The organism is Arthrobacter sp. 92, assembly GCF_050260325.1.
GTDB lineage: Bacteria > Actinomycetota > Actinomycetes > Actinomycetales > Micrococcaceae > Arthrobacter.
In genome coordinates this window covers 3,072,167-3,129,323 of sequence record NZ_CP189863.1, presented here as the reverse complement: position 1 = coordinate 3,129,323, position 57,157 = coordinate 3,072,167, and the positions used below count along the sequence as shown (strand labels likewise).

Sequence of the window (57,157 nt, the reverse complement as noted above, 5' to 3'; positions counted from 1 at the left end):
AAATCTGGGCTCGACGAAGCGGGACGATCGGGCCGTGCCCGTACACTGGCAATCTCAATGAAGCTTCTATATCTCGTCAACCCCCAATTTCGCGGCCAGCGGCGGCGTTGAGGTGGCGGTAGAGGTGTCGGGCGAGGTAGCGCTTGATGCAGCGGCGGATCTCGCGGTCGGTCTTGCCTTCTGCGCGGCGCCTGTCGGCGTGAGCGCGGGTTTGGGGGTGGTGGACCATCCTGACCATGGCGATGACGTTCAGTGCGCGGTTGAGGCGCCTGTCGCCGCCGCGGTTGAGCCGGTGCCGGGTGGTGTTGCCAGAGGAAGCCGGGATGGGGTTCACTCCGGCGAGAGCGGCGAACGCGGCCTCGTCCCTGACCCGTCCGGGATGGGACCAGGCGACCAGGACGGTGGCTGCGGTGACCGGCCGGATCCCGGTCTCCTCGATCAGGGCCGCAGCGGGGCTGGCCTCGACGAGCTCGCCGGTCCGGTTCGTGTTGTCCGTGATCTCGGTGTCAAGGGCGAGGATCCTCTTGGCCAGCCGCACGGCCTCGGTGCGGGCGGTCGCGGCGGCGAGGTTCTCCTCGCGCGGGCGCCAGCGGGAGATCTCCCCGATCTTCCTGGCGCCTAGGGGATGCCGTGCGTCGATGCCGAGGTCGGCGATGTGCACGAGGGCGGTCAAGGCGTTCACGGCCCTGGTCCGTTCCCGGGTGAGCTCATCGCGGGCGGTGAGGAGGATCTGGGCTGCCGCCCGGATCCCTTCGTCCATCCGCGGGGTGCGCAGCTGATCATCTTCGAGGGGCAGCACGGCCGCGGCGATGCGCCGGGCATCGATCGGGTCGGACTTGCCGATGCCGCGGCGCCCTGCCCTGCCCATCCGGCCTGCTTCGACCGCCCGGTAGCCGGCAAGCCCGGTCTGGCGGGCGAGCTGAGCCCCGTAGCTGCCGATGCCCTCGATGACCCACAGGGCGCCGAGGTCTCCACCGGTGCGGCGTGCCGCCCAGGTGATCGCGCGGGCCCTGCCGGTATGGGTGTTGGGGAAGGCTTCGGTTCCCAGGTGCTCGCCGTTGGAGGTCAGCACCGCGTAGGTGTGGGTCCTGGCGTGGGTGTCCACGCCGATGACGAATGAATGCGTGTGGGCGACAGTGGTGCTCACGCGATCACGGTTCCTTTCCATGCGACAGTGTTCCCGGTCGCTGCGGACCGGCGCCGTGCCCGGGAGAGGTCACTTCGAGGCAGAACTGTGATGGGCCACGATCCCTGGGGGTCGGGCAGGCTTCTTATCAGGCCACCGAGGTGGGCCGGGCTGGCGCCGGCCGCCCACCACGGTCGGACAGTTCATAGGCAAGGCACCCAAGGGGGCCAGTTCTGTCATGAGCCACAACCGCGGCGAGGCGACCAATGCCAACCCTGCCAGCCGGTCCCGGACCAGCCATGTAAAGACTCACAGCTTCTGTCAAGCCGCTTGGGTGGTGTCGGCCGGTGTTGGTTCCCGATCGGTGGTGTGGTCGCGGAGCATGGCCCAGAGGGTGTTGATGCGCCGTCAGGCGAGGGCGCATTAGGGCCTGCTTGTGGGTTTTCCCTTCGGCAAGTTTGCGGTCGTAGAAGGCCCGTGAGGCCGGGCTGTTCTTCAGCCTGGAGAGCGCTCCGAGGTAGCAGGTGCGCATGACCCGCCGACTTTAGCCGCATGCTCTGTGGTGGTTGCCGGTGATGCGGCCGGAGTCCTTGGGTGCCGGGGCAAGGCCTGCGACGCTGGCGAGCCGGTCGACGGTTTCGAAAGCACGCAGGTCACCGCCGGTGTTGGCCAGAAACGCGGCGCCCAGCGCGGGCTCGAAGTCAGGCATACTCAGCAGGATGTCCGCATCGACGTGCTGCCGGAACAGGTCCGTGATCTGCGCGTCGATGCTGTTGATCTGATCGGCCAGACGAACGACCAGGGCCGAGCCTGTGCTCTGGGTTGGCAGGACTGTGTGCTGGGCGTTCGCGGCGTCGACGCCTTTTACTGCCATGGCGGCGCTGTTTCGGCAGCCACGTTTCCTCAGCCTTCCCGTGAGCCGGGTCAGTCCGATCCGGCGGATGCCCTCCGGGGTTTGGTAGCCGCCCAGGAGGATCAGGAGCGCCTTCTTGGTCGAACGCCCGCTCGAGTTGCTCGAGTGCCGGGGAGTATTCCAGCAGTCTGGCCCGGAGGCGGTTCATGGACCGGACCGATCACAGATTAGGTCGGTGCAGCGGGCGGTGAGCCTAATTTCTTGCATCTCTTGCATCTCTTGCGTCTCTTGTATCACTTTCCGTATCAGCGTTCGCCGACGGCTGCTTGAGCCTTCTCGTTTGCCTCACGAATCTGGTCTGTCATGTCTGTGTAGAACTCGTCGTTGGGGTCCTTGACGCCCCAGCCGCGGCCGAGATTTTCGATGTAGCCGCACCAGTGCCATCCGATGATCCACGGTTCGGCGGCGACTCGAGCCAAGCCGTTGGCGTAGTCTGCACCGCGTTCGGCCTGGGTCTCCATATCGCTCGTGCGGTGCGGGTTCATCTCCGTGGGGACCCAGTTGCCGATGTCTGCGATAACGACCGGCTTGCCCGTGAGCTCGTGCCAGCCACGGAGGTCTTTGATCATGGTGGAGTACTCTTCGTCGGACTTTCCAGTGAAGTACTGGACCGAAAGAACATCGATGAAAGGGACCATTGCGCGCAGGGCTGCTTCTGGGATGCCTTTATTGCCGTTGTACCGGTCCCCGAGGATCAGGTGGTTGGGGTCGTAGCGCCGGACGGCCTCGGTGATTGTTTTGTAGTACTGCGTGGCCACGTCGAACAGTTTCTGATCGTGTTCTTCTTGCGTCAGGCCCTCGAATCCGGGCCAGAATCTGCCGGCAGCGTGGGGCAGCCAAGCGGGAATGTCAACGAGGAAGTAGCCGATGAGGTTCGTGCTGTTCTTGTGATCGGATACCATGCGGCGCGCTATCCAGTCGGCATACTTCTGGAAGTCTTCGCCAAAGACGTCCCTGAACGCCGGGTGGCCGTTCCAGTCTTCAATTTCTTGCGCACGGATCTGCACAACGTATGGGAATCCGGAGTCAAGTAGATGCTGGTCCGGCCACGGGGAGGAGTGGCCCAGATCGACCGGGTCGCCGAACCAGTCCAGCGCTTCCCCCCATCCGCCGCTGATGTACTGGGATGTCCAACCGATGGTATTGAAGTTCAGGTCTTGCAGATCCCGGACAACTCCCTTGGTCCAGGCCTCGCGTGTGCCGTACTTGCGCTCGAAGATTTCCACGTTGTGCGGGTAGCGAAGGTCAGAGTCGTCCAGGTGGTTGAGTGCGAGAGAGATGAACGGCTTGCCCTGGGGGTCGATGAAGCTCCAGGCTCCGGTCTCGTTCTGACCTACCTGAAAGAACGAACGGGGTGCCGATGTATGTGATGACATTGCTGGTGATTTCCCTTCGATTTCTTGGCGCTGTTACTTCTTGCTGAGCGAAACGGCAGCGATGATGATGAGTCCCTTGATGATCTGCTGGACCGAGGAATCCACGCCCATGAGTACAAGGCCGTTGTTCATCATGCCGATGATGAGGGAGCCTGCGAGGGCGCCGATAATGGTGCCGCGCCCACCGAAGAGGCTCACGCCGCCGAGGATCACTGCCGCGATGACGTCAAGTTCGAGCCCGACGCCGACGTCGGGACGTGCCGCGTGTGCTATTCCGGTGAAAAGGAGGGAGGACAGTCCGACGAGGCCGCCGGTGATGACAAAGGAAAGGATGATTGTGCGCTGGGTGTTTACGCCCGTGAAGCGGGCTGCCTGGGGGTTGCCTCCGGTGGCGAAGACCCGCAGGCCGAAGACGCTCTTATGGAGGATTATGACCCCGAGGGCAACGATGACCACTGTCCAGACGACGGCTATTGGTATTCCAAGGATGTTGCTGTCACCGAAGATGCTGAAGAACGGACGATTAGCGATGAGCACAGGTCGCGTATCTGTGATGATCAAGGCGATTCCGCGTGCAACACCAAGCATGCCCAACGTCACGAGGAAGCTGGGCACCCCTAATTTGACGGTGAGTAAGCCGTTGATGAATCCAAATATCACTCCCACCGCAACGGCGGCCAGCGCTCCCAGGAGCCAGAAGTTGGAGATGTATTGCAGGGCCAGGCCGGAAACCATTCCACACAGGGCGAAAACGCTGCCTACTGAGAGGTCGATCTGTGCGTTGACGATGACAAAGGTCACTCCGACGGCGATGATCGACACGATGGCTGTCTGTCGGCCGACATTGGCGAAGTTCTGGGCGCTGAGGAACACCGGAGAGGCGATCGAGAAGAACACCACCAACGCCACCAGTGCGATGTAGACGAAATATTCGCGGATGAAATTTCCCGCTGATCTGCCGCTCCACAGCGGCCGCACAAATCTAGTGTTGATCGCGCTCATGGCTCTCTAGAACCCTCTCGTTGAGTCTTGAATAGATATATTGATCAGTCGTATCGCTTGTTACTTTTTCCGGCTCGCTCATCGAGGTGGAAGTCATGAAGTAGATTTCGTCGCAAAGTTCCTGAAGCTCGACGAAGTCAGACGAGGCAACAACAATTGCGGCTCCCTCTTCTGCGAAGCGATGAATCACCCGGTAGATTTCCTGCCTCGCCGCCACGTCGACGCCCTGTGTCGGTTCGTCCAGGAGAAGCACTTGTATCCCTGGTTGCAGCCATTTCGCGAAGACGACCTTCTGCTGGTTTCCGCCAGACAGGGACTGCACAGGGCTGTCGATGGAGCTCGTCTTCACCTGGAGCGTGTCCACCAGCCCGTGAATCAGTGTGCGCGCGGCCTTGTTGTCAACGAGGCCACCTTTACGCAAGGCTTTATAGTGGGCGAGCGTTAGGTTACGTTGGATTGAGTGCTGCAGGATTATGCCGGACCGGTGCCGGTCTTCGGGTACAAGTGCGACCCCTGCATGCAATGCTTCCCACGGGTGCTTAAAACGCACGAAACGACCGTCGAGTGTGATCTCTCCTGCTGTGCCCCGGCGCACACCTCCGATGGTTTCCAGCAGTTCTGTCCGCCCCGTTCCGATCAGCCCGGCGATGCCAACAATCTGACCGGCAGAAGCCGTGAAGCTGATGTTGGAGAACCGGTCGCCCGCCAGACTTGAAATCTGCAGTTTCGGCCCGGACGACGACGAAGTGGTCGTCAGCTCCGGGTGCGTGTAGCGGTCGAAATCCTTCTTCGCAGGGCCGGGCTCATCCGGCTCGGTCCCAGTGATTTCCCGGACCAGAGATTCCATCTCCATGTCGGCTACGTCGGCCGTAAGGACTTTGCGCCCGTCTCGAATGATCGTCACGCGATCGGCGAGTTCGAACACTTCGGTCAGGCGGTGAGTAACGTAGATAATGCCCACGCCGGATTTTTGGATGTCCCGGATGCTCTTGAAAAGCAGCAGTTGGTCCGCTTTAGTCAGGGTGGATGTGGGCTCATCGAGCACCAGCACGCGGGCGTCACGGTGTATGGCTTTGGCGATCTCAACGAGTTGCCGCGATGCCACCGAGAGGTTTTCGACCAGTTCTTCCGGGGGCAGATGAAGACCGAGGCTGTCTGTGAGTTCCTTCGCGATGCTGTTCATTTTCTTCTTCTGAACGAGTCCGAGCGCATTACGGATTTCGTTGCCGAGGAAAATGTTCTGGGCCACCGAGAGGGACGGAACGAGGCTCAATTCCTGAAAGACGGTCGCGATGTCAGAGTGGGAGCGTTCCCGCCCGTCGACCTCGACCGTTCCTTCGTCTTGGGGCTGCACCCCGTCAAGGATCTTGATGAGTGTCGACTTACCGGCTCCATTGGGGCCGAGAAGGGCATGGACTTCACCCGCCCGCAAGTCAAAGTCCACGTCCTTGAGAGCGTATATTCCGTTGAAGGCTTTACTTACTCCCTGGGCTACGAGAACGGTTTCACCTGCGGGGGGTTCGACTGGAATCGCTTCGGCGTGAACATTCATGCCCTTATCCTTCCTGTAGTCCGCGTACGGTTGCTGGTCATTTGAATTGCTAGCCGCAGATGCCTGAAGACTTGCAGGCATCGAGGACTTCCTGTGGCGGCTTCGTGTGGAATATCGACTCATAGCTCTTAAGCAGGTTGCCGGGAGTCACAGCCACCGGGGGAAGGGCAACCCAGGCAGGGACCTTGTTCCCGACGAGTGCGTTGGCCGCGGCCAGCGCTTCCGCTACTCCCTGGTCATACGGCTGTTGGGCGCCGATCGCTTTAATGTATCCGCCGCTGGCCATTTCCACCGCAACCTCTGTTCCCAGGTCAATGGTGGTGATAGGGACGTTCACGCCCGCGTTCCGGAGAGAAGCAACGGATTGCATTGCCGGGGAGTCCCAGATGACGAACAGGCCCTTGACGTCCGGGTTGGCGGTCATGAAGTTGGCAGCGACGGGTCCGACCGCGTTGGTGTCTGTGAAGCTGACGGTCTTTACCTTGACGTCGGGGCGGTTTTGTTTGAACCACTCCTTAACACGCAGAGTGCGTTGGTTCGTAGTGTAAAAGTCCACACCGTAATCCACGATCCCGGCGGCGCCATTTTGCGGAATATACTTGGAGAGCCCCGCAGCCGCAATTTCGCCGTTCCCCTGATTATCCGGTGCGACTACAGCCTGGTAGTCGGCCGGATACGTCAGGCCTGACGCCGGCATGTGGATGAAGATCAATTTGATGCCGGCAGCCGCTACCTTTTTATACGTCGCGGCTGTTGCCACATCGTCCGTAGGGATGCTGATGATGGCATCAGGCTTCTTCGTGATGAGGTTTTCAAGGTCAGAGATCTGCTGCTGGACTTTGAACTTCGCATCGGTCACGCCGACCACCTGCACGCCGAGGCCGGTGAGTGTTTTTTGAATGCCTTCGATGGTCAAACGGGACCAGTCAATGTCCATGGTGTTCATCGAGATGCCCACGGAGAACTTTCCGTCAGCGACCTTCTTTTTATCCGCGTCGCTGAGTTGGAGTTTGTCGACGAGGGCTGGTTCCTCACCGTTCTTTCCCTTGCCGACAATGCCGGCCGGGGCGATCGACGCGGCATCTACCACGACAGCCTTCCCATCGGAAGCGGTTGAAGTGCCGCCGGAGGCGTCGGACGAGCATCCTGAAAGGAGGAGTGCGAAGGCGGTGAGCAGGCCTGCGCCTGCGGCAATGCTCTTCTTACTGCGTGTCATGATCCGTGTTTTCCTTCTCGTGTGGGCAGGCCTGGTGCGGGATACGCATCACCCCGGTGAAATCCGGTGTGGGTGGGTAAAAAGGTTCTTGCGGTGATTCATGCTGATTTCGGCTGCCGCTCGACGAAGATGGCCGGCAAGTTCCACCATGAGTCAACTGTCGTAGTCTGCTTTTCGAATGGCCTCGACAATTCCCGGGAAACAGCCATGTCGGCTTTGGTGCGATAATCACGATCCCTGATGCTGGTGGCGTCGTCTGGGGCGTCTACGACGCCACCCCAGACAATGGCTGGCTAATCTAATTTCGCTCAACCTCCGTTGAGAGAGGACACAGATTGGGCCGCGTCACTGCCAATGGCCCGTGATGGGTCAGGTCTTGGTTCGTGGTGTTGCGGGCGCAGAACGGCCGATTGCTCCGCCGTTCTGCGCCCGAGCGGAAGGTTATTCGCGCCCGAAGAAGTCCAGGTAGGCCGCTGCCAGGGCCTCAGGGTCTTCTTCTGCAAGCTGGTGCCCCCACGGCAGGATGACTCCGCGAACGTCTTCAGCGACTTCCCGCATCTGCCGCTCGTTGTCGTCGCCGATAAAGTGCTCGCTTCCGACGGCCAGAACGGGCATTTTAAGTTTTGTCTTTGCTGACTCGCGGTTCTGATCAGCATCATCGAGCGTTGCGCGGTAAATCGCGAACATGCTCCTCAATCCACCAGGCGACGAGTAGCAGCGAACGTACTCGTCCAGAGCATCAGGGGTGATGGCCTGCGGGTTGTGTGTTTCATGTTTGATGAAGTAATTGAAGTACTCCCGTTCTTTGCCTGTGATCAACAGTTCCGGGAAGTCAGGGACGCTGTAGAAGTTGATGTGCCAGAGCCAGACATAGGTGCTGACGTTTTCACGGGTGAGGAAGGAGTACTCTTCGAGCCCGAATCCGGGGAGAATCATCTCCTGGTATACGAGCTTCTTGACCCGCTCAGGGTACTGAGCTGCGACCTGGTAGGCGGTCGAAGCTCCCCAGTCTTCTCCGACGAGGTTGAAGGTGTCGTACCCGAGGTGTGTGGCCAGCTGTGCGATGTCCTCTGCCATATTCTTCATGTCGAAGCCGTCCTGCGGGTGCTCCGAATCTCCGAGGCCCCGAAGGTCCGGGGCGATGACCGTGTAGTACGGGGTCAGCAGCGGGATGACGCGTCGCCAGTGGTATGAGGTCTTCGGTACCCCGTGCAGCAGAAACAGCGGTTCGCCTTCACCGGCGATTGTGTAATGCAGCCGCACACCGTTGACGAGGGCTCTACCGTGCTTCGCGGGTACTCCGTTGTGGTCCTGAATGATTTCCACGTTTACTACTCCTTTGTTGTTCTTGTGGTCAGTACAGTGGGCAGCGATTATTTGCCGCCGTTAGTGGCTTCGCTGGCTTTGACGAGCTGAGCAGGAGGGTCCTGGTGGTAGACCTGTTTCCAGGCATCCAGGACGTTTTTCTGGAGCACCGGAACCGAAGGAAAGCCAACCCAGTTAGGGACGGTGCCGCCCAGAAGAACCTTGATGGCCATATCTGATTCAGCTAGCCCCTGGTCGTAGGGCACCTGAGCGCCTAGCGCTTTGATATTTCCGCCTGTTGCCAGATCCATGGCAACGTCGGATGCAATATTGACTGCAGTGATGGGGACGCTTTTGCCCTGGGCGCGCAATGCCTGGTCAATGCCCACGGCGGGGACTTCCCATTCCGTGAACATGCCCTGCACATCAGGGTTGGCGGTGAGAAAGTTTCCTGCGTCCTTCCCGGAGTTCGCGGGATCGAGGAATTCGGTGGTCTTGATCTTAATGTCGGAACGGTTCGCCTTCATCCAATCAACGAATCCCTTCATGCGTTCCTTAGTCACGAAGAAATCGACACCGAAGTCCAGCACGCCGACTGTGCCGCCTTTCGGGATGAACTTGGCGAGGGCCTGGGCGCAGACTGCGCCGTTTCCCTGGTTATCGGACGACACCATGCCCTGATAGTCGTCGGGATACTTAAGTCCCTTAGGGACGTTGTCCATCATGATCAGCTTGATACCCGCGGCACCAATCTTGCGGTAGGCCTCGGCTGTTGCCGTGTCATCAACGGGGATGCTGATAATGGCGTCAGGCTTCAGCTGGATCATGTTCTCGATGCCGGAAACCTGCTTGGTGACATCAAAGTTAGGGTCAACAACACCGACTACTTCTGCGTTGTATTCCTTGAGCCGGTCCTTGATCGCCCGTACCTGCTCCGTCGACCATTCGATGTTCATGGTCTGCATGACAATGCCCACGCGGAACTTGCGTGCCTTTGCCTTAGCCACTTCATCCTCGGTCAGTTTGACCTGATCGAGAGTGCCGGACTTGACGCCGTTCGGACCAAGGCCGACGATTCCACTCGGTATGAGCTCTTTGGCGGTGACGTTGGCCAGCGGGTCTCCCGATCCGGTGGACCCGGCACCACCGGATCCACTGTCCGAGCTACATCCGGTGAGTAATGAAGTGATTGACGCCAATGCGACCACAGCGACTACGGCTGATCTTTTCATGTTCTAGTTCCCTTTCAGGCGGTCTACTTTGACCAAGGACCGTTGCCTCTTCCTGTACCGGGCCGGGGACCCTTTGGAACTCCTTAGGCAACTTATGACGAATATCGTCATTAGATGGAAGAGTATCGGCTTCTTATGTGAGATGCAACACTTTACGGTGGCTGAAGCGGCAAACGCTTCCTCCATTACGGTCGATGAAAGTTGTTGTAGTGTCGATCTATCCCAAGGAGTTTGGTGAGTATGCATCGCGGGCCGACCGCCGCCTCAACAAAGGATCATGATGACCGGGCGTAACATCCCCCCTGGCCTGGGTGCCAGCGAATTGTTCCAGGTACTGCGCGACGGTGTACCGCGTACCCGGAACCAATTGGCGGCTTCCACAGGAGTGGCACGATCGACGATAGCTCTGAGGCTTGACGAGCTGCTCAGTCTCGGCATTGTCTCACCGGTCGGAGAGACTTCTTCCACAGGCGGTCGTCCGTCCGCGCTGGTTGCGATGAACCCAGGAGCACGCGTCGTCATAGCTGCCCAGTTCGGGGCAACCCAGGGTACTGTCGCCCTGATCGACGTTGGATCGACCGTCATCTCCGAGCACAAGGAGACGCTGGATATAGGCGTAGGACCAGTACCAGTACTTAATTGGTTCCTCGATGTGGCCGAGCGGCTACTGCATGAAGCGGGAAGACCAGAAAGCGACCTCGTGGCGATCGGGATCGGCCTCCCCGGGCCGGTTGAACATGAAAGCGGACGTCCAAAAAATCCGCCAATCATGCCCGGCTGGCACAACTTCGATGTACCGGCGTTCGTGCATCCCCGGTTCGAAGTTCCAGTCCTCGTCGACAACGATGTCAATGTCATGGCTCTGGGAGAAAGAGCCGTCGCCGGCCCGGAAGCAGACTACATGATCCTCGTAAAGGTCTCGACCGGTATCGGCTCCGGGATCATTAGCGAAGGGCAGTTGCAAAGAGGATCACGGGGTACGGCCGGCGACCTCGGCCATATCCAACTCGTTGCCCACGACGCCCTATGTGCCTGCGGAAACTTCGGCTGCTTAGAGGCAGTCGCCGGAGGCAGCGCCATTGCCACAAAACTGCGTGACCAGGGACTCGATACACACTCCGTTCAAGACATCGTGACCGCAGCCATATCTGGAAATATGCTCGCCATACAAGCCCTTCGTCAAGCGGGGCGGGATATCGGAGAGGTCCTCACCACCTGCGTAACACTTTTCAACCCCTCGCTGATAAGCATTGGCGGCTCACTTGCCAATGCAGGGGAACACCTCATTGCCGGTATCCGGGAGGTCGTGTACGCACGGTCTAAGCCCATCGCGACCGAGCACCTCTCAATCAACCGTTCAAAAGCCGGCGAAAAAGCGGGAGTTCTCGGCGCAGGGATCATGGCCATCGACTGCGCGCTGTCGCCTGAGGGGATCAACAGGATGTCGGAACGACCCGGCGCCAACGCCGCCCTGTAGTGCAAGCCTGGACACCAGTTGATTGAGTCCGTTGGGGTTTTGGAGGCGGGCGTCCGCTGGCGCGGCCGGCTGTTGGGTCCAGGCCCTGTTTCGGCTGCTGCGCCGGGGTGGGGAACAAGGCCTGGACCGCCCTCCCGGCTCACACATATGCGCTGTTATCGGCACTGGGGGCATTGCACGCCTGCGGGCTGGCGGCTGTGGGAACTTTCGCCAGGAAGAAGTGGTGAAGGCCCGTCTGCTTAAGCCGATTCGGCTCCCTCGAAGGCGCGTCCGTCGACCAGGAAAGGGCCGCCATGACCCTGGGCTACGCAAACAGTGGCGTGACCACCACCTGGCCGATGACTGGACCAATGATGCGACTGCATAGGCGTCTCAGAACCCTAGGAGCGCGGGTCAGTAGTCGGCGGGGTTTTTAAAACGCCGGTCGATTGACCGGGCTGCGGGGGTGGGGGCTGGAAGAATCGGGGTATGACTTCCGATCCCCAGGATGGCTTGTTTGATGAAGCGCTCGTGGAGCGGGTGGAACGTCCTGACGAGGGCATCGTGGAAGCCGGCGCCGGCGTGAACAAGCGGTTCAAACCCTTCGAGCCGGACGCGGTGATGCTGGTCCCGCCGTCGCTGGATGAGTGGCTGCCGGGCAATCATCTGGCCCGGTTCATCGCCGATCTCGTGGCGGAGGAGCTGGATCTGTCCCGGTTATACGGTTCGTACGCGAAGACGAAGGGCCAGCCGCCGTATGATCCGCGGCTGATGGTCCGGGTCCTGCTCTACGGGTACTGCGTCGGGATCCGTTCGTCCCGGGAGCTGGAGCGGGCGTGCGTGGACGTGGTCGCGTTCCGGTGGCTGGCCGGGCAGCAGGCACCGGATTTCCGGTCCATCGGCCGGTTCCGCAAACGCCACCTCGCGGCCCTGGGCAACGTGTTCCTGCAGGCCCTGGAACTGTGCCGGGCCGCGGGCATGGTCTCGTTGGGCCGGGTCGCCCTGGACGGGACGAAGGTGCGGGCCAACGCGTCCCGGCGCAAGGCGATGAGCTACGGGCGGTTGACGGAGCGGCAGAAGATCCTCGCCGCCGAGGTCTCCGACATGCTCGCCGACGCGCAAAGTGTTGATGCGGCCGAGGACGCCCGGTACGGGGCGGACAAGCGCGGCGACGAGCTCCCGGCGGAGCTGGCCGACCGGCAGTCGCGGCTGGTGAAGATGGCCGCGGCCCGCAAACAGCTCGAAGGCGAAGCAGCCGAAAAGGCCCGCAGGGACGCCGAACGCAAGGCCCGGGACGACGGGACGGCCGCCGCCAAGGGACAGGAAGCGGCGGCGAAGGCGGTGGTGAAGCCGTCGGCGCAGCGGAACTTCACGGACCCGGATGCGCGGATCATGAAGACCGCGGACGGGTCCTTCCACTACTGCTACAACGCCCAGGGCGTGGTCGACGCGGACCACCAGGTCATCGTCGCCACCGGGCTGAACAACACCGCGGTGGATGTGCAGCAACTGGTCCCGATGCTGGAGAAAACCCGGGAGATCAACGGCTCGCTGGGCGGGCAGTTCCTCGCCGACGCCGGCTACTGTTCGGCGGGCAACCTTGAGCATGTGGCCTCCCTGGCGGAAACCGTTGCCGGGCAGAGCGAATTCTTCATCGCCACCGGCCGGCTCAAACACGGCGAGCAGGTCCCGGACGCGCCCCGGGGACGGATCCCCGCCAATGCCACGGACCGGGAACGGATGGGCCGGAAACTGAAAACGAAGAAGGGCCGGGCGGTCTATGCCCGGCGCAAGGCGATCATCGAACCGGTCTTCGGACAGATCCACACCAGGCAGGGCAAACACGTGCTCCTGCGCGGACTCGACCAGGCCAAACACGAATGGGAACTGATCGCCGGCTGTCATAACCTGCTCAAACTCTTCACGTTCAAAGGGAAAGCCTGGTCCGCCGCCCCGGCCGGAGCCTGAAGACCAGGGCCGGGGCCACCAGTCCAGGACCCTGAACGGTCAAACAAGGTCATGGACCGATGCATATGACCGCTTTCCACGGCTTCCCGGCCTCAACACCGGATTCCACAGCTATCTCCTATCGGACCGGCCCCGCCACAGAACCACTACCGACCCGCGCTCCTAGGTAGATTGCCTTCTCGCTTGCGCCCGTGCTGAAGAGGTCGACATCCTGGCTCTTGTAGCAGGCGGCTATAAGCTTTTTGAGGCCGAGATATTCGAAGTTGTGCGAGAAGAAGTGGAAGAACTCGCTCTCACGGGGGTCATCACAGTTGAGGTAGACAACCTTGCCCTTGAAGTGCTTCCGGTAGTGCTTGATCTCGCGCTCGATATCCTCGCGCTGTGTGTAGAACTCGTCCTGTTTAGCTTCCATCGCAGAGCTGAGACTGGCTCGCTTCGACATACCGGGGGCACTCCTCGTCCGTACTGACCACGCACGGAGTGACCGGGCGCCGAGCTTAGCCTACAAGGGGCGAGACCGTCCTCTTGAACGCCGGCTCACCACGGATACTGGCGGCCATTTTGACTGGGACTTGCTCGATTCTCCCTCAAGCAGATGCATCCAAGTCGATGGCGGCCTTAGCTCGACCCAGAACTTCGTCGTAGGTAAGAATCGTGATGCCCGCAATGCTTCGTCGGAAGGACTCGTACGAACGGAAGCGGTACTCCTCGACGTCTCCAGTCGGTGAGAGGAACTCATCCAGACGGCCAGCGACGATATAGCCTCGGGGCGCGTAGGAGTAGAGAGTCTCGCTTAGGGCACCGGTGCTGTCCCGGATGTCCAACCTGGAGCGTGCAATGGTCTCGAGTGCCTTGTGTATCGTCTGCTGAACTTGTACGACAGCGCCCCCGAGTTCTCTTGAAGGTCCCCACGACTCAGCCCGGTAGGCAGCAGATTCGACGAGTCTTGTACTAGGCTTCTTGATCTCCGCGAATGCGATCGAGTTGATGACTCCAGCCGTTTTCAGCAGGGCATCAATGCGCTTTCCTGATCCAGTGACGTCGAACCCTGTGGTTGTTTGTTCGAGTTTGTGGGCGTCGACACTTGTGAATAGGTGAGCATCGATGGACAGGCCGATGAGCCATTTGTTCGCCTCAAAAAACTTCTGAAAATCACTCTCGGACGCGCTGTCATTAGATACCAGCGCTTCAAACGTCTCCACGGCCTCGCGTCTTTCATACAACTGGCGTAGCCGCGAAAGTTCAGGGTCATCGGAGATCAACTTCGTCGTCATTTCGGGGTTCTCCCGCAGTATCTCCAGCAACGATGCCTCGTTTCTGGTGACCTCAAACCGCGTCCTGTCGTCCAGATATTGAGTGTTGCCCGGAGTTGCATCCGGGTCGATGGCTTCCAAGTGTTTGAAGAAGCTCTGCAGCGCCGCTGCTTCCTCTCTGTTGAACTCCAAAACCCGCTGGAGAATCGTTGCACCGTTTGACGTCTTCAGTCGCTGGAACTCAACGGAGCGGATGTTTCCAGCCTCTCGCGTTATCATCGCTTCGATCTGGACACGGGGCTTTTGCACGAGGATTACAGACTCCTGGTTGTCTTTTGGGGGCTCTCGTAGTTCGCCGGTGTCTCCGCGGTACCCTGTGTCGTCAAAGACTTGTCTAGCACGATAGAAGGATTGACCGCTGTCTTGGGAGACTTCCAGGTTGAGCGTCGACGTTCGGGTTTTGTAAAGGATTCCGGGTTTACGAAGTTCAAAGTAACCCACTTCAGTAGGCTCGTCCGGAGCAAAGAAGGGAGTGAAAAAGGATGAAACTTCATCATTCTGCGTCATCTGCTGCCCCCAAAGCGGTTGTCGGTCTCATTCTAGGTTTCTAACTTGGCACGCCAGAGCATTTGAGGACCTTGTGCGTCGTCAGAGTGCCCGCGTTGGCGGCGGCATGTCGCAGCACCGCTTGTCGCCGGGCACTAAGTAGCTTTGACTTTTCGGCCTGGCTTCGGGAGTCCATCTCAGGTTCTCGAGATTGCTGCTGATGACGGGCATTACCGTCCCTTTAGGCTTGACTGTGGACTTGGCCGCTAGCCGGCGGCGTTAAGCCGATCGTGCCGCGCTTTCTGCTCCGCATTTCTGTTCGACGGCTAAGCATGAACATGCTAACGTCGCTCCACACGCGAAAGGGAGCATAAAAGATGAGGCACGAACCGACCAGCGGCTATGAAGACCCGAGCCTGAAGTATCGAGTCACATGGAGGTCCGTGGACGAGAGCGGGAAGACCTATGAAAAGGTCTTCACCAGCAGAGATCAGGGATGGGACTTCTACCAAGATATGCAGAAGTCACCGCACGCATATAGCGCCACCTGGGAACATATCCCCGCTTAGGGGATCGACCCCGCCTGTAGTGAGGGCAGCCGGCGGAGTAGTAGCCGTGCCTCACCTTAGGTGTGGCGGAGAGTCAGTTCGTGCCTCACCTTAGGTGTGGCGGAGAGTCAGTTCGTGCCTCACCTTAGGTGTGGCGGAGAGTCAGTTCGTGCCTCACCTTAGGTGTGGCGGAGAGTCAGTTCGTGCCTCACCAACTACATCTCGCATTCGGCGTGTCGCCCGCCACGTAATTCCCCAGGGCTTTCGTCACGTAATTCCTCAGTGCCTGGTGACATGGTAGTCCTTTTTTGCGGTGGCTGGTCCGGAGGTTATGCCCGTTTTTCGTTTGGTCCTCGCCTGCTGCCTTCGCACCGCTGAGGGTCAATTGTTGGGGCGGCTGCGGGCCCGGTAGGAGCCGGTCTGAATGGTGATCTGGTGGGCGTTGTTCACGAGCCGGTCCAGGAGGGACTCGGCGACGACCTGGTTCGGGAAGAGGGGGTACCACTCCTCGGGGGCGCGGTTGGTGGTGACGATGATGGAGCGGGCGGGGCGTTCGTTGACGATCTCGTAGAGGTCATCTCCTTGGGCGGGGGTGAACTCGCGCATTGCGAAGTCGTCCAGGATGAGCAGGTCGGGTTTGGTGTAGGCGCGCAGGCGCCGTGGCCAGCTCCCGTCGGCGTGGCCGCCGGCGAGATCGGCCAGGATCCGGGAGGTTGGGACGAACCGGACGGTGTGTCCTGCCCTGATGGCTTGGTGCCCGAACGCTGTGGCGATGTGGGTCTTGCCGGTGCCGACGGGTCCGCTGATGATCACGTGCTGGCCGGTGCGGACCCATTCGGTGTTGGCGAGATCGCGGATGCGGGCGGCGGGGATGCCGGGGTCCGCGGTGAAGTCGAAGTTCTCGATCCTTCCGTCGGATTCGAATTTCGCGGCCCGGGTGCGTCGCTCCAGTGCCGTGGAGTCGCGGCGGTTGATCTCGTCCAGGCACAGAGCCTGGAGGAAGTCGAGGAATCCGAGTTGACCGTCGGCGGCTTGGGCGAGACGGTTCTCGAGGGAGTCGAGCATCCCGGACAGGCGCAGGGCTCGGAGGGAAGCAGCGAGCTGGGTGCGGTCCGCGCCCGAAGGCCCCGGGCCGGTGCTGATCGTGGTGGTCATGATGATCTCCTTTGTTTTTCGGCCGGGTTCAGCTGGCGGTGAAGGCGCCGGGGCCGCGGAGGTAGGCCCCCGCGCCGTTGTCGCCGTTGGGTCGTACGGGCAGGACGGTGACTCCGGCGGCGAGCAGTCCCCTGACGGTCTTCAGGGTCGGGTCCCCGGCCGCTTCCGCGGCCGCGCAGGCGGTCTCCACCGCTTCGGGGAAGTGGGTGCCGGCGAGGCGGATGATGCCCTGCGCCGCGCGGATCCGGTGGACCGCCGGTTCCTCCAGCAGGCCTTGGACGAGTGCTGCGGCGGCGGGGCCGATCAGGGACGCGTGCTCGCGGCACCATGCCGCATCGCGGGTGAAGAACCCCGCCGCTGCCGGCGGGTAGTCGGACAGGTCGGTCTGGCGCCCCTTGGTGATCCTGGGGTGGACCTTCGTGATCGCCCCGTCGAGGTGGAACTCGACCATCGTGGCGCTGACCCGCACGTCCAGACGGGTCCCCACGAGCTGGTAGGGCACCGAGTAGAGCACACCCCGGACCGAAGCGTGGCAGTCCGACCCGACCGTGGCCGTGCGCCATTCCGCCGGTTCGAGCCTCCTTGCCGGCAGGGGAACCAGGGCCGGGCGCTCCACGGCGGCGAAGACCTCCCAGGATGTCTGCCCGGCCAGGGCACGCGGCCTGCGGGCGCCGGCGACCTCCCGGCACCACCGCGCAGCCTCAGCACGCATCTGGGCCAGCGAGGTGAAGGACCGTCCGGCCCAAAACGAGCCGCGCACGTACTGGACCATCCGCTCCACGTGCGGCTTGTCCTTGGGCCTGTAGCCTCGTGCGGGGTCAATCAAAGTCCCGTAGTGCACGGCCAGCTCGGCGTAGGCCCGGTTGATCCTCGGGTCGTAAAGGTCCGGGGTGATGACCCCGGTCTTGAGGTTGTCCGGGGTGAGCCGGCGCGGGACCCCGCCGAAGAGCTCGAACGCGGCAACGTGCGCGTTCGTCCATGCCATCTGGTCCATCCGGGTCGTGGGAAAGACGAAGACCTGCTTGGAGAACGGCAGCGTGAGCACGAACGCCCAGACCCTGTGGCCCTTGCCCGTGGCCGGGTCGCGCCAGTGCCCAAGCATGCCGTAATCGACCTCGCCGAGCTCTCCCGGCGCGGACGGCGGCTTGAGCACCGTCAGGGCCCGTCCCGCCCGCCCGGCATCGGGCAGGGTCGCGGCCAGCCACCGGTAAAACGAACGCTGGGAGGCTCTGACCCCGTGCTCGTCGACCAGGCGCTGGTGGACCACGGCCCCGGCGACCCCGGCGTCCAGCTGCTCCCTCACCCACTCGATCCGGGCGTCAAACTCCGGCCAGGTAATCTGTCGCAGCCTGCCGTCCACGACCGTCGGGAACCAGCCCGAGACCAGGTCCCGCCACTCCTCGGCAGCGAGCCCGAGACCCGGGACAAGGCCCTCGGCCTCGGCCGGGGCCAAGTACTTCTGCACGGTCTTTCGGTCCATGCCCAACGACACCGCAAGCTCGCTCTTCGAGCGGCCAGCGTCCCAATGCATGAACAGTTCGATCAGATCCATCGGTGCCACACTCCTACGCGCCAAACCACGAACCCCGCCTCCGGCCCGACCATCGGACCCGAGGCAAGACTCTCGGACAAGGCACCAGCGGTGCGTGACGTCGTCCCCATGGGAATTACGTGGCGAACCGCCGCTCAAGGTGGGGAATTACGTGGCGAAACCCACCTACGAGTGGGGAATTACGTGGCGGACGACATCGGCGCGAATACGGCGAATTCGCGCTGCACCGTGAAGAGCCAAGTGCCTGCATGTGGATCCCTATTCTTGGAACGTCGTCCCGAATTTCGCCCAGTGGCCGTTGCAGACGTGAAGTCCCTCTACGACATCTGAGTTCCCGTACCGGTATAAGAGCCAAACGTGAATGTCGGCCAGTGGCGGATTCAATCGCGCCGGCATGAGGTCGCGCAAATTCGACGGGGGCACATAGCGGCTGAATGCTCCTGTCAGATTCCCTGGCGGACCGAACGGGTACATGACCAGGTGCTTGTTCGGGTACCCCTTCAACTTCTTTGCCAGGGCTTGCACTCCGCCACGCTGTTCCTTGTCGACGATGTGCAGCGATTGCCGAATCAACTCCCATGGATCACCAAGTGAGGGTTTGTGCACGATAGACCACTCGATCTGATGAGGCTCAACGATCGAATGCTCACAGCGCTGAGCGCACAGCACCTTGACCCCGTCGTCGTAAGTCCGAAGGCCGAGGATCGGATCGGGATCGATGCCCGGGCGCAACTGCCATTCGTCGCTCGATGACCAGTGATACTTACATCCGGGCTTCGCCGTCCACCGCAGGACATCTGCCTCGATTCTGCGGCGCACGGCTTTGGTGGCGCCTCCCACGATTGTGTACGGCACCATCACCCATACGCAGTGGGGCAGTGTCGCATCCGGCATCGGGTCCAGGCTTCGTTGTGCCTCACGGACGGCATGCGGAGCGGTCGTGATCACTTCCGCCACGTGGTTCCCGTCCAGAGATAGAAGGTCGGGCATTCTCGGTTTGGAGCCGTCGTCGTGGTGTCGGAATTCCACTCCGAGCTCGCCTTCGAGCACGATTCTCGCGTGCTCTTCTTCCGCCCTAGCCATCCTCGGCTCTCTCATGTGAACTTCCGACGACCTCTCAACCAGGCTCACCCGGCGAGCGAGGCATTACCCGCCATGCTACCGAGCCGAGCGCAGCAGCCCGGTGAATGTGCCCTATTCACTACGGTCAAAAACGACCGTTTTTGCCCAGGTGATGAGAGCGTCCCAAACCATGTCGCTTGTGAACCGCAGCGGTAAATGTCGCAGTTTCCGCATCGGTTAGTGTCCGATGAGCAGCGCTTCTTGGGCGGCGTCGACGGCCTCGGGGGTGAGGTGCTGGCGGTTGTTGATCTCGAGGATGCGGTTGATTTGGGTGATGAGGCGGTCGGCGAGTCGGAAGTTGCCGTTGGTGGCGCGGACGATGGCGGCGATCGCCGCTGTGTGCGCCAGACCGTCGTCGTCGGGGTCGGGTGCTGGGAGTCGACTACCGCCTCCGGGAAACTCGTCTTCGGGATTTTCGCCGCCGTGGCCGAGTTTGAACGCGAACTGATCTTCGAGCGCACCCTCGCCGGCCTGGCCTCCGCCCGGGCCCGCGGCCGAAACGGCGGACGCCCCTACAAGATGACCCCCGCGAAACTCCGTCTCGCCATGGCCTCTATGGGCAAACCCGGAACCAAAGTCAGCGACCTATGTACAGAGCTCGGCATCACCCGCCAGACCCTCTACCGGCACGTCTCACCGACCGGGGAACTGAGACCCGACGGCGAAAAGCTCATTTCCAATAAGGCTCGGTGAAGTTACAGGGCCAGAAATGATTTCGGGCGCTAGCTGACCGTGAGGTCTGTGAGCTGCGTGAGGGCGCTGGCGCGGCAAGCAGGCTGGGCCCTCGTCTTCAGGGTGATGCGGCCCCTAGACTCTCTTCATGCGCAGGACGCCGGTAAGAGGCCCCGACACCGCTGAGGGGGAGCGCGTACTTATCCTGTCCGCGGGGGTGGGATCGGGGCACAACAGCGCCGCGGCGGCGGTGCAGCAGGCGTGCGCCGCGCGCTCCGACGTCGCCGGGGTGCAGGTGCTGGACGTGCTACAGGTGAGCAGCGTGCTCTACCGCGCACTGCTGGGCAAGGGTTACTTCGTCCTGGTCGAGGACTTGCCATGGCTGGTCGAGTGGGTCTACGACATCAGCGACCCTCCGTTCCGGCGCCGAGGCCCTATAGACCCGTGGACACGTGTGAACGCCCTTCCGGTCATCGGTGCGATTAAGCGATTCCGACCGACAGCGATCGTGTGCACGCACTTCCTGCCAGCCCAGCTGATGGCGTCACTGCTTCTTCGCGGCGTGATTGACGCGAGGACCGCTGTCGTCACGACCGACTATGACTTCCAGGGCCTGTGGCTTACGGGCGCGTTCCACGCGTTCTTCCTGGCCAGGGAGGAAGGGAGGGTGGAGCTGATGGCGCTCGGCCTGCCCCCGGACCGCGTCGCGGCCACGGGCATCCCGATCGCCACACAGCTGAAAGTCGCGCCCGTGCGCGATGCAAACGAGCCCCCGATGCTGCTGATCTCGGCGGGCGCGACCGGCGGCGACTATGCGGTCTCGGTCGTGCGGCAGACTCTGCACATGCGCTCGTCGTTCACGGCCATTGTCCTGTGCGGACGCAACGATGCGCTGCGGCAGCGTATCGAGCAGCTGGTGGCGCCCGCTGGCGACCGCTACCGCGTGCTTGGCTTCACGGCGGAGTTGCCGCAGCTGCTGCGCCGCGCCGACCTGTTTGTGGGCAAGCCGGGCGGGTTGTCGGCGTCGGAGTGCATGGCTGCCGGGTTGCCCATGGTGCTGGTGAATCCCATCCCGGGGCAGGAGGTTCGCAACGGCGACTACCTGATCGAGCAGGGGGCGGCGGTCCGCTGCAACACCGCCGCGACGATCGGCTGGAAGATCGACGAGGTGCTGCGCGAGCCGGGCCGCCTGCAGCGGATGCAGACGGCAGCCCGGAGAACCGGCCGCCCTGACGCCGCGGCGGACGTGCTGTCCGGACTGCTGGACGGGCCTTCCCGTCCGCTGGTCGTGACCCGCGGGGCGCAGAAGACAATCCTCGCCGCGAGCGAGCGGCACGTCGTCGCGACCGATCTGACGGGACCCTCCTCGCTGGTCCGCTTGATCGACTCGGCTGCGGGTAGCACGGTTGCGCTGCTGCGAGCCGAGGAGATGGAGGATCTGCAGAAAAGGTACGCGACTCCGAACGGGGGTCTGGTGCTGCGGCGCGGCCAAGCGCCCGTGTCGCTCAGGTGGGAGGCGCAGCGGTTGCTCCGCGCCATTCTGAGGGGGGACGGCGCGCTGCCCGTCCGCGTCGAGGGGCTCTCGGCACCCTTTCACATCCTTCCAGGGTGACCGGCGGGACGCGACAGATCACAGAACAGACCCCGGGAGCCGAGAACACCGAGCGCGGGCAACGCCGAAGCCACGCTGTTGGCCCACCTGCCCGGCCATCATCGGGCAGGTCCTGCGATTTCCGTTGGAGCCACCGTCGTTAGCTCCGGCGCGGACGTTTTGCGGTAGGAATTTCTCCGCTGCTGGTCAGATCTTCTGCCACCTCACGCAGTTTAATGTTGGAGCTGGAGCTGGCCTTGGTGAGGACCAGAAAGGCCTGCTGGGCGGTGATTTTATAGCGCTCCATGAGGATGCCTTCCGCCTGACCGATGATCTGGCGGGTGATCAGGGCCTCGTTGAGCTGGCTGATTTTCTGGGAGTCAGCGAAAGCCACGGCTGCGTGAGCGGCGACGAGCAGCCCGATCTGCTCGGACTCAAGGTCGAAGGCGTCCGGCCGGCGCCCGTACAGATTCAACGCACCCAGCCGGTCCCCCTCGACGAACAACTGGATCGAGAGCATGCTGCGCGCCCCCAGCTCAACCGCGCCCCGGCAAAACGCCGGCCAACGGGACTCGGTGCTCAGGTCCGGCACCCGCACAATCCGGTCATGGTAGGCCGCATCCAGGCACGGCCCCTGCCCGGAGGAACTCTGCAGGGCATCAACCCTGCGGGAAAGGTCTCCCGACGCGACCTGTGGACTGACTTTCTTCCGCCCGGTGACCAGGCTAGTGGACGCATCGGCCACCCCGGGGATCAGCTGGACAGCGGCCTGGACTATCCCGGAAAGGACAGCGTCAAGGTCATGTTCGTGCTGCAACTCCCTGGCCAGCTCCCCGAGCCGGGTGGCGAGTTCGCCGCTGACGCTCCCGTTCTTTTCCTGCGTCCCTGAGGGACCATCCATTTTTGACGCGTCGATGTTCATCGACTCACCCCCGGTTCTTTCGTTACCGCTGATCCTACGTGCGGCATCCGGCATTGGAGCCGTCGGGTGCCGGAGTTTGTACCGGGGCGTTCTCTGGTCTGTGTGCCGCTGTTGGGGGATACGGTCCTAAGTCCCTGTCGGGGTTCCTGTCCCCACGGTTAGTGTGAGGTGCGGCACATTGTGGCACTTTTCGGGCCGGTGTGCCCTCAGCCGGAAGACCGGGGGATAAGCATGCACAGAGACCCAGACCCAGACGCAGACCCGGACGGAGGCTCCGGCGCCGGCGCAGTGGAGACGCCGGAACGGGAGGGCCGCGACCTCCCCTCGGTGGATCCGGCGGCCGCGGCCGCGGGCACGGCCATCAGCTATGGGCGCCTGTGCGGATATGACCGTAAGATGTGGCCCCCGCTTTAGGGCCTTCGGCGTCCCTGAACGGTTGGGCGCTTCCCAGGGGCCTATGAAGGGTGGGTGATGGTTCGGAGCCCGTTGTGGCGGGGGAATTCCTTGGCGCTGGTCATGTGCCTGGCCGGCGGGGCGGCCCTGGCGTGAACGCCAGGGCCTGATCACGGCGCCGTTTCGTCCAATGCTCCAACGGCGGGTCGGTCCGGGGCCGGGGGAAGCAAGGGATTCGTGCGGAGGCTGGTCCAGGGGCGGCCGGCTGTCGGATCAGGGGTGAATGTGTCGGCGGGGAGTGTGGCGGAATGTTTGAACGGTTCACCGACGGGGCCCGGCACGTTGTTGTCCTGGCCCGGGACGAGTCGAGCATGATGAACCATAACTACATTGGCACGGAACATTTTCTCCTCGGACTCATCGCCGAAGGGCAAGGGATCGCAGCCCGCGCCCTGGTATCGATGGGCCTGACACTGGACGGTCTGCGGTGGCGGGTCGAAGATTCCATCGGCCGCGGCTCGCGGCCGCCCACGGGCCATGTCCCCTTCACCCCGCGGTCCAAGAAGGTCCTGGAACTCGCGGTCCGGGAGGCACTGGCCCTGAAGGACGAGCATGTCGGCGGTGAACACATCCTTCTTGGCCTGCTCAGCGAGGGCCAGGGCGTCGGGGCGCAGGTGCTTCTGACCCTTGGTATTGACCTGGCCGCGGTACGCCGCCAGGTCTTACGGATGATCCCGGAGCGCCCCGAGCGCCCGGAGAGCACCCATCTGCCGCATGCGTGGGTTCCTGCCGGCTCGGCGGTGCTGGATCCGTTCGGCCGGAATCTGACTCAGGCCGCGGCCGAGAACAGGCTGGACCCGGTGATCGGACGTGAATCGGAGATGGCACGGGTGATGCAGGTCCTTTCCCGGCGCACCAAGAACAACCCCGTGCTGATCGGTGAGCCCGGCGTGGGCAAGACCGCTGTGGTGGAGGGCCTTGCCCAGGCGATTGTGCGTGGGGAGGTCCCGGAGACCATCAAGGACAAGCAGCTGTACACCCTGGACCTGGGGTCCCTGGTGGCCGGTTCCCGCTACCGCGGTGACTTCGAGGAGCGCCTGAAGAAGGTCCTCAAGGAGATCCGCACCCGCGGGGACATCATCTTGTTCATCGACGAGATCCACACCCTGGTGGGTGCCGGCGCCGCCGAAGGCGCCATCGACGCGGCCTCGATCCTGAAGCCCATGCTGGCCCGCGGTGAGCTCCAGACCATTGGTGCCACCACGGTCGATGAGTACCGCAAGCACATCGAGAAGGACGCCGCGCTGGAGCGCCGTTTCCAGCCGATCCAGGTCAAGGAGCCCTCGGTCGCCCATACGATCGAGATCCTCAAGGGCCTGCGTGACCGCTACGAGGCGCACCACCGCGTCACCATCACCGACGGCGCCCTGGCCTCGGCCGCGGCACTCTCCGAGCGTTACATCTCGGACCGCTTCCTGCCGGATAAGGCGATCGACCTGATCGATGAAGCAGGTGCGCGCCTGCGCATCCGCCGGATGAGCCCACCGCCCGAACTCAAGGCGCTCGTTGAAAAGATTGCCGGCGTGAGGAGGGCCGAGGATGCCGCCATTGAAGCCGAGGACTATCAGAGAGCGGTGTTCCTTCGTCGGCAGGAGCAGGGCCTGGTTACAGAGCGTAAGGAGCGGGAGCGTTTGTGGAAGGCCGGTCGCCTGGGCGGGGGATCTGTGGTGGATGAGGATCTCATTGCCGAGGTGCTGGCAAACTCCACCGGCATTCCGGTCTTCAAGCTGACCGGGGAGGAGTCCTCGCGCCTGCTGAAGATGGAGGAGGAACTGCACAAGCGCGTGGTGGGCCAGGACGAAGCGGTTCGGTTGATTTCGCGTGCTATCCGCCGGACCCGTGCGGGGCTGAAGGATCCCAGGCGTCCGGGTGGCTCGTTCATCTTCGCCGGCCCCACCGGCGTGGGCAAGACCGAGCTCGCGAAGGCCCTTGCGGAGTTCCTGTTCGGCGAAGAGGATGCCCTCATCACACTGGACATGTCCGAGTACTCGGAGAAGCACACCGTCTCCCGGCTCTTCGGTGCCCCTCCGGGCTATGTCGGGTACGAGGAGGGCGGGCAGCTGACCGAGAAGGTCCGCCGTCGTCCGTTCTCCGTGGTCCTGTTCGACGAAGTGGAGAAGGCCCACGCGGACCTCTTCAACTCGCTCCTGCAGATCCTTGAGGACGGCCGCCTGACCGACTCCCAGGGCCGTGTGGTGGACTTCAAGAACACCGTGATCATCATGACCACGAACCTCGGCACCCGGGATATCTCCAAGAGCGTTGCCACCGGCTTCCAGTCCGGCACAGACGTCCAGACCGGCTACAACCGGATGCGGGCCCGCGTGACGGAGGAGCTCAAGCAGCACTTCCGCCCCGAGTTCCTGAACCGTGTTGATGACGTTGTGGTCTTCGCCCAGCTGACCCCGGACGAGATCATCGAGATCGTGGACCTCTTCCTCACCCGCCTGGAGAAGCGTCTGGCGGACAAGGACATGGGAATCGAGCTCACGCCGGCTGCCAAGGTCCTCCTGGCAACCCGCGGCTACGATCCGGCCATGGGTGCCCGGCCGTTGCGCCGCACCATCCAGCGCGAGATCGAGGACCAGCTCTCCGAGAAGATCCTCTACGGAGAACTGCACCCCGGGGAGATTGTGGTGGTGGACGTGGACGGCGAAGGCGAGACCGCCAAGTTCACCTTCACCGGCAACGCCAAGCCCCGCATCCCCGAGATCCTGGTGTTCGGGTCCTGAACGAGCCCGGCGCCGGCCGCTCCCCGGGAAAGGGTTCCCGGGCCCCGGCGCCTTCGGCTGCGCAGGCATCCGTGCAGTCGCCCCCGAGCCTTTTGTAGCGTGGCCGTTTCTATTGACTGGCGGGGGCCTTGAGCCAGGTCAGTGCCTCGTCGGCAGAGGTGAAAAACCTGGTGGGACACGGCGGCATCTGACGGCCGATAAAATAATTGACGATCACCCGGTCTACTGGTGATGCTCCGAGGAGCGCGATGCGGGCCGCGGGGCCGGGCAGGGCAAAGACGGTGCGGGCGCCGCGGCTCAGTGAGGACGTGCCTCCCATCTCCACGAGCAGCGGATACCGTCCCCCGCAGCATGTTTCGCTCACTGCGGCCGTTGCCGCCCGGGCATCGGCTTCGTCGATGCTCAGCCCCGGACACCAGCGCAGGTGTACGACATTATCCCCGCGCAGTTCAATGGTGCCCTTGCCGTCGCCGAATGAAGCAACGCTCATCTGGTCCCCCTCTGCTGGAAGCGCTCAGACCGTGCACTTCCAACCATAACCGCCAAGCGGCGGGATGGGGGCTGAACGCACTACGGCGACCGGGCGTCCGGACCGACCACCGACCCCTGGGCTCCTGGGCTCCAGGGCGCCCGGGCACGCGGGTGATGCGCCGGATTGACGGGCTCACGCGTCGAAGCGCGTGCTCAGGCCGTCCGCGCAGACCGAAGCGATGACCGATGCCGCGACGTCCCGGAGTTTCATTTCCCTGGCATTGGCGGCGCGTTTGAGGATAATGAATGCTGCGTCGCGGCTGCACCGGTTCTGTGCCATCACCGCGCCGAGCGCCATATCGATGGTCTTTCTGTGGGCCAAGGCGGCGTTCAGGTCCTCGCTGGTGTCCTTGAGCTGGGCGATGCGCAGTGCCAGCCGGAGGGCCTGTGCTGCCTGCGCGGCGAACAGTTCCGCGGTGTTGATGTCTTCATGGGAGAACGCATCAGGGTGTCTGGCTTCAATACATGACGACATTCGCCGGAACGTGGGCAGATGGGCCAATTGCGCAGCAGCCTGCTGCGCAATTGCCATGGGGCCACATCATGGTCCTCCTCGACAAAAGACTCGGTACAGCCTCCACCCAGGCCTACGCCGCCGCAGCGGTTGAGCACGGATGGTCCAGGAATGTGCTGCTGAATATGATCATGAACAAGGCGCTGGAGCGAACCGGGGCGGCGCAATCGAACTTTGCGCAGCAGCTTGCTGCGCAGGATTCAGAACTCGCACAGCAGGTCGCCAAAGATCCCTACAACTTCGAATTCCTCGGCCTCTCCGGGGACGTCGCCGAACGCGACCTCGAGAACGCCCTGACCAGCAGAATCACCGAAACCCTCCGGGAACCCGGCCCCGGATTCGCCTTCGTCGGCCGTCAGGTCCACTTCGAGGTCGACGGCGATGACTTCTATGTGGATCTTCTTTTCTTCCACATAGAGCAATCCCGGTATGTGGTTATCGAACTTAAGACGGGCAAGTTCCAGCCGGAGTACGCCGGCAAGCTCAACTTCTACATCGCGCTCGTCGACGACGTGCTCCGGCGCGGTCACCATAACGAAACCATCGGCATCCTCATCTGCGGCACCAAGAACGACCGCAGCGTCCGGTACAGCCTGGGACGCTCCACCTCACCCATGGCCGTCGCCGCCTACTCCCACGACGCCCTGCCCGACGAAGTCCGCAATGATCTACCCAATGCTGAGGCCGGCGCCGGACTGGACCGAACGCTCGGAGGGCTAACGGCCACGACGGCGCAAAGCCCGCATGGACTTTTGGGGCAGCGCCCGGGCGCGCGTTTCCACCCACCCGGCCGAAACTGGTCCAATTGACGGCTTCCGCTTCCAGTCCTGCCTGGTCATCCCGGCCGTGCCCTTGGGCTTGCCCGGCCGCACCTTGGCGGCGAGGTAGATAGCCTCACCCATGGCGAACAGGACGGACTAGTAGGAGCGGGGCAGGCCCAGGACCTTGGTGGCCACGAAGCTCTTGATGAGGTTGTTGTTGATGGGGGCGACCTGGAACATGCGGGTTTCGCGGAACTTGCGTTCGACGTCGTACTCGTCCACAAAGCCGTAACCGCCATGGGTATCGAGGCAGGCATTGGCGGCGGCCCAGCTGGCCTCGGAGGCCAAGTGCTTGGCCATGTTGGCTTCGGCGCCGCAGGGTTCGCCAGCGTCGAAGAGCCGGGCGCCCTCGTAACGCATCATGTCTGCTGCCCGGATCTTCATGTACGCATCGGTGATGGGGAACTGCACGCCCTGGTTGGTGCCGATCTTGCGGCCGTAGACCTCACGGCTGTTGGCGTACTCCACGCCCCGCTTAGTGAACCAGTAGCCGTCGCCGATCGCTTCGGAGGCCAGTAGGATGCGCTCGGCGTTCCAGCCGTCGATGACGTAGCGGAAGCCGTTGCCCACCTCGCCGATCACGGCCGATGCCGGGCGCGCATGCCGCGGTAGAAGACCTGGTTTGTGCATGGCGCGGACCTTGACCACCTCAAGCGACTCAGGCTGCTCGGCCCGGACCTGGCGCATGGGCTGCGGGCTTGCCCGGGTTGGCTAGGCGGGGGCCAGCGCCCGTACCGAGTTTCGTTCCACGGCGGGGCAGTGGATTTTTGCGGGTTCACTGCTCTGGGATTCATCAAGGCCGAGCAGCATCCTCACGCCGGCTGCGCCCAGTTCGTAGTGGGGGAGAGATACGGTGGAAAGCGGGGGCCGGAGGTGGGCGGCGATGACTTCCTGGTTGTCGAATCCCACCACGGCGATGTCGTCCGGGATGGAGAGGCCGTGGTCGCGTAGCCCGTCGTAGAGTCCCATCGCCATTCGGTCGTTGTAGCAGTACACGGCTGTAATGTCGCGTTTGAGGAGTTCCTCGGTCGCTCCGTATCCGCCTTCCTGGTCTGGGTAGGCTTCCAGGACCAGGCCCGCGTCGAAGGGGATGCCTTCTGCTTCCAGCGCTTCCTTGTAGCCCTGGAGGCGTCCATCCTTCGCCGGGGCGGGGATGGTGGCGTTGATAAAGGCGATCCGGCGGTGGCCGTGTTTCAGCAGGATTTCCGTGGCTGAGCGGCCGCCTTGTATTTCATCGGGGACGACAGCCCGGGCGCCTCGTTCCGTCGAGAAGCAGTTGACGAGGACGAAGTCCGACTCCCGAAGGGAGGCCGGTATGTCCGTGGCTCGGTGGAACCAGGTCGAGTAAAGGATTCCGCGGACTTTGTATTCGAGCATCATGGCAATCGCGTCGGTCTCAAGCTCGCGGTTGCCTTCGGTATTGGCGATCAGAAGGGCGTAGCCGTGCTTCCAGGCCTCATCCTGCGCGCCGTGGATGATCTGGCCTGCGAACGGGGTCGTGGCGATGGCGTCGGCGACGAGGCCGATGAATCGGGAACTGCCGCTGACAAGGGTTTGCGCCATGGCATTTGGCCGGTAGCCCAGATCCCGGATGGCATCCAGCACCCGTTTGCGGGTCTCGTCGGATATTCGGGCGGATTTTTTCTTGTTCACGACCAGAGAGACGGTGGCTGTGGAGACGCCCGCGGCCTCCGCGACTTGTCGGAGGGTGACGGGGTGGGCGCGCGTGGGCTGCTTCTGGGGTGCAGCAGCACCCGCTGGCGTGTCCGAATTATTCTCCATTGAAATCATGTGCCCTCCTTCAGGAGTATATCTGCCTGTTGTTGCTGTCATCCCTTGGTCGCACCGCTTTCCAGGCCTTGGATCATCGCCTTGTTGAGCACGAGGAAGACCAGCAGCAGCGGGGTGATGGTGATGCAGACGGCGGCGAACGTGGCCGTCCAGTCGGTCTTCCCCATGGCCCCGATATAGTTCTGCAGCCCCAGCGGGATCGTCTTGAGCCCCTCAGAGAGGACAAAGGTGTTGGCGAAGATGAAATCGTTCCAGATGAAGATGCTGTTGACCAGCACGACGGTTACGACGGTGTTAACCGACAGGGGCAGGGTGATGAGCCCGAAGGTGCGGTACGGGCCTGCGCCGTCCAGCGAGGCCGCCTCGTACGTTTCCCGGGGGATGTAGTCAAAGAATGAGGAGAAAAGGTAGATCGACATTGGAAGTGCGAAACCTGCCAGGGGAACGATCATCGACGGGTATGTGTCGAGCAGGTTCACTGTTGAGTAGTCGATGAACAGCGGGACAAGCGCGATCTGCACGGGCACGATGATGCCGACCAAAAACAGGCCGCGGACGACCTTGCTGAACCGGAAGCCGAGGACCTGGAGGGCGTAGGCGGCCATCATTCCCAGCAGCACAATTAACAGGTTGGCGCCCATCGTGACAATGAAACTGTTGAGGATGTTCATTCCGAGATTGCCGGTCTCGAACGCGCGGGCGTAGTTATCGAACGTGATCGCTTTGGGCAGTGCAAACGGGTCGCCCGTGACGAAGTCCTGCTCGGTGCGGAGACTGGTGATGAAAAGCCAGGCGAGCGGGTAGACCTGCACGATGACGATCAGCGCGATCAGCACCTTTGACAGAGCGCCGTGCAGACTTGGTTTGCGCTTGCGCCGCCTGCGCGGCGGAGGCGGACTGCCCGGCGAAGTGATGACGGGTCTGGTAATCGGAGCTGCTTGCGCGGTCATGCGTCCGCCTTTCGTTTGAGCATGAAGAGGATGAGCCCGACGGCGATCAGACACTCGACGACGATGAACACCGAGATGGTGCTGGCGTAGCCGAAGTCGGTGCTCGTGAAAGCTGTCTTGTACATATAGGTGGTCAGCAATTCCGAGGACTGTCCGGGGCCGCCGTTCGTCATTAGGTAGGGGATGTCGAATCCGCGCAGGCCGTAGGTTGTCGCCATGATCGTGGTGGTGATCCAGACGGGCCGGATGTGGGGGAAGCGGATCTTGGTGAACAGTTGCCACCGCGACGCGCCGTCGAGACGGGCGGCTTCCTCGAGTTCCTGTGGAACGGAGAGTAGCGCCGCGTAAATGATGAGCATGTACAGGCCGGTGAAGCGCCAGCCTTCCGGTACCGATACCGCGGCGAGGACGGTGTTCACATCGGAGAGCCATGCGTGTTCAGGGGCACCGAGGCCGATCCAATGCAGAACCTGGTTTAGCAGACCCACCGGGTCGATCGAGTAGATCCGCACGAAGAGGAAGGCAATGGCCACGGTCGAGATTACCGCCGGCAGCAGGTAGAGGGTTTTAATGAGTTCGCGGCCGCGGCGCAGCGAGGTGAGGAGGCTGGCGACGAGGAGCGCGCCGCCGAGCTGCAGGACCAGGCAGATGAACAGGTAGCCAAGTGCATTGAAGAAGGAGCGCCAGAAGACTTCGTCGCCGGTGAACATCCGGACGTAGTTGGCGAGGCCCACGAACTCCATGTCGCTGATGCCGTTCCAGGAGAAGAAGCTGAGGAACAGGGACTGGAGGATCGGGAACAGTACGGCGGCGCCGTAGAGCAGGAGGGGCGGGAGCAGGAATACCAGGACTGAGAGTCGCGACCTGTTGGGGAGCATGGCGGGGGCCTTTCGGGTGGGGGGGCGGAAGCCCCCACCGCTACGTGTTATTTGAAGAACTTCGGTGCATTCTGCGCGATGGTGCTGTCCATCGTGCTGGTGAACTGCTCGGACGTGATGTCGCCCTGGACGAGGAGCACGAGCTCCTGCTTGAGCCGGGAGTCAGTCGTCGGGTCCAGCTGGGTATCCCACGGCATGGCCTGCTGATCCCCGAGGTCGCTGGCCGTCCCTAGGGCTTTCGTGTACAGCGGAGTCGCATTCGCCGGAGTGGCAGTCTTCACATCGGTCGTCGGCGACAGCGCGCCGGTGGCAGCATACTCCGCAGGGTACTTCGTCAGGGCGAACTTGAGAAAGTCGCTGACGAGCGGATCGTAGGTCTTGGCGTTCACGGCCATGCCGATTCCGGACGGGGAAACGTATTCGTTGGCAGTGGTGACGGATCCCTCTGTTGTCGGCAGGGTCATGAAATCGATGTTGTCCCGGACTGTTGGGTCCAGCTTGTCCGTCGCCAGGCTTGGCAGTTCCCACGTGCCGATGTTGTACATGGCGGCCTTGCCGGAAGTGAACTGGTTTTGGGCGTCGGAGTAGCCCTGCGAGGAGAAGCCGTCTTGGAAGCACTTGGCTTTGCCGAGCGCGGCCATCCAGTCAACGGCCTTCTTTCCGGCAGGATCGGAGAACTTCGCGTCGCCCTTCTTCAGCTTCTGGAGGAAGTCGGGGCCCGCGGCCCTGAACGCCTGGTAGGCCACGTACCGTTCCAGCGGCCATTGGTCCTGCCCGTCGATGGCGATCGGGGTGATCCCGTCGCTGCGCAGGGCGGTGCACATCGCAGGAATGTCGTCCAGCGATTTCGGCACCGAGACGCCGGCCTGCTGGAGGAGGGCCTTGTTGTACCAGATGAACTCCAGTTCGAACTGGAACGGGATCATATACAGCGACCCGTCATCGAAGCGCTGGTAGTTCAGGGCGTTGGGGCGGTAATTGTCGTAGACGCCTAAGTCCTTGAGCAGCTTCTCCGCATCTACCATCTTGCCCTGCTTCGCCAACTGCTGGGCGAACGGCGTGGCATCGGTGTCGAACAGCTCGGGAAGCTTGTTCGCGGCAGCGAGTGTCTCGAGCTTCTGAACGTAGGAGGGCCGGTCGGGGGTGGTGATCAGGTTCAGCGAGAAGCCCGGGTGGTCCTTGGCATAGTCGTCCGCGATCTTCTTCATGATGTTGATCACAGCCCCGTCGGCCGGGCGGGAGAGCAGCCACGAAATTTCCCGCGGTTTGATCTCGCCGGTCGGGCTTACATTGGAGGGGCTGGCGGCCCCTCCGCCGCCGCAGGCGGCCAGGGACAGGGCGGTTATGGCTGCTACGGCCGCGGTGCGAAATAGATTCTTCATGGATCAATCTCCTTTGATTGGGGCGGAGGATGCGGTGGGTGGGTATTTAGTCGTCCGTGCGCTTACGTATCTCAAGTTCGGTGGCGGTGACGGATCCTTCGCCGGCGAAAACTCCGATCCTTCCGTCGGGCCGGTCATAGATGCGGGTGCTGAGGGCCACCTGCCGGTCCACGACGGCGACGCAGAGGTCCCCGTCCACGACGAGTTCAAGAGTGTGCTCCCCAGGTGACAGGTCGCAGGGGCGTTCCAGTTCGATCTCGAAAGGAACGTCCCCGGAGACGTGCCATTGCGCGTCGCCGGTGACTTCCCGCGGCCACCGGTCGAACACAAGACGGCCGCGTTTCGGTTCGAGTCTGATGACGTAGGACTGGTCCCCGTCGTCGCTTGAGCGCAGCAGCAGTCCGCACTCTGTGGTGTCAGGGTCGATCTGCAGAACTGCCCTGGCATAGAACTGCGGAGGCAGGACCTCACGGGAGATGATGGCCGCATACCCGTCCGGAGCGTACAGGGCGGCAGGAAGGCCGTGGTCAAACGTTACGGGGATCTCGTCCCAGAAGCTCTCGACCAGTTCGTCGGCGAAGGAGAACGCCAGGGTGCCATCGGGGTCCTGATGTGCTTCGAGGGCGGACATGGTGCCGGCCCACTGCCAGGCACCGTCGTCCCGGTTGCCCTCCTTGCTGGCGATCCAGCCGAAGAAGAACCGGCGGCCGTCCCGCTCGGCCGTCTTCGAGGCGTAGAAGGCGCGGCCGTCGATGCTGTCCCGCTCGGGGACCGTCCACGGCCCGTCGGGGCTCTTGGCCATCCGGTATCGGGTCGTGAAGGACTCCGAGAATTCGGAGTAGACCATGTACCACCAGTCACCCCAGGCAAAGACGTCCGGGCATTCATGGGTGATATAGCGGCGCGGATCCCAGAACGGCTCGGTGTGCTGCCAGGTCATCAGGTCACTGGACACGCACTGGGCTATGACGCCGCGACGGCGTTCCGGTCCGTCGGAGCGCCGTGCCGCCAGCAGCATCCGCCACTGGCCTGCGGCCTCGTCCCGGAAGATGAAAGGGTCCCGCCAGTCCCCGGACTCGTAGCCGGCCGGGGCGCCGAAGGTCAGTTCCGGGTGCTTCACCCAGGTCCGCATGCCATCGGTGCTCGTGGCCTGCATCACGAGCTGCAGGGGCGCACCGTCCGGTCCGAGGTTTCGCGGGTTTTGGCCCGTGTAGAACAGGCGATGGATACCGGTTTCATCGACAACGACGCTACCCGTGTAGGCGTTGAAGTCCAGGTCGGTTTCACTTCCGTGCTGGAGGGCAACGCCCTGGTCCTCAAACTGCGTGAGGTCTTTAGTGGTGACCAGGTTCCACGAGGTTCCCGGCTTCGGGTCGGTGCGGACCTCGTGGAGGTAGAAGAGCCAGAACTCCCCGTCCTTCTCGAAGGGGATCAGGTCTCCGACCCACCCGTCAGGGGGCTGGAAGAATACTGGGCGAGTCATCGGCGGTGATGTCCTGTCTGCTAAAACGCTTGATCACCTAAAGATACCCACGCTTGAGTGCTTGATCAAGCGTTTTAGCAAAATAGTTGCATTCTTGTTGACTTGAGCTCTACACGGAAGGAATCAACGCTTCCTTCCCTGGATCCGGCCCGCCAACCGCCCCCTCATCAATCACGGCAGCCACGGCTACCTCCTAATGCTCTGGAGTTACAGTCGCCGACCCGCTCCGAGGAGGAGTCACTGGCGGCCTTTCCTGTGCAACACCGCACATCGCGGGGCAGCAGGTCCTAGTGTCGGACACCGTCGGTGCCGGCGACTCCTACATGGCCGGCCTGATTTACGGCCTCTTGGCCCCCGGTGCGGAGGGCCGGGGCGTGACGTCCTTGGAAAGCCTCGGTCCCACGGCGTCGAAGGCTGCGGCTATCGCCGTCCGTGGGCCGGGCGTGGCCGCCCACGGCCGGGGGAACTGACGGCCTCCCGGCCGGTGCCGAGGACCTGGTTCCTGCGAGGACCGGTCAGTTCGTCGGGGCTAACCGCCTGTAGCTGAAGGACTTGAGCGTCAGGGCACCCCCGGCGGTGACGGCTTTGATGCTCGGCGTCCCCCCGATGGGGAAAACGAGTGACGTCATGGTCTTTTCCCCGCCGTTGATGAAAACCTCTACCGAGCAATAGTCGACGAAGATTGTTAGCTCGACTTTCCCGTCCCGCGCTGGGCTGGCTGTGCTTCGCGATGCCCGGTAGCCCGCACTGAGCTCGGCCTTGCCGATGGCGGCAGCATCAGCATCGCGGGAGATGAATGCCGATTCATTCGCAAAGTCATATGCGACCGTCGCGAAAGTTCCCCTGTCGCTCCCGAGTTCGATCCTCGCTTCGGACCCGTCGTCTCCGGCCCTCCGCTCAAGGGCCACATCGAGCCGGTAGGCCCCGCCCTCGGGAACCGGTAGCTGTCCTGAGCCATCCTGTGTCATTCGACGCTCCCCAGTCGTTGCCGCCGGGCCTTCAATAGACTTCATGGCAGTCGTCGGGTTCGACACAAGGGTTGGCCTGCCCGCGACTGTTTCGAGCCTGATGTCGCGCACAATGGAATCGGCGCCGCCGTGCCAGTCCTCGGTGGGCAGCTGCCGGGCGTACGTCCAGTTGTTCATCCACCCGATGGCGTGCCGGGAGTACATCCGCTGGCTTTCGGTGAGCCTCGGATCATCCCACGTCACGGCGGCGTAGAAGTCGGAGCCGGCATCGAGCCACTGATGCGCCACCTCCGAAGCTGTGAAGCGGGTTCCGTCCCACGCGCCAGTCCAGTAGGCAACGCCAGTGGTGAATCCCTCTTCGCTCCCGTTGGCGCTGGCGGCCAGGACCCATGTCCGTTTGGACGGATCACCGTCGAGATCCAGCTGAAAGAAATCCGGGCATTCGAGGGTACCCAGACCGGCGCGTTCGACGCCCGAAGCGTAGTGCCAGTCCTTCAGGTCCGGCGAGGTATACATGCCGATCTTGTTGCCTTCAGCGAGGGCCATCACCCATTGGCCGTGGGCTTCATCGCGGATGATCTTAGGATCCCGCCAGTTCGGGTTGCCGGTGTTGTCCATGACCGGGTTCTGCCCATACGCGGTGAAGGAGTAGCCCTTGTCGGTGGAATAGAACAGGGATTGCCGCTGGATGCCCTGGCCCTGTTGCGTCATGACCGCGATGACGGCTCCCTTGCCGAAACCGGCCGAGTTGTCTTGGTCCACCACGGCGCTTCCCGTCTCGATATCGCCCAGCCCGTTTTTGTACTTGGCGATCGCCACCCCCTCGTCCTTCCAGTGCACCAGGTCTGTGCTTGTCAGGTGGTACCACTCGGTGCCGTTCTCCTTCGGATACCCGGCATTGTAGAGGTAGTAGTAGTGCCACACCCCGTCCAGCAGGATCGGACGCTGCGGATCATTCATCCAGTTTTTCCCGGGCGTGATGTGGTAGCTCGGCCGGAACTCGGACGCCCCCTGGGGCCGGCCGAAAGCTGAAACCGCGGGTGCCGGCGTATGCCGTGGAACGCCCAGATCCGCGAGCATGGACTGGACTGCTTCGGAAGTCATGCACTCCGGGCGGGCGACCTCGCCTGATCCTGCATGGACCACCCGGTCCTCCAGGCTTGACCTCACCTCGACGTCATCTCCGATCCGTGCGGCTGCCACCCACCCGTTGGGGCATTCGATACTCCGTAGGTCGGCCACGCCGTCGGTCCGGATCGGATGCGTAAGCTTCTCAAGAGTGCGGTCGCCACCGCTGAGCCAATAGGAGCCGTAGCGCCCCTGGGATTCCTTGGCTTCGGCCTGAGCGTCGGCGATGCCCAGGAGCGCCTGCTCGGCCTGGCCTTCGGCAGCGGGACGGGATCCCGCCGGCAGGACCAGCGCTACCGCGACCAGCACGACGGCGGCCGCTGCTGCCACCACAATCCAGATCGTTCGGTGGCTCAGCATTCCGGGAGAGGACCTCTCTGCGACATGTTTGCGGATCATCCTGGCAAAAGAAACTGTAGGCCTTGCCCAAAATGGCGGCTGCCGGTGTCGAAAGGGCTTCAATACTTCAGCGCCAGCGGGCGTACAAGGTTTTTCACAATCCAACATTCCTGGTTCTGGTGGTGCCGCGAAGCCGCTCCGACCCCGCGCGGCATTGATATGCCGGCCCGGAGAAGCGCTAGTCTTCTGTCCCCGACATGCGGGTCCAGCCCGGATCGCCGGGCGCTTTCCAGAGCTGGGAAGCCAGCCTGCATCATCTGTGGCCCGTACATACGGAGGACGGAGGCGCCCGGAATTCCGGGCGCCTCCTCCCTGTCATTGCCTAATTACTGCACTACTTATAGAGGCCGGCTCCGCCGACCTTGACGTTGGTGGGCAGGTACCCGAACGGGCCCAGACCGTTCTGGCCGAAGGTGCGGTCAACCGCCGAAACTCCATTGCGGAAGTTGATTTTCACGGTGGGTGAGAGTGAACCGCCGCGGACACCGTTCACATTGTCGATGAAGGACTGCACCAGGCCGCCGGGCTGCACGTAGTGCGAGTAGGCCTGGAACTGGCGGCCGTTCTGGTTCGGGGTAGGTGCCTCCGGGGATTCTTTTGGCAGGTTCAGGTCCGTCGGCGAGGCAAGGGCCAGGCCGCTGTTGTTCATCGGCTGGTAGTCGGAACGGATGCCGTCGCCCACAAAGCCGTAGACGCCGTCCGGGCCGCGCATTCCGGCCGCGTAGGTGAACTGGTGGCTGATGGTGAACAGGTAGTACTTGTTCTTGCCGTTCTCGTTCTGGATGAAGATCTGCGGGCGCTCAGTCTGGTCGTTCACGCAGTTGGCGGACAAGACGGGCGGCAGGAAGTGCCATTTGGTCAGGTCCTTGTTGTCCGCGACGGCCAGGCCAACGTTAGCGGTCTGGTAGGAGGCGCCGCTGCTGTTGACCTCGTTGAGCTTCTCGGCATTGGGATCGCCGGGCTGGTAGCCAAGGTCATCGTCCTTACACTTGTAGTCGCCCCGCTTGCCGCCGGTGTTGCCTTCGAAGACCATGAAAGTCTTGCCGGGCTGCGCCGGGTCTGCGAACGTGTACGGGTCCCGGAAGGCGAAACCCGGGTTCTGGGCCTTGTTCTGGTACATGACGCCGTCCGGCTCAAGGAGCTTGGTGTGCTCGAAGCCGTCGAAGCTTACGCCGTTCTGGTCGGCGTGGATGTTGCCCAGCGCCTTGGCGATGGCTGCGTCCGGGGCGATGCCGCCGCCGCCGGCGTTCCGTTCGGCCACATCGTAGAACGTGGTGGCGGTGTAGAACACGTTGACGTGGTCGCCCTGCATGAGCCGGGTGGAGCCGGACCATTCGGTGTTGCCGATGGAGGTGTTGGGCAGGAACAAGTGCCCACCGTAATTCCACTTGTCCTTGGCCGGGTCGGCGTTGGTCTTGCGGAAGAAATAACCGATCCGGGCGTTCCAGTGGCGCTGGTCGAAGCCGTAGCCGGCGTGGCGATCGGCAACGAGGGAGAAGATGACGTCCCAGCCCTTGTAGCTGATCTGGTTGGCATTCTCGTCGGTCAGGGACCAGGTGTCCCAGACCCAGACGTCGTCGTTCATTTTCGGGAAATCCTCGGGGATCTCCGGCATTGTGACATCCGGGCTCATGGAGTTCTGACCGGGAGCCACGTTTGTGTTGCTTTGGGCCATGATCTGCTTGGCGTCGGCGCGCGTCCATTTGGAGGTGAAGGCCGCGGCCGGATCGAACGGCTGCTGGGTGTGCTTCGTGGGCAGGGGGAAGCCGGGCGTTGGGGCCGGCATCTGCTGGGACGGCGGCGGATCCGAGGGCGCGTTTGCCTGTGCCGACGGGACGGAAAGGAAGGCGGAGGCCACTATGGCCGTCGCCAGTGCTGCGGCGACAGAACGCCACCGCAACATCCGGGGTGTAAAGGGGTGCTCGTGCATTTTTCTTGCTCTTCTCGCGGAGTTGAGACTGTTCGTGGAAGACGGGCGTGTGCCCTCGTTCCCCGACGCTCCGACAGCCCCGGCGACACCGCAGGCGTCATCGAGGGCGCCGTTGCATCGAGGGGACGGGGCCTGGGTAGGGTCCCGTCCGGTGGCCCGGGAGCGTATTGATGCGCGGGACGTTCAACACCGTAGACAGCGCGGGCGAAGATTCAAAAACACATTTCAGACACCAAGGAGGCTTCGAACTAAGGTTGTGTAAGCGCTTGCATACTCTCCGCGCGCGTGCCATGCTCCCAGCGCTGAGTCAAATGTTTCACAATAAATATGATTTAATTTCCACGTGGCAGGCTGTTTTCCTGTTTGTTGCTCCGTAGTCGCCACTTGTCCAGCCCAAGACGGCGGTACGGGATCATCGCTGAGCCTAGGAGCCTAGGAGCCTAGGAGCCTAGGAGCCTAGGAGCCTAGGAGCCTAGGAGCCCAGGAGGGCAGCGTTGGGCGGGGCTTGTTTGTGACGGTTGGTTGGGAATGGCTCGGAAGAACTCATAGTCACCTTGGTTCTTTCGATGGCTCAGGTGCTGGGTGTACAGCCGAGCGTTATAGCTGTCTCTGCGACTAGTTCCGCCCGAGGCTGCCCCGGCGTGGCCGCTCTCTGCCTGATGTCCGCAGGGGCCCGGGAAATCGCAGCAGCATCCGCGGACCGAGTCCGGGCGATCAACAGCCAGCAGGCCCAGCTGCTCGAAGTACTTCCCGGCCCTGGAACGGGCCTTTGACTACAGTCGCTCCAAAACCGCTCTGTTGCTGCTCACCAATACTGCTCCTGGTACTTGCGGATGTTGTCGGTGGGCTGCGTCGCGAGCGCGACGATCGCACCTGTGCCGAAGCCAGCGGAGTTTGCAGTGTCGATGACTGCCGATCCCGACCACACGGGAAAGTTCGTCTGCAGCGGCAGTGCGACTCCGTTATGAGTGAAGGCCACACCATCGGTGGTTGTCGCGTGGTCCCATCCGCCTGGGGCGTCGTTCTGCGCGGAGTGGAGATAGTGCAGGTGGTAGGCGCCGTTGGCATACACCGGGCGCTGTGGGTCGCACAGCCAGCCGGATGGCGGTGTCATGTGGTAAACGGCCCGCAGTGACCCCTGGGCGTGGGCGGCGGTGACGGGTATGGCGCTACTCATGAACAGGGCGAGTGCTCCTGCTCCTGTGCCTTGCAGGATGTGACGCCGAGAAATTTCATGTGTCATGTTTGGTTCCTCTTCATTGAAAAACAGACATCAGGTTTCCGGCTGCGCAACGGGCCAAAGAGAGCCAGACGTCGAGATCAAACGCTTTAGCACCTGAACTCTAAATTTGTTTTTCAATTCGGTCAAGCGTTTAATCAAACCCTCGGTGGGCACAACCATGTGGGGTCGCTTGTTGCTTGGCGACAGCTTGGTTCTGTTGGGCGTATGAGGAAAGCCTCCGCGCGAGTCCAAGACTCAAGCGCGGAGGCTCCCGGCTCTCCAAGCTGGGGGACTCGAGAGCCGATGTATGTCTACTGGCGGGCGTGACCTCCGGGTCGCTGGAGACGCAACCTTCCGGTCACCGCTGGGGAGGGCAGCCACGGGTCCGCCCGGTCTGCCATCCGGGAGCTGCATCGTCTAGGAGCTTGACCTTCGGAGGGGCGAGTTCGCCGCGGCGGCGTTTGCACCGCTGGGTGTGGTTCCACACTCCGGGAGTTCCCTTACGGGGCTGGGGAGTGGGCGGAGAGTGTCGGGGTTGGGGACCGGTTTACGACACGATGCGGTCTTGCTTCGCACGGGCGCGGTGTTTGCGGACGTTGTCACGGTTTGCGCAGCGTACGGAGCAGTAGCGCTGGCGACCGTTGCGGGTGACATCGACCACGACGGCCCTGCAGGGATCATCTGATGACATCCCGGCGGCGCACCGGCTGAGCCTATGAGCGCCGCGAGTGCTCAGGTGCAGTGCAGTTCCGACACTGATCACGGCGAGCAATACCTGTGGAAGAGCCTGGTCGAGGTCGCGGTAGTGAAGATGCCATCCTTCACCGTCGTGATCGGTGAGGCGCGGATAGGCGGCGGCTGCAGCCATCTGGGCGTTCAACAGATCGGCCCTGTTCCGTGGATTGCGTTCATCGACGACTGAGAGCCACGCATCAATGACGTCGCGGGTTTGCCGATGATCGTCTCCGGCGGAGAGTCCGTAGTCCATCGTCATCCCGAACTCACGAGTCCGCTGCACGAGAGCGTCCCTATCGGTTGGCCAATCGTTGGCCAACGAGGCGGCGAGGAGTACCGCGTACTCACCGTAAGGGTTGAGATGCATATGGCTATTACATCATTGTTGGAGGCATGATGATTATTCCTTGGGCTGTCGATCCGCAGGCACGATATAGGTATCCAGCGAGCAGGACGGTGCGCTCGTGATCGCGGGGACAGACTTCGGAACGGGGGTCTCGATGGTCGCGGCAAGCGGGATGGCTCTAACGGCACTCGGCATGGTGCTCATGCCGGGCCCGAACATGGTCTACCTGGTTTCGCGCAGTGTGAGTCAAGGGCCAGTGGCTGGGATGATTTCTCTCGCAGGTACATGTACTGGCTTCCTCGTCTACATGACGATGGCGAACCTCGGGCTCGCGATGCACGCAAGCTCTTCCGCATGGGACTCCTCACGAACCTGCTGAACCCAAAAACAGCCGTGATGTACCTTGCGCTCATTCCGCAGTTCATCGATACGGGCCGGGGAGGAGCAACTGTCCAGGGCTTTTCCCTCGGAGCGATCCAGATCGCGGTGAGCATACTCGTGAACGCACTGATCGTCCTCGGTGCCGGGTCGATCTCCTCATTCCTCTCAGGCCGGCCGGACTGGACGAAGTGGCAGCGACGCGTCACCGGTTCGGCGCTCGGCCTGGTGGCGGTCCTCCTCGCGCGGGAAGTACCGGAAAAGGCACGCATATAGCGATTCTGAGGATGAGAGTTCGCCCGGGCCCGCGTGCCCACACCGCCCGGCGCGGCCGGTTTTAGCGTGGGCCGCCTATGTGCCTGCAGCCCTAGCCATCCGGATGTTCGACCGGGGAATCCCAGCATGACTGACCACTGCGTCCTCCGCCCATGAAATTACGCAGCATCCGAAGGTGCTGTCGGTTGGTTACGAATGCCCCAACCTCCCTGTCCCTGAAAGCGTCCGCTCAGGATTCCCCAAACGCCACAGCAGAATCGCACCGCGGTATAGAGCCCGTACGGCTCAAACGATCTCGACGGTTTCACCGCTGACGATAATCCCGCGGGTCGGAGGAATGTCGACAGTCAGCATGCTTGGGCGGCCGACATGGCTGCCTTGGTGCACCACGACGCGGCTGGGTGGTTCGACAAGTGAAAGCAGGCGGAGGTATCCGCCGAAGGCAGCGGCTGCCGAGCCGGTCGCCGGATCTTCAGTGATGGTGCCCACCGGGAAGAGGTTGCGTGAGTCGAACTCGCCCGGCCCGGTCTCGCAGAGCGTCGTGACGGTGCCAGCCCAGTCTTGGGCGTCCATCAGCGTGCGCATGCGATTCGGGTCGAACACGAATGAGTCAAAAGTCCTTCGATCAGCGAAGACGAGAATGGGGTGCCAGTTTCCGGCAAAAGCGATCATCGGAAGGTACTCGGGGTGCAGCTCGTCCGGGCCTACGCCGAGCAACCCGAGCAGGGTGCTCAGTACGCCGTCGGGGAACTCGGCGACTTGAGGCTCCACGCTCGTGAAGGATGCCGTTACCGCTGCGCCGTGGCCTGCAGTCTCGATCACGACGGACCCCACAGCGGTGTCGAAAACAAAGGTCCCTGCGCCATCTCGCCCTGACAGCGCGACGGCCAAAGCAATTGAGGCATGGCCGCAAAACGGCACCTCGGCGATCGGCGAGAAGTACCGCACACGGTTCCGGCGGGAGTCTCCGTCAACCGTCGCCTCCGTGACAAAGACCGTTTCCGCATACCCGACGTCGGCCGCGATGGCCTGCATCCGGGCGCCGTCGAGGCGGGTTGCGTCCAGGACTACTCCCGCCGGATTTCCCCCGTCGGGGGTGCTGGTAAAGGCGGCATAACGAAGTACGTCGGGTGGCTGATTCATTGCTACATCCTCGGTGGGTTGTGAAGATACGGGCGTGGCGAAGACAAACAGGGCGAAGCGAAATGCGACTGCAGGGCTAATCCTGTACGGCTCTGCCGGCCATGGCGAGGGAGATGTTTCGGGGGAGGCGCTGGGCGATGCCGGCCAGTAGGCGATTTCCCAAGCCTGAGACGACGCTAACGGGTGTAGTGCGGCGATCGAGAGCGCGCAGGGCAGCGTCGACGACCTGGCTGGCGCTCTGCAGCCGGCCGACCGCTGCGGCCTGGCTCCCGAGTACATCGAAAAACTCGGTGCGGGTAGCCCCCGGGCAGAGCGCGAGCACGCGAAGGCCGGATTCCTTCGTCTCATGCGCCACGGCTTCGGTGAAGCTCAGGACAAATGCCTTGGTTGCTCCGTAAACCGCCATCCCAGGTACCGGCTGAAAAGCTGCGGTGCTGGCCACGTTGATGAGGGCGCCCCTCCCGGCGGCGAGCATCTCGGGGAGGAATGCCCGCGTGGTCTCGACGAGAGAGGCCACGTTGAGGGAGATCTCCGAGGCGATGACCGCGGAGTCTTCCTTGACCAACGGGCCGCTCGTGGCGAAGCCCGCGTTGTTGATCAGGGTGTCGATGCGGATGCCCCGGCCGGCGAGCTCCTCGCCGAGTTCCGCTCCGGCTCCCGCACGACTCAAGTCCTTCGAGAGCGTAGTCACTGAAATACTGTCCGAGTCGCGCAGCTTCCGGGCGAGATCCTCAAGCCGGTCCGTGCGCCGTGCCACCAGCACAAGATTGGCCCCACGCGCTGCAAAGCGTGCGGCAAACTCCGCGCCGAGCCCCGAGCTCGCCCCAGTGATGAGTGCCGTGGTTCCGGCGTAGCTCATGGTCATGTCGAATCCATTCCGTGTGGCGGCTACGCTATGTAGCCAATGCCTACATAGTAAACAGTGACACTAAAGTAGTCAATGACTACTTTGTAGCTATACTGATCTTATGTCCGATCAGCCCTACCATCACGGCAAGCTCCGCGAGGCGTTGCTCGCCCGCGCAAGGGAAGTCATCGAAGAAGCAGGAGTCGAGGGACTTTCCCTGCGGCAGCTCGCGCGTGACCTGGGTGTGAGCCACGCGGCACCCGGCAAGCATTTCCGTGACAAGCAGGCGCTTCTCGATGCCCTCGCCCTTGACGGTTTCCGCAGCATGAATGCCAGGATCACAGGAGCGTCCGAAGCCGCCGGAGGCCATCGGTCACGCTTTGTCCGGATCGCCAGGGCCTATGTGGACTTCGCGGTCGCCCATCCGGTCCTGTTGACCGTGATGCACTCCACCAAGCACCATCCTGATGCCAGCAATGAACTGCGCAGCATCGGCGAAGGCGGCATAACGGTCGCCAGGGCGCTCATCGCTGAAGCCCAGGAGGCCGGGGAGCTGGCGCCAGGGGACCGCGAGATGCTCGCGCTCGTCTGCTTCGTGAGCCTGCACGGAGCCGCTGTGCTGGCGGCGGGCAACCTCCTGGATGGAACTTCCAGCGACGCCCTGACCGCTGCCACAACAGACCTGTTGTGGGCAGGAATGGTCGCAGGCATTCCCGCACCTCACGGAGCCTCGGGAATCGGGGCATGAGACGCTCTCTTAGATGAACTCGGCGTCATAAACCCCCGTTGAGCCCGAACCAGCCGTCAGACATAAGGTGACGGCCATTCAGGTGGTGCGGTGCACCCGCTTGCGGGTGTTCTTCATGGTCTTTGACTGAAGAAGGCCGGCCCTTATGTCTGGTGGGCCGGGCGTCCCGGGCTTGGTCCATGGGGGAGCGCCCAGGCCCTCACCTGCGGGCCTGGGTTCGTTCCGATCGTCCTCAATAACGGCGCCGCAATGTGTTCCCCACCGGTACCGGCGGAAGTAGCGGAGGTGGCACCGTCTCCACCGGCGGCGGCGGGTCCACGGTCCCTGGCCAGGCCGGCACCATTGTTGGCGGTGGTGGGGGTGCCCCGGGGCAGCCGGCCCCGTACGTTCCTGCTCCGGCGCCGTATGTTCCGCCGGTCCAGGCACCTGCCCCGGTGTACGCGCCGGCGCCGGCGCAGGTGTACGTTCCGGCGGCTCCGGCTCCGGCTCCGGCTCCGGTTCGGAACGAGGCGCCGAACGGATATACCGCGGTCCAGGGCGAGCCGGTCAAGGGCGTTGCCCGTGCAGGGAATCCTGTTATCGATGGCGTCCCGGCCGAGGCCCCGGCGACGGTTGCTGCCGCGTCGGACACGCCGGCCGCTGTAGCCCCTTCTGTGACGGCCAGTGCGACGCCGTCAGCCACACACTCCGTCGCGCCGAGTCCTTTGGCGACGCCGACGGCGGAACCGATTCAGAGCACCCCGGCGTCGGACGCGACGGGGCCTGCACCGTTCATCATCGTCGGCGTCTTTGCGATTCTCGTTATCGGGTCCGCGGCGTGGCTGTGGTCCCGGTTCCGGAAGTCCGCCGCGGGGCGGTGACCGCACCCTGCGGGGTAGGGGGAGGCAGGGGTGGCCGTCACGGAGGATGTGGCGGCCATTCCTGTGTCCGGGCCCGGGTGCCGTCCCGCCGTGTGTTGTCAGGGGGAAAAGGCGGCCCCGTCCCGGGGTGGGTCGGGGGACGGTTGCGGCGGTCTGTGGGAGGTGCCGGTGGTGCTGTACCGGAGGGGTTGGAGGCTGTGCACGATCGCCGGTTCACTGCGGTGGGTTCCGCGGCTTTGGTGGGCTGGCGGTGGTGAGCGAAGCCCTGAACGATGCCCCTCCTACGAACGGAGCTATTTGATGTCTGAGCAGAGCAACCCCACGCCTAACCCAGCCGAGGGCAGTGTCCCCCTCGCCGACCGAAACAGACCCCCGCATGCCCCCACAGCTTCGGGCCGCACCCCCAAAGCGCGACAACACCCAGTTCGTGGCAGAGTTGAAATCCCCCTGTCCAGAGGATCCATGGGCCGCTTTTCACGCGGGTCTTATTCGCCGTCCTGGCCGCGACACCCTGTCGCTGCCCGCCGTCCTCATCATCCGTGTCGCTCGCCCGCTTCACCCAGACGATGGCCGCGAAATCGTCCATCTCCGGGCCGCAGTCCGTTTTGGGCGCCCCGCGGATCATGACGTCGATGAGGTGCTCGCGCTTCTTATCGGTGGACGACGGGGACGCATTCTGAATCTGGATGATGGGTATCCGCCGAGTCAGGTGCAGCCACAGAAGGGTGAGGGCCCGGCGGAAGAACCCGGGATTCAGCGGGCGTAAGCATCGTTGCCGACAGTTGCGTAGTTTCCGCGGGTACGGGATCGGTCATTTCGGCGGCCGTCGGGTCGCGGATGTATTTTAGCGTCCTGACCTACTGGCGAGTTCTGGTCAACGCCCTTGTGGGCGAAGGCGGTGGACGGGCGGAAGAGGTTCGACCGGCCTGCGTGGAAGTACCACGCAGGCCGGTCGGTGGCGTCGTCACGCCGTCCCTTCCAAGTGGGGTTTAGATTACCCGTCGTTGCCGGCCGGTGTGGTCGTGGCGGTGTAGCCCTCGAGCTTGAGCGCGGCCTGCGCATATTTCAGGTCGAACGTGTCGGCGATGTTGACCTTGGAGGTGTCAACGCCGATCGTTTTCTCCTCGTCGAAGATCGTCTTGGGGCCGCCTGCTGGCATGATGCCGTCCGGGAGGAACTGGCCCTTGTCCTGGTTCAGCGCGGCGACGTACTGGTCCTTGCTGATCGTGCTGTTCTGGACGAAGGACGGGGGCAACTTGTCGGCGATCTCCTGCGCGGAGTGCGTGCTGATCCAATGCATCGTGTCGACGAGGGCGTTGACGACCTTCTGCGCTGCGTCCTCATGGGACTTGACCCAGTCTGCCTGTGCCAGAAGGCCCGCCGACGGCAGGGTGCCGCCAAGCGCCGCCTTGGCACCGTCAGACGTCGCGAGGTCGATCGCGGGAACGGCGAGGTTCTTGCTCACGAGGGCCCCGACGGTCGGCTGCGTGGTCATGACGCAGTCGGCGGACCCGCGCTGGATGGCCGCGATGGCCGTCGCTCCGGAGCCGACGGCGAGGGTATGGTAGTCGGTCTTGGAGAGACCGGCCTTCGCAGTGATGAACTGCGTGAGTTCATCGGTTCCGGACCCGAGGTCGGTGACGCCGACGGTTTTGCCCTTGAGGTCGGCCGCGGAATGGACGTTGGCCGCGGGGTTGCACATGATGCGTTCGCCGGGGGCGCCGGAGAGCTGGACGAGGTTGGTGACGGCCTTGCCCTTGGACTGGAAGTCCACGGTGTGGACATACCAGGCACCGGCCATGTCCACCTGCCCGGAGGCCATTGCGTCCTCGGCGCCGACGCCCCCCTGGGACTCGGTGGACAGTTCCATCTTGACGCCGTACTTCTGGTAGAAGCCGAGCTGCTGTGCGAGCTGGTAGGGCAGGTAGATCTGCTTGTCGATGCCGCCGACCATCAGCTTCACGGTGGGCATCGAGCTGTTGTCGGCGGCAGCACTGCCGCTTGCGGTGCTGCTGCTGTTGCCGCTTCCGGAGCTGGTGCCGCAGGCCGCGAGGCTTAGTGCGATCACTCCGGCAGCGCCGACGGCGTAGATCTTGTTTTTCATCATGGGTGTACGTTTCCTTCGTTTATTCTGAGGATTCGAGCGTGGGGTAAGTGGAATGGATGCCGGGGAACGTCAGATCGTCTGGGCTTCGGAACGGTTCGGCGGACGCCATTTGAGCAGCTTGTGCTCGAGCAGGGTGATGAGGGCTTCGGCGCCGAGCGTGATCGCGGCAATGATCACCATGCAGGCGAAGACGGTGTTGGGATCGAAGGTTCCCTGTGCCTGGCTGATGATCAGGCCGATTCCCTGCTGGGCGCCGAGCACTTCGGCGACGAGTGCGCCGATGATCGCGAAGCCGAACGCGGTGTGAAGGCTTGCGATGATCCAGGTCATGGCGGACGGGATTGTCACGTGGATCGCGACCTGGAGCGGGGATGCGCCCAGGACGCGCACGTTCCCGACGAGGTTCTGGTCCACTTCCCGGACGCCCTGGAAGGCGTTGAAGAAGACTACGAAGAAGACCAGTACCGCCGCGAGGAGCACCTTCGGGAAGACTCCGAGGCCGAACGCCACGATGAAGATCGAGCCGAGCACGATTCGGGGGATTGAGTTCACTATCCGGATGTACGGGCCGACGACTTCTGACAGGTATCTGTTTGAGCCCAGGAGGATCCCGAGCACGACGCCGACGAGCGTGCCGAGCAGGAAGCCCATGAACGCTTCCTGCACCGTGATCCAGAGGTTCTCCCAGATGGTGCCGAATGCCGTGCCCTGGGTGAAGAGGTTGACCAGACTGGTCCAGATTTCGGACGGCTGGCCGAAGAAGAACTTGTCGACCCAGCCGGCCGTCGTGAACCATTGCCAGCCGCCGATCACGACCACCGCGAGGATGGCCCGGCCGATCCAGACCCAGGTCGTGCGGCGCGTCATGGTACGCCGGGCGGAGGCCTTGAGCTCGGTGGCTTGCTCGTTCACCGGAGCCTCCCTATGGATTGTGGTTGTCATGCTGCCGCACCTGCCGATTGGTTGTAGGCGCGGGTGACTTCGTCTTTCAGGGATTCCCAGATCCTGCCCTGGAGTTCGAGGAAGCGCCCCTCGTGGCGGATTTGCTGGACATCGCCGCGCGGTCGGGGAAGATCGATGTCGAAGACGTCTTTGATGGTGCCGGGGCTGCTGGTCATGATGACGACTTTGTCCGAGAGCGCCACCGCCTCATCGAGGTCGTGCGTGATGAACAGGACAGAGGGGCGCAGTTCCTCCCAGAGCTGCAGCAGCTCGTTCTGCATGATGGCCTTGGTCTGCACGTCGAGGGCGCCAAACGGCTCATCCATCAACAGGATCCTTGGGTTGTTGATCAGTGCCGCCGCCATGGCGACACGCTTGCGCATGCCGCCGGACAACTGGTGCGGATAGCGGTCCTCGAAGCCGGCCAGACCGACGCGACGCAGCCAGTCCATGGCGAGCACGGTGGCTTCGCGTTTGGGGGTACCGAGCAGGACCGGGCCGATCAAGACATTGCCGAGGACGGTCTTCCAGGGGAAGAGCGCGTCCGCTTGGAACATGTAGCTGACACCGTTGGTGATGCCGTCAACGATCTGATCGTGGACACTCACCGAGCCGGCGCTTGGCCGCTCCAGGCCGGAGACCTGGGCCAGCGTCGTTGACTTGCCGCAACCCGTTGGTCCCACGATCGCGCAAAACTGGCCAGGTTCGACCTTGAGCGTCACGTCCCGGATGGCAGTGAATGTCTCTCCCTTGGGCGTGAGGTAACGTTTGGTCAGCCCGACGATGTCGATGCCGGCCGCGTCCTCGGTTCTCTCGGGGGCCGCGGGGGGCCGCTTGGGATTATTAGCATTCATCGTGGTAAGACCTCTTTGTCTTTCGGTTCTTATGGCCGGTGGTTGGGGATCCCACGGCGGTGCCGGGGATCCATGAGAGCCCGATGGTTTCTTTCGGTCCAGCGGCTTCCTTTGGTCCAGCGGCAATATGAACTGCGCTGTCCGTGGTTGTGCAGCTTGCCGAAACGCTGGAGCGTCAGCCCTGCACTATGCCGCCGGCCGACGGGATGGCCCCGTGGTCTGCTACTTGATAGTTCTGACACCCTTGTCATTTCCCTTCCTTGGAAGTCCTGCGTGATGTCAATCACGGAAACTATGTGAAGCTTAGAAAATGATTGTTTGTGGCAGAAGGCTTCGGTAAGTTGTGTGCCTTAACAGCAAAAGTGCATGTTTCGTGCGTTTTCTGCGCCACGGTGAATGCGCTGCCTGTATGGGTGTTCCACTGATGCCCGCGTCGGCTGCAAGGCGCCTCCGGACGGGAGCCCGTTCTTCAACCCTGACCACCCAGATCCTCCTGGCCTCGCTCTCGCTGCTGCTCCTCACGGTCGTCTTGGGCGGGTTTCTATTCACACTGATCAGCAACCAGACCCTGGACCGGCAGTATCAACTGCGTGCCCTTGGCATCGCTGCTACCTCCGCGCAGATGCCGGAGATCCGCTCCGCCCTCGCGGCCGGGGATCCCAAACACGTCATCGACCGGCTCGCACGGGAGATCGCGGCCGCCGCTCAGCCGGCCTACGTCGTGGTTACCGACCGCGACGGCGTCCGGTTTTCCCACCCGGACCCTGCGCTGATTGGCCAGAAGCTGGAGGAACCGGTCGCAGTGCTGGACGGCGAAACCCACGTGGGGCTCGACCCGGGCAGCCTGGGCATGTCGGCGAACGCCAAAGCCCCAATCTTCGGGGCGAACGGCTCTGTCATAGGCCAGGTGTCGGTGGGCATTGAGGAAACCCAGGTCGTAGACAACCAGGTCCAGAACATCTGGCTGATAGTGGGATTCTCGGCCCTGGTCCTGGCCTTGGGCGTGGGCGCTTCATTGCTGCTCTCCCGCCGGATCAAGCGTGTCACCTTTGACCTTGAGCCGGCGGAGATCGCCTCGCTGTTGCAGGAGCGGGAGGCGCTTCTGCACGGGATCCGGGAGGCCGTCGTCGGGCTTGACGACGACGGGAGGGTGACGGTCATCAACGGAGAGGCGCGGCGGCTGCTCCAGATCGAGGGGACGGCGCTGGGCAAGCCGGTTGCCGATCTGATTCCGGAAGGGCGGCTTCGGGACCTTCTCACCGGCAAGCTCCCCGGCGCTGACCAGGTGGCGCTGACGGAGGAGTCCCTGCTGGTGGTCAACCGCATGGCCGTCTCGACCGCCGGGCGGAGCATCGGGTCCGTCATAACCCTGCGGGACCGCACAGAGATCGAGAGCCTGGTCCGGGACCTGCACTCCATCCAGGGGCTGATGGAAGCCATGCGTGCCCTGGAGCATGAATACGCCAACCGGCTGCACGTCGTGGACGGCCTGCTCGAGATGGGGGAAGTGGACCAGGCCAGGAGCTACGTCTCGCAAATATCCTCCATGTCCAGATCACTCGGGGAAGGGCTGCGCTCACGGATCGCGCCGCCGGAGCTTGCAGCCCTGCTGCTGGCCAAAATTACGGTTGCCGCAGAACAGGACGTGCAAATCGAGGTGACCGCCGAGTCCCGGCTGGAACGTCCGCAGGCGGACCAGGCGGAGCTGCTGACCATCGTCGGCAATCTCCTGGACAACGCCGTGGACGCGCTGGCCAACAGGCCCCGTCCGCGCATGGTGAAGGTACAGTTTGACGACGCCGACGGCGTCTTCATTGCCGTACACGACAACGGAGCCGGGGTGCCCGCAGACAAGATCGACCAGGTGATGGTGGACGGCTACTCGACTAAAGACCCCCGACCGGGCATGCGCCGCGGAATCGGGCTGGCCCTCGTGAGGAGAATCGTGCACCGCGCCGGGGGAACCCTTGATGTGTTCCCCGGGCCCGGCGGCAACTTTGAGGTGTGGCTGCCGGCAAACCCGGGAAACCCGGGCATTGCAGACAAGGACAGGAGCGCAAGCGTTGATCAAGACATTGGTAGTTGACGACGATTTCAGGGTCGCAGAAATCCACGCTGCCCGCGTCGCCAGGGTTGAGGGCTTCGAGTGCGTGGGCCAGGTATACAGCGCCGCGGCCGCGCGGGAGGCAATCGCGCGTCTGAACCCGGACCTGCTTCTGCTGGACGTGCACCTTCCGGATGAGGATGGGCTCTCCCTGCTGCGGTCCCTGCAGGCGGCCGGAACCGAGGTCGATTCCATCATCATCACCGCCGCCCAGGACCTGGCCACGATCAAGTCAGCCATGAGCCGCGGCGCAGTCTATTACCTCGTCAAGCCCTTCAGCTTTGACCGGCTCCGCATGCAGCTGGAGGCATACCGGAACTGGCGACAGGAGCTCGAATCGACATCAGCCGCCAACCAGGCAACCGTTGACAGCCTGTACAACGCCCGTTCGGCCGGGGCCAGGGCCGCCGCCCCGGGGCCTCGGCTGCAGCCCACCATGCAGAAAGCCCTCGACGCCGTCCGCGCCGCCGGCGGTCCCATCAGCGCCGCGGAGGTCGCCGACCACCTCGGTATCAGCCGCCCGACAGCTCAGCGTTACCTCAGCGCGCTGGAGCGCAAGGGCCTCCTCAGCCTGAACCTCAAGTACGGCAGCACCGGCCGGCCGCTGAACTCCTACACGGCCACCTAGAAGTGGGGGCATCCTGTGCACTGGTCCAGGAAGCCCCAACTGGACAGCACACACCGTGCTGTAACCTCGCCACGGACACCTGAGCATCAATGGGACTCAGCTGCGGCCTTACCTTGGATTAGGCGACGGCTGCCAACGGCGCCTCAAAGGAACTCGCCGGGAACAAGTGGCGATGCCCGCGGGCGTGAGCCGATACCTGACCTGGATCTCCCACGGACTCGGCCCCGGCAACGGGGGTTGCCTCCATCGGCACAGTCGATGGAACCATCCGCCGCGGGATGTAGGCACCCAAGAGGGCCGATCGAGCCAAATCCCAGCCACGATGCTCGGCAAAAGCTCGGCGATATTTCAGTTTTTCCTACGCCGCCCCATGTGGCCCTGGGGCTGTAGCTCAGGCGTCGAAGGCGTCAGCTATGGCACCAAGCGCGAGATAGTCCCGGGCGCTTCTTGGAAGCCGAAGTCGGCCCAGTACCGGCGCAGGGCCTCCTTTGGTGGCAGGAAACCTAACCCTGCGTTGGACGCGCCCGGTGGCGTGGCGTGATGACAGATATTGACGGGGAACCGGAACCTGGTGCGCCGGACCATCCACCAGTCTGACGTCTGCCCGTTGTTCGTCCCGGATTGACGGATCCACACCACTGGGGCCCAGACATGACAGATGCGGCGGGGGTCTGCCCATCGGGGCGTTCGGAGGTGGCGTACACGAAGTTCTCGCCGTCGGTGATGTCTGTGTGGGTGTGGCCGAGGACCTTGGCATGGAACTCGCGGGAGGCCTGGAAGTCGCGGGTGTGGAGCTCGTGCCAAGTGACGGCCAGGGGTTCGTTGTAGCGGGAAAGCCGTGGTGTGCCTTGGGCTGCCAGAGGCCGAACGCGGCGCCGCCGGTTTCGAAGGCGACGCTCAAGCGGCCCTGGTCCATGAGGTCCAAGGGTGGCAACATGAGCCAGCCGCCGGCGTCGTTGATTCTGACGCCCGTAGCGCCGGCGTCGTTGCCGCGAAGCAGATGCTTCTCACCGAGGGCGCTTGCGACCGTCACCGCGGGATGTCCTGACCCCGTCGGGGGAATTTCAACCTACGTGGAGCCCGATCCACGCTCGTCTGCTGGATATCGTCAGAGACTAGTCCCTTGCGCGCATCTGGGCATCGCGTATCTGTGCGGGCATGTCCCAGGGCGCCTGCGGCAGGACCTTGCCGGTCTCAAGCAGCGATTTGAGGTTGGAACCGACTGCTGCCCAGCCGAGGGCAGCGGCTTCGGCGTCTTCGGCGGTCGGAATGTTTTCGTGCACGATGGAGAGCTTCACGATCTCCTTGTATTCCTCAATGGTGAAGGTGACCAGCGAAGGAGATTCGGTCCCGCCGGCCGGGTCCTCGAAGGTGATCGCGAGGCGGGTGGGGCGCTCGCTTTTCACGACGCGGCCGGTGACGTCGGCGATGCCGGAGCCGTCGGTGCGGACGTGCTTCCAGGGCTGGCCCGGCTCCCAGGTGGAGACGTTGCTGTGGCCCCAGAACTGTGCCGTCAGTTCCTCGCTGGTCAGTGCGTCCCATACGGTCTCGGCCGATGCGCGGATGTAGGTGACGTAGACGTAATCAGGGCGTTTTGTCATAGCGGTTTCCTCTGTTCGTTTCTTGATGGTGCTGACCGCATCCATTCGCGGCAGGTCGAACTTGCTGATCCAGCGTTCCTGGATCTCCTGGAGCGGTACCGGGTTGAGGTAGTGAAGCCGTTCCCGGCCGCGGTGCACGACGGCGACAAGGTTCGCGTCCTCTAGAATCCCCAGATGCTGGGTGACGGACTGCCGCGCCATGCCCAGCCCCCGGCACAGCTCGGAGAGGGTCTGGCCGTTCCGCTGGTGGAGGCGGTCAAGCAGCGCACGGCGGGTCGGATCACCCAAAGCCCGGAACACCTCAGTCATAACCTCAGTATGCAGGTAAATACCTGCGTATCCAATCAGGCTCGATCAAATGACCGTCCGTGAGGCGGCGCAGAGGGCGGATCCCAAATCCAACACGATGCTTGGGCTCGAATGCGTCGGCTCCCGGAATCATTGAGGGTCAGGCGAAATTGTATACAGTAGTCAAAACACGGAGTAGGGTGATGTGTATCACGCAGCCTGGCTGGCCGCCCTGCTGCCCGAACCCACTGAAGGAACCGCAATGAAGCGCACTACTCGATTCAGGGCACTGACACTTTCCCTGGCCGCCATGACGGTCGTGGCGCTGGCTGGTTGTTCCGAGGGCGGCAGCACGACGGGACCCGACACGCAGAAGCCCGCCATCGACACCACCGCGGTTAAGGCTGTGATCGATCAGGCGAAAGCCACCCCCTCCTTTACGGCGCCCGGCCCGGCCTTCGATGCTTCCAAGGCGAAGGGAAAGGTGGTGGCGAACATCAGTTTGAACAGCACCGTTCCGTTCAACCAGATTGTGGACGCCGCGATGGAGGAAGCCGGCAAGGCCGCCGGGGTGAAGGTCGTCCAGTTCACGAACCAGGGCCAGGTGCCGCAGTGGATTCAGGGGATGGACAGCGCCATCGCTCAAAAAGTTGACGCGATTGTGCTCGAGGGCTCACCGGACCCGAAACTGCTCGGGCCGCAGATTGCCGCGGCCAAGGCGGCGGGAATCCCGGTGATCAGCACCCACCTTTATGACGAGTCCTACATTGGTACGGCGAAGAAGGACCTGCCTGATGTGACAGCGTTCGTGGACGCCCACCATTACCGTGCAGGCACGCTGATGGCTGATTATGCGATCGCGCAGTCCGGCGGGCACGTCAACGCTTACTTTGTGGCCTCCAACGAAGTCCAGCCCAGTGCGGGCATTGCCTCGGCGTTCAGCGACGAGCTCAAGGCCCGCTGCCCGGACAGCTGTTCGGCCAAGGTCGCGAACATCCCGATCTCCAACTGGGCCACGGACGTCCCCACACAGGTCCAGGCCGCACTGCTCAGTGATCCCTCCATCAATTATGTTGTCCCGGTATTTGACGGGATGACCCCGCTCCTGGTCACGGGTATCACCCAGGCCGGTAAGACGGGCAGCGTCAAAATCGTCGCTTACAACGGAACAGCGTCGGTGCTGAGCATGATCCAGGCGAAGAACCTCGTCGCGGCCGAGATCGGCGAACCCCTTCAGTGGCTGGGTTGGGCCAACATGGACCAGGTCCTTCGTGTCCTCTCCGGTGCGGCCCCGATTGCCAGTGAAAAGACCCCGCTGCGCCTCTTCGATGAAGGTAACGTCAACGAGACGGGAACTCCCGCGAACCAGAAGGACGGCTACGGGGATCCGGCGAAGTTCCAGGACGGATACAAGGCCCTCTGGGGCGTGAAGTAATGCCCGCCGTCCTGCAGATCAGCAACCTGGCCAAAACCTTCGGCGGGGTCAAGGCACTGCAAGGGGTCGATCTGACGGTCAACGCCGGCGAAATCCACGGACTCCTGGGCCAGAACGGCTCCGGGAAGTCCACGCTCATCAAGGTCCTCGCCGGGTTCCATGAGCCGGATCCCGGGGGCCGCCTGGTGGTGAACGGCAGCGAAGTCCGGCTTCCGCTTGCCCCTGGCGATTACAAGGGCCTCGGGATGAGGTTCGTCCATCAGGACCTGGGACTGATTCCGAGTTTGAGCGTTCTGGAGAATCTGTTCCTCGACGAGATCTCGACCGGACATTCCGCCGGGATCCCGTGGAAGTCCTGGCGCCGCCAGGCAAAGGAACTGTTCAGGAAGTACAACGTCCGGTTGGAGCCCTCGGCCCCTGTCAGTGCGCTTCGGCCTGTGGAGCGGGCTTTGCTGGCAATTGTCAGGGCTGTCTCCGGTGCACCCCGCAACGGTCTTTTGGTCCTTGATGAACCAACGGTGTTCCTGCCCCAGGATGACACCGAGATGCTCTTTGACCTCACACGCAACGTTGCCGCCGGAGGGGCCGGGGTGTTGTTTGTCTCCCACGACCTCGAAGAGGTCAAACGGCTGACCAACCGTTTCACCGTTTTCCGGGACGGACGCGTTGTCGGCAGCGGAGCCACGGATCAGACCAGCCGCGAGGAGATGGTCAATCTGATCGTCGGCCATGAGCTCAAGGCCGTCTCTCACCGCAGCGCCGCCCAGATCGCGGCAACCAAGCCGGTCGCGGTCGTGGACGGACTCAAGGGCGGCCTCGTGGCCGAGGCTTCCTTTGCCGTTCACGCGGGAGAAATCCTCGGGGTGACCGGTTTGTCGGGCTCCGGCTTCGAGGACCTTCCCTACCTTCTGTTCGGGGCGTCCAAAGCCGAGACCGGCACCCTGGCCCTGAACGGATCAGTCGTGCGTTTGCGGGGCCAAAACCCGACCGCGGCTTTCCGGTCGGGCATGGCCCTTGTCCCGGCCGACCGTCAACGCGACGGGGCGATCCTTTCCCTCTCCGTGCTGGACAACGTCAGCATGCAGACCATGGACCGTTTCCAGAGTGGCCTCATCCTGCGCCGTGCCCGCATGCGCGAGGAGGCACGGAAAGTCCTTTCGGCCTTCCAGGTCCGGCCCAACGATCCGTCCCTGCCGTGCTCGAGCCTTTCGGGCGGCAACCAGCAGAAGGTCCTCATGGCTAAGTGGCTGCAGACCAGGCCGTCGCTGCTGATGGTCCATGAACCGACACAGGGCGTCGACGTCGGCGCCCGCGAAGAAATTTTCAGCGTATTGCGGTCGGCGACCGCGGAAGGGATGGCTGTGCTATGCGCGAGCAGCGACCACGAGCAACTGGCATTGATCTGCGACCGGGTCCTGGTATTCAGGCAGGGGCGGATCGTGACGGAATTGACCGGAAACCACGTGAACAAGGAAGAGATCTCGGAGCAGTCGTACGCAGTGGGCCAGGACGTCCACCCCGCGGAGGCTTCATGACCTCTCTCAAGGGCGCGGGCCGGCTCAGCCTGGTCCAGCGGATCGCACTGCCGGGGGCGTGGCTGCTGCTGATCATCGGCTTCGGCATCGCCAACCCCCATGTGTTCCTGACTCCGGCAACGTTCCAGACCATGTTCGGCTCCCAGGCCGTCCTCCTCGTCCTGACCCTGGCGCTGATCGTTCCCCTGACCGCGGGCGACTACGACCTCTCGGTCGGGGCGGTGCTCACCCTTTCGGCCATGATGATCGCCATTCTGAATGTCCAGTACGGCTGGCCGATCTGGGCGGCTATCATCGCCTCCCTCGCGATGGGCCTTGTCGTGGGTTTCCTCAACGGAATCATCATGGTGTTCTTCGGGATTGAATCCCTGATCGTCACCCTGGGCATGGGCACGCTCCTGGGTGGAATCACGCTCTGGGTGAGTAATTCCGCCACTATTTCGGGGATTTCCCACACCCTGGTGGACTGGGTCATCGTCAAACGCTTCGCCGGGATCTCGTTGGCGTTCTTTTACGCCATCGCACTGTGCGCATTGCTGTGGTGGATCATGGAATACACCTCCGTGGGGCGCCGCCTGCTCTTCGTCGGACGGGGCCGGAACGTCTCCAAGCTCAGCGGTGTCCGTGTCGGACGTGTCCGG

47 protein-coding genes and 1 pseudogene (1 of these 48 only partly in view) are annotated in these 57,157 nt (G+C 63.0%); 16 read left to right on the top strand and 32 right to left on the bottom strand.

The annotated features are described in order from the left end of the window. Positions 1-76: 76 nt before the first annotated feature. The 8 genes from ACP4XC_RS14490 to ACP4XC_RS14455 form a co-directional block, all read right to left on the bottom strand. Positions 77-1,147 (bottom strand): IS110 family transposase, encoded by a 1,071-nt coding sequence (locus ACP4XC_RS14490; RefSeq protein ID WP_427170825.1) that lies wholly within the window; start codon positions 1,145-1,147, stop codon positions 77-79. Positions 1,148-1,670: 523 nt separating this feature from the next. Then, positions 1,671-2,000 (bottom strand): transposase, encoded by a 330-nt coding sequence (locus ACP4XC_RS14485; RefSeq protein WP_427170823.1) that lies wholly within the window; start codon positions 1,998-2,000, stop codon positions 1,671-1,673. A 284-nt stretch (positions 2,001-2,284) separates the two neighbouring features. Further along, the gene (locus tag ACP4XC_RS14480; RefSeq protein WP_427170820.1) at positions 2,285-3,415 is read right to left on the bottom strand and encodes an agarase; all 1,131 of its coding nucleotides are present in this window, start codon (positions 3,413-3,415) and stop codon (positions 2,285-2,287) included. Between the two features lie 33 nt (positions 3,416-3,448). Continuing rightward, entirely contained in the window at positions 3,449-4,417 is a 969-nt protein-coding gene (locus ACP4XC_RS14475) for an ABC transporter permease (protein ID WP_427170818.1), read from the bottom strand. After that, positions 4,398-5,969, bottom strand: a complete 1,572-nt coding sequence (locus ACP4XC_RS14470) for a sugar ABC transporter ATP-binding protein (protein ID WP_427170816.1) — start codon at positions 5,967-5,969, stop codon at positions 4,398-4,400. Before ACP4XC_RS14470 ends, ACP4XC_RS14475 begins: the two co-directional genes overlap by 20 nt. Before the next feature lie 49 nt (positions 5,970-6,018). Further along, entirely contained in the window at positions 6,019-7,185 is a 1,167-nt protein-coding gene (locus ACP4XC_RS14465) for a substrate-binding domain-containing protein (RefSeq protein WP_427170814.1), read from the bottom strand. Between the two features lie 441 nt (positions 7,186-7,626). After that, positions 7,627-8,511, bottom strand: coding sequence for an alpha/beta fold hydrolase (locus ACP4XC_RS14460; RefSeq protein WP_427170812.1), 885 nt, complete (start codon positions 8,509-8,511; stop codon positions 7,627-7,629). A 47-nt stretch (positions 8,512-8,558) separates the two neighbouring features. Further along, the gene (locus tag ACP4XC_RS14455) at positions 8,559-9,698 is read right to left on the bottom strand and encodes a substrate-binding domain-containing protein (protein ID WP_427170810.1); all 1,140 of its coding nucleotides are present in this window, start codon (positions 9,696-9,698) and stop codon (positions 8,559-8,561) included. A 409-nt stretch (positions 9,699-10,107) separates the two neighbouring features. Between ACP4XC_RS14455 and ACP4XC_RS14450 the strand changes: the two genes are divergently transcribed. Both ACP4XC_RS14450 and ACP4XC_RS14445 read left to right on the top strand, forming a co-directional pair. Next, complete coding sequence (locus tag ACP4XC_RS14450; RefSeq protein ID WP_427170808.1) at positions 10,108-11,199, top strand: ROK family protein; 1,092 nt, start codon at positions 10,108-10,110, stop codon at positions 11,197-11,199. Positions 11,200-11,760: 561 nt separating this feature from the next. Beyond that, complete coding sequence (locus ACP4XC_RS14445) at positions 11,761-13,146, top strand: IS1182 family transposase (protein WP_427175116.1); 1,386 nt, start codon at positions 11,761-11,763, stop codon at positions 13,144-13,146. A 118-nt stretch (positions 13,147-13,264) separates the two neighbouring features. On the opposite strand, the gene ACP4XC_RS14440 is transcribed toward ACP4XC_RS14445, so the two are convergent. From ACP4XC_RS14440 to ACP4XC_RS14420, 5 genes are all read right to left on the bottom strand, one after another. Continuing rightward, positions 13,265-13,588, bottom strand: coding sequence for an adenine-specific methyltransferase EcoRI family protein (locus ACP4XC_RS14440; protein WP_427170805.1), 324 nt, complete (start codon positions 13,586-13,588; stop codon positions 13,265-13,267). Between the two features lie 145 nt (positions 13,589-13,733). Continuing rightward, entirely contained in the window at positions 13,734-14,966 is a 1,233-nt protein-coding gene (locus ACP4XC_RS14435; protein ID WP_427170803.1) for a Shedu immune nuclease family protein, read from the bottom strand. 908 nt (positions 14,967-15,874) lie between these two features. Continuing rightward, positions 15,875-16,648 carry an IS21-like element helper ATPase IstB gene (gene istB, locus ACP4XC_RS14430; protein ID WP_427170801.1) on the bottom strand — a complete coding sequence of 258 codons (774 nt, stop codon included), beginning with the start codon at positions 16,646-16,648 and terminating at the stop codon, positions 15,875-15,877. Positions 16,649-16,676: 28 nt separating this feature from the next. Continuing rightward, positions 16,677-18,200, bottom strand: coding sequence for an IS21 family transposase (gene istA, locus ACP4XC_RS14425; RefSeq protein WP_427170799.1), 1,524 nt, complete (start codon positions 18,198-18,200; stop codon positions 16,677-16,679). A gap of 258 nt (positions 18,201-18,458) precedes the next feature. Further along, on the bottom strand, positions 18,459-19,250 hold the full coding sequence (locus ACP4XC_RS14420) for a hypothetical protein (RefSeq protein ID WP_427170797.1): 792 nt from the start codon (positions 19,248-19,250) through the stop codon (positions 18,459-18,461). Positions 19,251-19,502: 252 nt separating this feature from the next. On the opposite strand from ACP4XC_RS14420, the gene ACP4XC_RS14415 reads away from it, so the two are divergent. Both ACP4XC_RS14415 and ACP4XC_RS14410 read left to right on the top strand, forming a co-directional pair. Then, positions 19,503-20,015 (top strand): recombinase family protein, encoded by a 513-nt coding sequence (locus tag ACP4XC_RS14415; protein ID WP_427170795.1) that lies wholly within the window; start codon positions 19,503-19,505, stop codon positions 20,013-20,015. 127 nt (positions 20,016-20,142) lie between these two features. Continuing rightward, on the top strand, positions 20,143-21,606 hold the full coding sequence (locus ACP4XC_RS14410) for an MGDG synthase family glycosyltransferase (RefSeq protein WP_427170793.1): 1,464 nt from the start codon (positions 20,143-20,145) through the stop codon (positions 21,604-21,606). A 139-nt stretch (positions 21,607-21,745) separates the two neighbouring features. Here ACP4XC_RS14410 and ACP4XC_RS14405 read toward each other — a convergent pair whose 3' ends face one another. Next, entirely contained in the window at positions 21,746-22,507 is a 762-nt protein-coding gene (locus ACP4XC_RS14405) for a GAF and ANTAR domain-containing protein (protein ID WP_427170790.1), read from the bottom strand. Positions 22,508-22,738: 231 nt separating this feature from the next. On the opposite strand from ACP4XC_RS14405, the gene ACP4XC_RS14400 reads away from it, so the two are divergent. Both ACP4XC_RS14400 and ACP4XC_RS14395 read left to right on the top strand, forming a co-directional pair. Further along, complete coding sequence (locus ACP4XC_RS14400) at positions 22,739-22,921, top strand: hypothetical protein (protein ID WP_427170788.1); 183 nt, start codon at positions 22,739-22,741, stop codon at positions 22,919-22,921. 287 nt (positions 22,922-23,208) lie between these two features. Further along, positions 23,209-25,692: an ATP-dependent Clp protease ATP-binding subunit gene (locus ACP4XC_RS14395; protein ID WP_427170786.1), complete on the top strand. Its 2,484-nt coding sequence runs from the start codon at positions 23,209-23,211 to the stop codon at positions 25,690-25,692. 109 nt (positions 25,693-25,801) lie between these two features. On the opposite strand, the gene ACP4XC_RS14390 is transcribed toward ACP4XC_RS14395, so the two are convergent. Further along, positions 25,802-26,182 (bottom strand): STAS/SEC14 domain-containing protein, encoded by a 381-nt coding sequence (locus ACP4XC_RS14390; RefSeq protein WP_427170784.1) that lies wholly within the window; start codon positions 26,180-26,182, stop codon positions 25,802-25,804. Positions 26,183-26,356: 174 nt separating this feature from the next. Then, entirely contained in the window at positions 26,357-26,755 is a 399-nt protein-coding gene (locus tag ACP4XC_RS14385) for an ANTAR domain-containing protein (RefSeq protein ID WP_427170782.1), read from the bottom strand. On the opposite strand from ACP4XC_RS14385, the gene ACP4XC_RS14380 reads away from it, so the two are divergent. Beyond that, positions 26,689-27,546, top strand: a complete 858-nt coding sequence (locus ACP4XC_RS14380) for a PDDEXK nuclease domain-containing protein (RefSeq protein ID WP_427170780.1) — start codon at positions 26,689-26,691, stop codon at positions 27,544-27,546. The two genes, ACP4XC_RS14385 and ACP4XC_RS14380, sit on opposite strands and share 67 nt — an antisense overlap. 108 nt (positions 27,547-27,654) lie before the next feature. Here the strand turns inward: ACP4XC_RS14380 and ACP4XC_RS14375 are convergent, their stop codons facing one another. Genes ACP4XC_RS14375 through ACP4XC_RS14350 form a run of 6 tightly spaced genes read right to left on the bottom strand, consistent with a single transcriptional unit; the run spans position 27,655 to position 34,042 of the window. Further along, a complete protein-coding gene (locus ACP4XC_RS14375; protein WP_427170778.1) occupies positions 27,655-28,245 on the bottom strand; it encodes an acyl-CoA dehydrogenase family protein in 591 nt (196 codons plus the stop codon). Positions 28,246-28,269: 24 nt separating this feature from the next. Further along, entirely contained in the window at positions 28,270-29,349 is a 1,080-nt protein-coding gene (locus tag ACP4XC_RS14370; RefSeq protein ID WP_427170776.1) for a LacI family DNA-binding transcriptional regulator, read from the bottom strand. Positions 29,350-29,387: 38 nt separating this feature from the next. After that, positions 29,388-30,299 carry a carbohydrate ABC transporter permease gene (locus tag ACP4XC_RS14365; protein ID WP_427170774.1) on the bottom strand — a complete coding sequence of 304 codons (912 nt, stop codon included), beginning with the start codon at positions 30,297-30,299 and terminating at the stop codon, positions 29,388-29,390. Beyond that, positions 30,296-31,177 carry a carbohydrate ABC transporter permease gene (locus ACP4XC_RS14360; protein ID WP_427170771.1) on the bottom strand — a complete coding sequence of 294 codons (882 nt, stop codon included), beginning with the start codon at positions 31,175-31,177 and terminating at the stop codon, positions 30,296-30,298. Before ACP4XC_RS14360 ends, ACP4XC_RS14365 begins: the two co-directional genes overlap by 4 nt. Positions 31,178-31,224: 47 nt before the next feature. Next, complete coding sequence (locus ACP4XC_RS14355) at positions 31,225-32,559, bottom strand: ABC transporter substrate-binding protein (protein WP_427170769.1); 1,335 nt, start codon at positions 32,557-32,559, stop codon at positions 31,225-31,227. A gap of 46 nt (positions 32,560-32,605) precedes the next feature. After that, positions 32,606-34,042, bottom strand: coding sequence for a GH32 C-terminal domain-containing protein (locus ACP4XC_RS14350; protein WP_427170767.1), 1,437 nt, complete (start codon positions 34,040-34,042; stop codon positions 32,606-32,608). 269 nt (positions 34,043-34,311) lie between these two features. Between ACP4XC_RS14350 and ACP4XC_RS14345 the strand changes: the two genes are divergently transcribed. Then, on the top strand, positions 34,312-34,512 hold the full coding sequence (locus ACP4XC_RS14345; RefSeq protein ID WP_427175115.1) for a PfkB family carbohydrate kinase: 201 nt from the start codon (positions 34,312-34,314) through the stop codon (positions 34,510-34,512). A gap of 45 nt (positions 34,513-34,557) precedes the next feature. Here the strand turns inward: ACP4XC_RS14345 and ACP4XC_RS14340 are convergent, their stop codons facing one another. The 4 genes and pseudogenes from ACP4XC_RS14340 to ACP4XC_RS14325 all read right to left on the bottom strand — a co-directional run bounded on the left by ACP4XC_RS14340 (position 34,558) and on the right by ACP4XC_RS14325 (position 40,791). Then, positions 34,558-36,498: a glycoside hydrolase family 32 protein gene (locus ACP4XC_RS14340; RefSeq protein ID WP_427170765.1), complete on the bottom strand. Its 1,941-nt coding sequence runs from the start codon at positions 36,496-36,498 to the stop codon at positions 34,558-34,560. A 373-nt stretch (positions 36,499-36,871) separates the two neighbouring features. Then, complete coding sequence (locus tag ACP4XC_RS14335) at positions 36,872-38,467, bottom strand: glycoside hydrolase family 68 protein (RefSeq protein WP_427170763.1); 1,596 nt, start codon at positions 38,465-38,467, stop codon at positions 36,872-36,874. An 811-nt stretch (positions 38,468-39,278) separates the two neighbouring features. After that, positions 39,279-39,710, bottom strand: a pseudogene (locus ACP4XC_RS14330) (glycoside hydrolase family 32 protein); the annotation flags it as partial. Positions 39,711-40,236: 526 nt separating this feature from the next. Continuing rightward, positions 40,237-40,791, bottom strand: coding sequence for a CGNR zinc finger domain-containing protein (locus ACP4XC_RS14325; protein WP_427170761.1), 555 nt, complete (start codon positions 40,789-40,791; stop codon positions 40,237-40,239). Between the two features lie 333 nt (positions 40,792-41,124). On the opposite strand from ACP4XC_RS14325, the gene ACP4XC_RS14320 reads away from it, so the two are divergent. Next, complete coding sequence (locus tag ACP4XC_RS14320) at positions 41,125-41,424, top strand: LysE family translocator (protein ID WP_427170759.1); 300 nt, start codon at positions 41,125-41,127, stop codon at positions 41,422-41,424. A gap of 285 nt (positions 41,425-41,709) precedes the next feature. Here the strand turns inward: ACP4XC_RS14320 and ACP4XC_RS14315 are convergent, their stop codons facing one another. Both ACP4XC_RS14315 and ACP4XC_RS14310 read right to left on the bottom strand, forming a co-directional pair. Beyond that, positions 41,710-42,567, bottom strand: coding sequence for a PhzF family phenazine biosynthesis protein (locus ACP4XC_RS14315; RefSeq protein WP_427170756.1), 858 nt, complete (start codon positions 42,565-42,567; stop codon positions 41,710-41,712). A gap of 76 nt (positions 42,568-42,643) precedes the next feature. Further along, positions 42,644-43,432, bottom strand: a complete 789-nt coding sequence (locus ACP4XC_RS14310; RefSeq protein ID WP_427170753.1) for an SDR family NAD(P)-dependent oxidoreductase — start codon at positions 43,430-43,432, stop codon at positions 42,644-42,646. Positions 43,433-43,535: 103 nt separating this feature from the next. Between ACP4XC_RS14310 and ACP4XC_RS14305 the strand changes: the two genes are divergently transcribed. Together ACP4XC_RS14305 and ACP4XC_RS14300 are read left to right on the top strand one after the other, a co-directional pair. Next, complete coding sequence (locus ACP4XC_RS14305; RefSeq protein WP_427170751.1) at positions 43,536-44,162, top strand: TetR/AcrR family transcriptional regulator; 627 nt, start codon at positions 43,536-43,538, stop codon at positions 44,160-44,162. Between the two features lie 251 nt (positions 44,163-44,413). Continuing rightward, positions 44,414-45,022 (top strand): hypothetical protein, encoded by a 609-nt coding sequence (locus ACP4XC_RS14300; protein ID WP_427170748.1) that lies wholly within the window; start codon positions 44,414-44,416, stop codon positions 45,020-45,022. A 994-nt stretch (positions 45,023-46,016) separates the two neighbouring features. Here ACP4XC_RS14300 and ACP4XC_RS14295 read toward each other — a convergent pair. The 3 genes from ACP4XC_RS14295 to ACP4XC_RS14285 all read right to left on the bottom strand — a co-directional run bounded on the left by ACP4XC_RS14295 (position 46,017) and on the right by ACP4XC_RS14285 (position 48,925). Further along, positions 46,017-47,129: an ABC transporter substrate-binding protein gene (locus ACP4XC_RS14295; protein WP_427170746.1), complete on the bottom strand. Its 1,113-nt coding sequence runs from the start codon at positions 47,127-47,129 to the stop codon at positions 46,017-46,019. Positions 47,130-47,198: 69 nt separating this feature from the next. Further along, positions 47,199-48,071, bottom strand: a complete 873-nt coding sequence (locus ACP4XC_RS14290) for an ABC transporter permease (RefSeq protein ID WP_427170744.1) — start codon at positions 48,069-48,071, stop codon at positions 47,199-47,201. Beyond that, positions 48,068-48,925, bottom strand: coding sequence for an ABC transporter ATP-binding protein (locus tag ACP4XC_RS14285; RefSeq protein ID WP_427170742.1), 858 nt, complete (start codon positions 48,923-48,925; stop codon positions 48,068-48,070). Before ACP4XC_RS14285 ends, ACP4XC_RS14290 begins: the two co-directional genes overlap by 4 nt. A gap of 409 nt (positions 48,926-49,334) precedes the next feature. On the opposite strand from ACP4XC_RS14285, the gene ACP4XC_RS14280 reads away from it, so the two are divergent. Together ACP4XC_RS14280 and ACP4XC_RS14275 are read left to right on the top strand one after the other, a co-directional pair. Further along, positions 49,335-51,011: an ATP-binding protein gene (locus ACP4XC_RS14280; protein ID WP_427170740.1), complete on the top strand. Its 1,677-nt coding sequence runs from the start codon at positions 49,335-49,337 to the stop codon at positions 51,009-51,011. Beyond that, positions 50,989-51,657 carry a response regulator gene (locus ACP4XC_RS14275; protein ID WP_427170738.1) on the top strand — a complete coding sequence of 223 codons (669 nt, stop codon included), beginning with the start codon at positions 50,989-50,991 and terminating at the stop codon, positions 51,655-51,657. The genes ACP4XC_RS14280 and ACP4XC_RS14275 overlap by 23 nt, the downstream gene beginning before the upstream one ends. A gap of 1,115 nt (positions 51,658-52,772) precedes the next feature. Here ACP4XC_RS14275 and ACP4XC_RS14270 read toward each other — a convergent pair. Beyond that, positions 52,773-53,567 (bottom strand): ArsR/SmtB family transcription factor, encoded by a 795-nt coding sequence (locus tag ACP4XC_RS14270; protein ID WP_427170735.1) that lies wholly within the window; start codon positions 53,565-53,567, stop codon positions 52,773-52,775. 241 nt (positions 53,568-53,808) lie between these two features. Between ACP4XC_RS14270 and ACP4XC_RS14265 the strand changes: the two genes are divergently transcribed. The 3 genes in view from ACP4XC_RS14265 to ACP4XC_RS14255 are tightly spaced (each overlapping or abutting the next) and all read left to right on the top strand, a layout consistent with a single transcriptional unit that may run on beyond the window. Then, on the top strand, positions 53,809-54,981 hold the full coding sequence (locus ACP4XC_RS14265) for a sugar ABC transporter substrate-binding protein (protein ID WP_427170732.1): 1,173 nt from the start codon (positions 53,809-53,811) through the stop codon (positions 54,979-54,981). Continuing rightward, a complete protein-coding gene (locus ACP4XC_RS14260) occupies positions 54,981-56,516 on the top strand; it encodes a sugar ABC transporter ATP-binding protein (RefSeq protein ID WP_427170730.1) in 1,536 nt (511 codons plus the stop codon). Before ACP4XC_RS14265 ends, ACP4XC_RS14260 begins: the two co-directional genes overlap by 1 nt. Further along, a protein-coding gene (locus tag ACP4XC_RS14255; RefSeq protein ID WP_427170727.1) for an ABC transporter permease crosses the window boundary here: on the top strand, positions 56,513-57,157 show its 5' portion. 330 nt of this gene lie beyond the right edge of the window; 645 of the gene's 975 nt are visible here — the first part of the coding sequence; it begins with the start codon at positions 56,513-56,515; its stop codon lies beyond the right edge, outside the window. The genes ACP4XC_RS14260 and ACP4XC_RS14255 overlap by 4 nt, the downstream gene beginning before the upstream one ends.

What these genes read in the sequence shown, in the direction of transcription:
- ACP4XC_RS14485 (WP_427170823.1), bottom strand. Translation starts at nt 2,000, where the DNA reads ATGGCAGTAAAAGGCGTCGACGCCGCGAACGCCCAGCACACAGTCCTG.
- ACP4XC_RS14480 (WP_427170820.1), bottom strand. Translation starts at nt 3,415, where the DNA reads ATGTCATCACATACATCGGCACCCCGTTCGTTCTTTCAGGTAGGTCAG.
- ACP4XC_RS14475 (WP_427170818.1), bottom strand. Translation starts at nt 4,417, where the DNA reads ATGAGCGCGATCAACACTAGATTTGTGCGGCCGCTGTGGAGCGGCAGA.
- ACP4XC_RS14470 (WP_427170816.1), bottom strand. Translation starts at nt 5,969, where the DNA reads ATGAATGTTCACGCCGAAGCGATTCCAGTCGAACCCCCCGCAGGTGAA.
- ACP4XC_RS14465 (WP_427170814.1), bottom strand. Translation starts at nt 7,185, where the DNA reads ATGACACGCAGTAAGAAGAGCATTGCCGCAGGCGCAGGCCTGCTCACC.
- ACP4XC_RS14440 (WP_427170805.1), bottom strand. Translation starts at nt 13,588, where the DNA reads ATGTCGAAGCGAGCCAGTCTCAGCTCTGCGATGGAAGCTAAACAGGAC.
- ACP4XC_RS14435 (WP_427170803.1), bottom strand. Translation starts at nt 14,966, where the DNA reads ATGACGCAGAATGATGAAGTTTCATCCTTTTTCACTCCCTTCTTTGCT.
- istB (WP_427170801.1), bottom strand. Translation starts at nt 16,648, where the DNA reads ATGACCACCACGATCAGCACCGGCCCGGGGCCTTCGGGCGCGGACCGC.
- istA (WP_427170799.1), bottom strand. Translation starts at nt 18,200, where the DNA reads ATGGATCTGATCGAACTGTTCATGCATTGGGACGCTGGCCGCTCGAAG.
- ACP4XC_RS14410 (WP_427170793.1), top strand. Translation starts at nt 20,143, where the DNA reads ATGCGCAGGACGCCGGTAAGAGGCCCCGACACCGCTGAGGGGGAGCGC.
- ACP4XC_RS14405 (WP_427170790.1), bottom strand. Translation starts at nt 22,507, where the DNA reads ATGAACATCGACGCGTCAAAAATGGATGGTCCCTCAGGGACGCAGGAA.
- ACP4XC_RS14400 (WP_427170788.1), top strand. Translation starts at nt 22,739, where the DNA reads ATGCACAGAGACCCAGACCCAGACGCAGACCCGGACGGAGGCTCCGGC.
- ACP4XC_RS14395 (WP_427170786.1), top strand. Translation starts at nt 23,209, where the DNA reads ATGTTTGAACGGTTCACCGACGGGGCCCGGCACGTTGTTGTCCTGGCC.
- ACP4XC_RS14390 (WP_427170784.1), bottom strand. Translation starts at nt 26,182, where the DNA reads ATGAGCGTTGCTTCATTCGGCGACGGCAAGGGCACCATTGAACTGCGC.
- ACP4XC_RS14380 (WP_427170780.1), top strand. Translation starts at nt 26,689, where the DNA reads ATGACGACATTCGCCGGAACGTGGGCAGATGGGCCAATTGCGCAGCAG.
- ACP4XC_RS14385 (WP_427170782.1), bottom strand. Translation starts at nt 26,755, where the DNA reads ATGGCAATTGCGCAGCAGGCTGCTGCGCAATTGGCCCATCTGCCCACG.
- ACP4XC_RS14375 (WP_427170778.1), bottom strand. Translation starts at nt 28,245, where the DNA reads ATGCGCCAGGTCCGGGCCGAGCAGCCTGAGTCGCTTGAGGTGGTCAAG.
- ACP4XC_RS14370 (WP_427170776.1), bottom strand. Translation starts at nt 29,349, where the DNA reads ATGATTTCAATGGAGAATAATTCGGACACGCCAGCGGGTGCTGCTGCA.
- ACP4XC_RS14365 (WP_427170774.1), bottom strand. Translation starts at nt 30,299, where the DNA reads ATGACCGCGCAAGCAGCTCCGATTACCAGACCCGTCATCACTTCGCCG.
- ACP4XC_RS14360 (WP_427170771.1), bottom strand. Translation starts at nt 31,177, where the DNA reads ATGCTCCCCAACAGGTCGCGACTCTCAGTCCTGGTATTCCTGCTCCCG.
- ACP4XC_RS14355 (WP_427170769.1), bottom strand. Translation starts at nt 32,559, where the DNA reads ATGAAGAATCTATTTCGCACCGCGGCCGTAGCAGCCATAACCGCCCTG.
- ACP4XC_RS14350 (WP_427170767.1), bottom strand. Translation starts at nt 34,042, where the DNA reads ATGACTCGCCCAGTATTCTTCCAGCCCCCTGACGGGTGGGTCGGAGAC.
- ACP4XC_RS14340 (WP_427170765.1), bottom strand. Translation starts at nt 36,498, where the DNA reads ATGCTGAGCCACCGAACGATCTGGATTGTGGTGGCAGCAGCGGCCGCC.
- ACP4XC_RS14335 (WP_427170763.1), bottom strand. Translation starts at nt 38,467, where the DNA reads ATGCACGAGCACCCCTTTACACCCCGGATGTTGCGGTGGCGTTCTGTC.
- ACP4XC_RS14325 (WP_427170761.1), bottom strand. Translation starts at nt 40,791, where the DNA reads ATGCATCTCAACCCTTACGGTGAGTACGCGGTACTCCTCGCCGCCTCG.
- ACP4XC_RS14320 (WP_427170759.1), top strand. Translation starts at nt 41,125, where the DNA reads ATGGGACTCCTCACGAACCTGCTGAACCCAAAAACAGCCGTGATGTAC.
- ACP4XC_RS14315 (WP_427170756.1), bottom strand. Translation starts at nt 42,567, where the DNA reads ATGAATCAGCCACCCGACGTACTTCGTTATGCCGCCTTTACCAGCACC.
- ACP4XC_RS14310 (WP_427170753.1), bottom strand. Translation starts at nt 43,432, where the DNA reads ATGACCATGAGCTACGCCGGAACCACGGCACTCATCACTGGGGCGAGC.
- ACP4XC_RS14305 (WP_427170751.1), top strand. Translation starts at nt 43,536, where the DNA reads ATGTCCGATCAGCCCTACCATCACGGCAAGCTCCGCGAGGCGTTGCTC.
- ACP4XC_RS14295 (WP_427170746.1), bottom strand. Translation starts at nt 47,129, where the DNA reads ATGATGAAAAACAAGATCTACGCCGTCGGCGCTGCCGGAGTGATCGCA.
- ACP4XC_RS14290 (WP_427170744.1), bottom strand. Translation starts at nt 48,071, where the DNA reads ATGACAACCACAATCCATAGGGAGGCTCCGGTGAACGAGCAAGCCACC.
- ACP4XC_RS14285 (WP_427170742.1), bottom strand. Translation starts at nt 48,925, where the DNA reads ATGAATGCTAATAATCCCAAGCGGCCCCCCGCGGCCCCCGAGAGAACC.
- ACP4XC_RS14280 (WP_427170740.1), top strand. Translation starts at nt 49,335, where the DNA reads ATGGGTGTTCCACTGATGCCCGCGTCGGCTGCAAGGCGCCTCCGGACG.
- ACP4XC_RS14270 (WP_427170735.1), bottom strand. Translation starts at nt 53,567, where the DNA reads ATGACTGAGGTGTTCCGGGCTTTGGGTGATCCGACCCGCCGTGCGCTG.
- ACP4XC_RS14265 (WP_427170732.1), top strand. Translation starts at nt 53,809, where the DNA reads ATGAAGCGCACTACTCGATTCAGGGCACTGACACTTTCCCTGGCCGCC.
- ACP4XC_RS14260 (WP_427170730.1), top strand. Translation starts at nt 54,981, where the DNA reads ATGCCCGCCGTCCTGCAGATCAGCAACCTGGCCAAAACCTTCGGCGGG.